This window comes from Actinacidiphila yanglinensis (assembly GCF_900107965.1).
GTDB classification, from domain to species: Bacteria; Actinomycetota; Actinomycetes; order Streptomycetales; family Streptomycetaceae; genus Actinacidiphila; species Actinacidiphila yanglinensis.
The window spans coordinates 1-57,671 of record NZ_FNVU01000029.1; the positions used below are offsets into that span (position 1 = coordinate 1).

The window sequence follows — 57,671 nt, forward strand, 5'->3', positions numbered from 1 at the left end:
CGGATGGCGGCCGGTGGGGGGCCGATCCAGGTGAGGTCGGCGTCGAGGACGGCTTGGGCGAATTCGGCGTTCTCGGAGAGGAAGCCGTAGCCGGGGTGGATGGCGTCGGCGCCGGATTCCTTGGCGGCTGCCAGGACTTTGCCGATGTCGAGGTAGCTGGTGGCGGGGGTGTCACCTCCGAGTGCGTATGCCTCGTCGGCCACGCGGACGTGGACCGCGTCGCGGTCGGGGTCGGCGTAGATCGCGACACTGCCGATACCGGCATCCCTACACGCACGAGCGACACGGACCGCGATTTCACCGCGGTTGGCGATGAGCACCTTGCGCACGATGGCTCCCGGGGGTGATTTCTTCTTCTGCACACGCAGCCTTCACAGCGGGATGTTCCCGTGCTTGCGCGGCAGTCGTTCGACATGCTTCGACCGCAACATCCGCAGGGCGTTGGCGACCTGGAACCTGGTCTCGGCGGGCCGGATAACCGCGTCGATGTAGCCGAGTTCCGCCGCGACATAAGGGGTGCACAGCGCGCGCTCGTACTCCACGCGCAGGCGCTCGCGCTCGGTCGCGGGGTCTTCGCTCTGCTCGAGCGTGTTGCGGTGAAGGACACTGACCGCGCTGCTGCCGCCCATGACGGCGATCTCCGCGGTGGGCCAGGCGAGATTGACGTCGGTGCCAAGGTGTTTGGAACCCATGACCCCGTACCCCCCGCCGTACGCCTTTCGGGTCACCACAGTGACCATCGGGACGGTGGCCTCGGCGTAGGCATAGATCAGTTTGGCCCCGCGCCGAATAATGCCGCCGCGTTCTTGCTCCAGGCCGGGCAGGAATCCCGGGACGTCGACAAAGGTGAGCACGGGGATGTGGAATGCGTCGCAGGTCCGGATGAACCGTGCCGCCTTCTCGCTGGCATCGATATCCAGCGCTCCGGCACCATGCATGGGCTGGTTCGCCACCACTCCCACGCTGTGTCCCTCAACACGTCCGAAGCCGCAGATGATGTTCTGTGCGAACAGCGGCTGGATCTCGAGTAGCTCTCCCTGGTCCAGTACGGCGACCAGTACGTGGCGCATGTCGTACGGCCGCCCCGGGTCGTCCGGGACAAGGGCGTCCAGCACCGAGTCGCCGGCTCGTGGCCCCCGACCCTGGACGACCGGGTACCAGGGCACGTCCTCCTGGTTGTTCGAGGGGAGGTAGCTCAACAGGGCTCGCGTGTAGTCGAAAGCATCCTGCTCACTCCGTGCAAGGTAGTGAGCAGCGCCGGAGACGCTGTTGTGGCCCATCGCGCCACCAAGTTCCTCGCGGTCCACCGAGTGGCCAGTGACCGTACGCAGGACGTCAGGCCCGGTGACGAACATGTGGGAAATACCCTCGGTCATGATCACGAAGTCCGTGATCGCCGGAGCGTAGACGGCACCTCCTGCGCACGGCCCCAGCATCAGTGAGATCTGCGGGACCACCCCGGACGCCTCGACGTGACGCCGGACGATCTCCGCGTACAACGCCAGGGATGCAACCCCCTCCTGGATCCGCGCCCCGCCCGAGTCGTTGAGGCCGATGATCGGACGCCCGGTACTGAGGGCCAGGTCCATCACCTTGACCACCTTCCGTCCGTACATCTCGCCGAGGCTTCCGCCGAAGACGGTGAAATCCTGTGCGAAAAGGAAGACCTGACGGTCATTCACCGTTCCGTAGCCGGTCACTACACCGTCCCCGAGCGGTCTTCTCTCGCGCATGCCGAAGTCGTGGCACCTGTGCCGGACCATGGCGTCCAGTTCCACGAACGAGCCGGCGTCCAGCAGGGTGTCGATACGCTCACGGGCGGTCAGTTTGCCCTTGGCGTGCTGGCGGTCGGACGTATCCAACGAGCCCAGCAATTCCGTGCGTCGGTCATCGAGTTCCGCGAGGCGTTCGGCTGTGCCGGGGCGCAAGGAAGTACTCACCGAGCCACCCGGAGCGCATGCAGCACGGAGGGCCAGGCCAGATGCAGTTCACGCTGCCAGTACGGCCACGTGTGGGTCCCGGACAGGTAGAGGTGCGCGGTGACGTCGATCCCGGCGCGACGCATTGCATCGGCCAAGCGGCCGGTGGGCAAATAGGTGGGAGCCTCCAGCATGCCCGCTTCGAGCGGACTGTTCGCGTCCAACGGGCCGGGCAGTCCGGCGGCGGCGGACAGGTACACCTTCACCCCGCGGAATGCCGACACCAGGTGGGCAGGGTTATGGCTTTCCCACACCCCACGGTTGTGGACATAGTCGCCCCACAACAGATCGGGATTCACTCCTTCGCGGAGGCAGGTCGCCGCGATCCCGGCGCGCAGCGCGCGGTCGTCGAGGTCGACCACCCCGCTGAAGGACCCCGCGAAAACGTACTCGCCGCGATGGCGCGCCGTGTAGTCGAGGGCGCCGAGGCCACCCTCGGAGAGCCCGATCACGGCGCGCCGGGTGTTCGCCCGGTATCCGCGCTCCATGATCTGGACCAGTTCCGCGGTGTGGAAGGTCTCCCACTTCGGGCCACCGGGACGGCCGTGGTTCCACCAGTTCGTGTAGAAGCCCGCCCGACCCCCCTCGGGCATCACGACGATCACGTCTGCCCGGGCGGCGAGAGTCTCTACATCGGTCTCCCGAGTCCAGGACGTGTAGTCGTCGCTCGCACCCTGAAGCAGGTACAGCGTGGGGAAGGTGCGCCGGGAATACGGAGACCAGGCGGACGGCAGGATGACCCTCACAGGCTCCTCGCCCCCCATGGCCGGCGAGTAGACGTCAAGGTCCAGGACGTGCGGGGCCACTTGCCGGACGGCGGAGACGTACGCCCCGCTGTCCGACCTGACCGATGAGTCGCGGGTTACCAGAATGCCCGGGCCCGTCGTGGCATTGCCCGACGGAGCCCCAGTGACGGCAAAGAGCGTCAGAAGGCTCACCAAGGCCGCCAGTAGAGCGAGTCTGCGACCGGGCGGCACTCGCTTTTCGGGCTGGTGGCGAGTACCCCCGGGAGAGGGGTCCGTGGCGGGGAGTGTCAAAGCTGGGTCCTCTCGGTCGGGTCGCTTCACGGCCTGCTCTCCGGGTGAGTAGGGCTGTCGGGTTCCTGCGGGGCCACAACGGCAGCGGCGAGATGGGCTGCGATGACCTCCACGTGCGGAGGGTCGATCAGCGAAAGGTGATCGCCCGGCACAGGCACCATGTCCAGTGAGGGACAAAGGGGCGCCCAGCCCAAGTCGTCGTCGTCGCGGAGATAGCGGGGATCGATGGCGGTGGTCAGTGCCTGAGCCTGCTGCGCCCGGTAGAGCACAACAGGTCCGGGGTACGAGCGTGGCTCGTAGCGCTCCCCGACGCGGGCATCGAGGTACGAAGTGCGCTGGTGCTCCATCACTCCCGGGCTCATGGCGAGTCCCGCTTCCCCGAGATGGCGCATCAACGTGTCGACCTGTTCTTTCTCGTCCATGGCGGCCATTTCCGTGTAAGGCAGGGCCATGCGCTTTCCGTAGGCGGCCTCGACGTACTCCGCGAAGCGCACGAACCGACCGGTCAGAAGCTCCTCTGTCGGCTGGTCCGGCAGGGCGGCGGGCAGGATGGTGTCGATCAGGCCGAGATAGCCGACGTCCTCTCCCAGTTCTCGCAGCCGAACAGCCGTCTGGTAGGCCAGGCATCCACCAAAGGACCAGCCGAGCAGCAGGTAGGGGCCCTTCGCCTGTACCTCGCGGATGAAGCCGAGGTAGTGCTCTGCCTTGTCCTCCACGGAGGTCAGCGACTCCACTCTGTCAAGCCCCAGGACTGGCTGGTCAAGGGGCAACAGGTCGGTGAGCGGACGGTAGACGCTGGTGGATCCGCCAGCAGGGTGGAAGACGAACAACCAGGGCTGCTCCGATCCTGGGACGCGCTCTCGCAGCACGCGCAGCGGCCCACCGCCCGGGGTCCCGGCCTCCATCACCGGCCGGACCAGGTCCGCCACGCTGGCCACCGTGGGATGGCGGCGGATCTGGTGGCCCGTCAGGGCGGCGTCGCGGTTGCCGAGCCGCGTGCGGATCTCCTCCGCCACAGTGCCGGACAGCGCGGGATCGTCCCGCACCCCGTCCAGTTCTCGCAGGACGCCGACCACCGGACTCCCGGTGACCTGTGTCCAGGCGCCGGCCACCAGTCGCTCTGCGGCGTCTCGGGGGAGGACGTCTTCGGGCAGGGCCGGTTTCAGCTGCTCCCCTGCGCTCTCGCCCGAAGGTGCCGCTCGTGTCGGTGTCATCTCCTGCTCGGACTGGCCCTTTCCTCCTCCCTCGCATTCGCCCAACGCCGACAACACCGCGGCGGTCACGTCATCCAGGGCGTCCCCACGCAGCAACCCGGGGCTGGTGAGGGCGACACCGAAATCCTGTTTGATGGCGTTGCGCAGACGCACCGCCATGAGCGAGTCGAGGCCCAGCCGGGTCAGCGGGACTGTCGGGTCGATCTCTCCTTCCGAGAACCCCATGATCGTCGCCAGTCGGCTGACGAGTCGTCGTCCTACCATCGCCGCCGCGTCCTCGCTGTCCAGCTCCTGCAGGTCCACGGCGCGAAACTGCTCGCTGTCTCCCGCGCCAGGGCCCAGAACACGGCCGAAGTAGGGCACGGTGTCGATTCCCGGGAAGGCGCGGGCGACCCGGTCCGCGTCTACGCGGACAACGCCGGTGTGCGCCCGTCCCAGGCCGACGATCACCTCAAGGATGTCGAGTCCGTCGTCGAGCGCGATCGGGTCGACAGCCAGCAGCGACATGTCGGGGGCGGCGCCGGTGCCCGCCCACGGCCCCCAGGCAATGGACTGCCCGACCACCCCGCGGGCTCGGCGTCGCTGTACCAGCGCGTCCAACCAGGCGTTGGCCGCGGCGTAGCCGGACTGTCCCGGGGAGCCCAGTAGGGCAGCAGCGGAGCTGAAGACGACCCACCAGTCGAGTGCGTGGCCCTGCGTCGCCGCGTCCAGGTGACGGGCCCCGTCGATCTTCGGGCGGAATACCGCGTCCAAGTCATCCGGAGCGAGGAAGCCCACCGTCCCGTCCCTCAGTACGCCCGCGGCGTGGGCAACCCCGCGCAGAGTGTGACCCTCGCGGATCGCAGCCGACACCAGCTCCGGCGCCACGTCAGGTTCCGCGATGTCCCCCAGGACGACCTCGACGTCGGTGCCGAGCGTCCGCAGCTTGGCGAGTGCCACTTCTGCCTCGGCACCGGGAGGGCGACGTCCGTTCAGCACCAGTCGGCCCGCGCCACGTTCGGCGAGCCGTCGGGCAGTGGCCAGGCCCAGGCCGCCGAGCCCGCCGGTCACGATGTACGCACCCCCCGGGCGGGCGAACGGCACGTTCGCCCCCACACCGGTCAGCTCCGCGAAGGACAGCCGAGCGATGAACCGAGTGCCCTCCCGCCAGGCGACCAGGTCGGCATCCTCTCCAGCCAGCAGTTCGCCTGCCAGGTCCTCCGCGGCATCCGGCAGCGGGCCGACGTCAATCAGGCAGGGGCGCAGATCCGGGTGCTCCAAGGCCAGCACGCGCAGCAGTCCGCGCAGGCATGCACGATCGGGGACGCCCTCCTCGTCTCCGGTCACAGCCGCCGACCGTTCGGTGACGACGAACAGTCTCGGCGGCGTCTCGGCCCCGGCGGTCTCGATGAGGCCGCGGGCCAGTGCCGACACGGCGAGGACCGCGTCTCGGGCCCCGGTACTGCCCGAGGGCTCCGTGCACAGCAGCATCACGGCGGCCGGTGCGCCACTGTCCAGACCCGCGCGCCACTCGGTCAGCACGCTGTCAGGCCCGTCCTCGCCCCAATGGCCAAGGGTGACTCGGATACTCGCGCGCGACACGGCGATACTCACGGCAGCCGCATCACGATCCTGGAAGCTGGGGGATCCCCCGGGCCCGCAGGAAAGCAGCAGCAAGTCGGCCGGATCGCCGCTCCGCCGGGGCTGCGGACTCGACTCCCAAGAAATGTCGTAGACCGCGTCGACAGCCGCCAACGGGAGCTCGTGTACATCCAGGACGTTCAACACGATGCGCTCGGCGGTCAGCAGCCGCTTTCCCTGCTCGTCGTACAGGCGCGCCGACCAGGCCGGCGAGGCGGCCCGTTCCTCGGACCCTGCCGAGTGAGGTTCAGCGGGCATCGACCATCCGCGGCACGCACCCCCCGTGCCTGCCTCGTGACGCACGCGCAGCCTGCCGACCGCCACGGGAATGCCCTCCCCGGAGAGGCCCTCCGGGGTATCGCCGTTCGTCCCGGTGCCAGCCGCTGCGGCGCGCAGGGTGGCGTCCAGCAGAGTGGGCGGGAGCCCGCACGGCGTGTGCGAAGCGGCCGGCGCCGTGGCAGGCACCTCGAAGGTGAACGCCGCCTCGGATTTGCTGTCGTCGCCCGCGTCCCACCGATCTGATCGGTCTGAATGGTCCGGTTGATCCGGTTCGCCGGGGTCGCATACCTGGACGGCCGCGGCGGCGTGGCGCGTCCATGTGCCGACGGCCGATCGCGTGTAGATCCCGACCTTCGCCCGGCCTGGCCCCACCCGGTCCAGCAATGTCGTCACGGAGGTGGTTTCAGCCAGCGGCAGCAGACGGTCCAGCGCGAGGTCCCGGACGACGAGATCCTCGACCGGGGTGTCGAACACCTCGACGGCCGCGGCCAGGATGATCTCGGCGCACGCGGCCAAGGCGAGCACAGGGGTGCCACCGACCTGGTTGCCCAGGCTCCACCAGTCGCCCGCATCGGCCGCTCCCTGCCATACCGCCCGATCCATGCCCGGGACGTCGCAGCGGTCCCCCAGCAGCGCGTGCCGGGCGCTTCCGGCTGCGCCGCGCGTGCCATGCCCCTGAATCCAGTGCCGGGTGTGCCGCCATGGCGCGGTGGGCAGCGACGTCCTGCGCCCGGTGGGCCACAGCAGGTCAGGGTCCCGCTGCAGGCCGGCAAGGTGCAGAGCAGCAAGCGCGGTGCGCAGGTCCGACGGTTCATCGCCGTCCCGCAACAGGGTAGGCAGCACGAGGCATTCCCCGTCCACCGCAGCATCGAGGGTCTCGCTCAGCGGCAGGGCCGCCACCGCATGGGGGGAGATCTCCAGGAACGCCCGATGGCCATCAGCTGCCGCAGTGGCCACGGCCTGGCGGAACCGCACCGGACGGCGGACGTTGGCACACCAGTAGTCGGCATCGGCCCACGGGGCGTCACGGGGGTCGTCATGGACGGTGCCGTACCACTCGACCTTCGGCAACTCGCAGCGGATCCCGGCCAGGGCGGCACGCAACTCGGACAGTACGGGGTCCACCGCGCCCGAGTGTCCGGCACCGCCGACATCGAGCATCCGCGCCTGCGCGCCCTTCGCCTCCAACTCTGCGACCAGCGACGCGACGCTGCGCTGCGGTCCGGCCACCGTGCACCTGAGAGGTGAGGCGTCCACCGCGATGTCGACGCCGGGGAAACGGGACAGCGTCACCGCGCGCTCGTCGTGGGAGAGTTCGACCACGGCCATGGCGCCCTCTCCGTCCGCCGCGGCGGTCGCGAGCAGACCTGATCGACGCATGACGACCCGCAACCCGTCCATGGGGTTGAGCGCTCCGGCCACCACTGCCGCAGCCACCTCGCCCATGGAGTGGCCGATGACCGCGGCCGGCTCCACACCGTAGGCGCGCCAGGTGTGCGCGAGTGCCACCTGGAGTCCGTACAGCAGTGGCTGAACCAGAGCAACCGCTCCGGTCGGCGCACCGACACGGATCAGCTGGCTCAGCCGGTGGCCCATCTCGGCGACGAAGAGTACGTCCAGTTCTCGGACCGCATCGGCGAACGCCTCGTCCTCCAAAAGCAGTCGGCGGCCCATACCGGCCCACTGGGAGCCGTAACCCGAGAAGACGAAGACCGGCCCTACGCCAAAGACGTCCTCCTGGGCTGCTGTCACTCGTGGACCGATCACCCCTGGCGTCGTCTGACTGCGGCTCAGAGCACGGAGTCCGCCTACCAGGTCGTCCTGCTCCCGCCCGACGACGGCCGCGCACGCAGGGCCGTACCGATGCTTGCCCAGGGTGTGGGTGAGGTCCTCGAACGCCGTGCTCCGGCCCGCCGGCCGTTCCAACCAGTCGGCAAGCCCCGCTGCCGCTTCCGGCAGTCGATCGGCCGAAGCCGCCGACACCAGCAGAATCTGCGGTGGCGTCTCCGAGGACCCGGTGTACGGCGTCCGCGCGGAGACCGATGCCCGTGGGACGTACGGCGGCGCCGAACAGTCCTGTGACTGGCGTTGCCCCGTCCACTGCTCGAATACGGCGTGCGCGTTGGTGCCGCCGAATCCGAAGGCCGACACACCGGCCAGCGCCGGGCGCCCACGGTCCGGCCAGGGTGTGTTCGCGCTCACCACCCGCAGACGACCGCCCTCGAAGTCGATATGAGGGTTGGGGCGGTGGAAGTGCAGGGTGGCGGGGAGAAGACCGTGATGAAGGGACAGCACAGTCTTGATGGCCCCAACAACCCCTGCGGCACCCTCCAGGTGTCCGAGGTTGCTCTTGACCGCGCCGATCAACAGCGGACTGCGAGCCGGCCGGGCCCGTCCGAATACTGCGCTCAGCGCCCCGGCCTCGATGGGATCACCGAGCAGAGTGCCGGTGCCGTGTGCCTCGACATAGTCCATCTCACGGGCATCCACTCCCGCATCCCGCAACGCCGCCCGGAGCAAGGCCCGCTGGGCCGCCGGGTTGGGTGCCACCAACCCCGCCGAGCGACCGTCGGAGTTCACTGCGGTACCCCGGACCAGTGCCAGAACCGGCAAGCCCTCGCGTTCAGCGTCGCTGAGACGCTTGAGTACGAGGACCCCACACCCCTCGCCGCGGACGATGCCTTCCGCGGTGCCGTCGAAAGGCCGGCACCTTCCCCTTGGAGCCAGTACCCCTGCCTGTTCGAATCCCGCGGTGACCACCGGGGACAACAGGACGTTCACGCCTGCCGCCAACGCCGTGTCGCACTCGCCGGACCGCAGGCCGGCGCAGGCTTGGTGCAGCGCCACGAGCGAGGACGAGCAGGCCGTGTCGACCGTCAAGCTCGGGCCGCGCAAATCGAGGGAGTAGGACACCCGGTTCGCCGCGATGCTGCCGGCCGCACCGGTACTGGTCCACTCCGTGACACCGGCCAAGTCGGCGGTGGTCAGCAAGCCGTATTCGAGTGAACTCAGGCCGACATAGACACCCGTGGCACTCCCCCGAAGCGCCGGCGCGGGCATCCCGGCGTGAGCGAGCGCTTCCCACGCCACTTCCAGCAACAGCCGCTGCTGGGGGTCCATCAGTTGCGCCTCACGCGGGGCGATACCGAAAAACTCGGCATCGAAGGCCGTGACCTCGTCCAGAAAGGCCCCCCAGCGCGTGACCTGGGAAAGAGCCGCCTTGGTACTCTCTCCCCAATCCTTCCATCGCTCCTCAGGCACCTCACCGACGGCGTCGTGGTTATCGAGCAGCAGCCGCCAAAAGTCGTCGGGGCCTGTGACGCCTCCGGGCAGCCGGCACCCGATACCCACCACGGCCACAGGTCCGGAGTCGGCAGACAGTTCACCGGCCCGGTCTTCGGCCGACGGTTCCACGGTTTCCTGGGCCAGATGCCGCACCAGCTCCGCCAGGCTGGGGTTCTCCCACATAAGGGTGGCAGGGAGCGTCAGTCCGAGCGCCTGCTCAAGTTGCCCGGTGATGCCGACCGCGTCCCGCGACCCAAGCCCGTACTCGACGAGAGGGCGGTCCACCTCAATACTCTCGGGTGCCAACCCGCAGGCCTCTCCAACCAGACGGCTTACCAGCGAGCGGAGTTCAGCCTCCTCGGATGGCCCCTCGGCCCTCTGCCCCGCACGCCGCGCAGAGCTGCTCACTCGTCCCCCCCTGCCCCGGCGAGGTCTGGCCGCCTGCGAGAAGGGGAACCCCATACGCCGTCCAGATACCGGCGTCGACAGGCATCGCGGGAGACCTTGCCGCTGCTGGTTCGCGGCACCGCCCCCGGCGGGGCCAGCACGAAGTCGTGGACAGACACACCGTGTCCCGTCACGATGGCACGGCGTACCGCGCGGGCGATGGCCTCGTGCGCAGGGTCGGGATCGGCGACGAAGCGGGCGTGCTCAGCGACCACCACCAGGCGCTCGTCGCCGTCGACGGTCAGCGAGAAGGCTGCTACGTGGTCAGGCCGGATCAGGCCATGTGCATCCTGGACTGTGGCCTCGATGTCGTGCGGGTAGTGGTTGGTGCCGTCGATGATGACCAGATCCTTGATCCGGCCGGTGATGTACAGCCGGCCGTCATGGACCACTCCGAGGTCACCTGTGCGTAGCCATGGTCCGTCGGCGGGTGCGGTGTCCGGGTCGGTCAACGCCGCTCCGAAAATGTCAGCGCTGCGTGCCGCACAACGCCAGTACCCGCGCGCGACGTTGGGCCCCCGCACCCAGATCTCCCCCACCGACCCGTCCGGCTGCCGGCGAGACTGCGTGTCAACGACAGCGACGTCCTGGCCGACCGGCTCTCCACAGGCGATGATCTCGACCGCACCTTCTCGGGCAGCCGGTGCCACCGGCCGTGCCACGCCCCGGCCGAGCAGGGCCCGGTCGAAGGCAGTGACGCAAGGCAGCTCTCCCGCCCGTGAGGTGGCAACGAACACGGTTGCCTCGGCGAGCCCGTAGGAGGGGCGCACGGCTCGAGGATTCAGACCGGAGGAGCCGAAGGCGTTCTGGAACCTGCGGACGGTGTCGGACTTGATCGGCTCACTGCCGTTGATCATCACCGAGACTTCCTGGAGGGAAAATGCCCCCCGCAGCTCTTCCGGCACCCGTCGTACGCAGTAGTCATAGGCGAAGTTCGGCGCGGCTGTGATCGCACCCGGGTGGTCTGCCACGAGCCGCAGCCACCGCGCCGGCTGCCGGACGAAAGCGGCCGGATCCATGATTACCGAGTGGACCAGGCCAACCACGGGGATGGCGAGCGCCAGCACGAGTCCCATGTCGTGAAAGAGAGGTAGCCAGGACACGACTTGGTTCCGGCCGTCAATCCCGTACGCCGCGACGGCTTGACGTACGTTCGCGACGACGTTGGCGTGGGTGATCTCCACTCCGGTCGGTGTGCTGGTCGACCCGGAGGTGTACTGCAGGTACGCGCAGTCCTCCGGGCGCGGCGTGCCGTGGGTCTGCGTGCCCCAGTCCCCGGATGGCGGCTCGCTGACCCGTGTGCCTCCGATCGCAAGAATTCGCTCGGCCCCCGGCAGCCCTCGTTTCGCGCAGAACGTCCGGACCGACTCCCGTTCTTTCGGCGTGGTCAGGAGACAGACCGGCGCGGAGTCATCAAGCGCCGAGACCAGCCGTTCGTCGTGGCCGGGCAAATGGGGTGCGAACAGTGGCACCGCGATCGCACGCGCACGCAGAGCGGCGAGAAAACCCACTACGTACTCGAGTCCCTGTGGGGCCACCACAGCGACACGTTCACCGGTGGCGCCGACCGCCACCAGCGTCCTCGCCGTAGCCTCCACCCGCTGGTCGAGCTCGGCCCAGGTGATGGCCGTGCGGTGGCCGAGGGCATCGGCGTCGAAGTCCACGAAGGTGAAAGCGATCCGTTCCGACGCCAGCAGACTCGCCCGGATCAGATACGCGTCCAGCGTCTCGGGGACGTCAGCCGAAATTTCCGGCACCTCTCTTCTGTCACCGAGGACAGAAGAAGGCGGATGGGCGCCTGATCCGCGAATCGACACAGTTTTTCCTCCGCACACGTAAGTCCATGAAACGAAATTTCCCACGAGCCGGCATCGACCAATCATGGGCGAACTCTGTAATTCACCTTGCCGGGACCGCTGACCAGATCACACCGGCAGCCCGAAGTCGCCGACGAGCGCGAAACGCAGAAACGACACCGAGCGGACTGCCTCAACTCGGGAACCTAGCAGGCCAGCGGCACAACATTCCATCCGGCACGTTATGGCCGACAGGGTAAGGGAGCACAGGGGGCGCGCGGCGTTGGTACGCGGGGGTGGCACGGTGAAAGCACCCGATTCCACGCCTACAAGTAATATGACTACTTGCTCTCACCTTGATTTCCGTCCCTCCCCGATGATTTGCTGTGCGCATCCAAACCGGTTGACCGCCCATCTTTCCGGGGGAGCTCGACAGGCGGTCCCCTTTAGGCTTGCAAAGCCAAAAGGGACGTTGTCCGTCCGCCATTGTCGTGGGCAAGCTTTTCCCGGTGGGACTTGGATCCACCAGTCGGTGCCATTCCAGGTACCGGCTGGTGCGGCCCGCAACTCATGACGAAGGGAGCATCCACACGCACCTCAGTCGAACAACCGCAACCATGGTCGGCACCACCTCTGCAACTGCGGCTCCGTCTCTCGCAGCGACGAGTGCCCACGCCGCGCAACTGGTCGGATGCAGCGAAAACGCACTGGCAACCGCGATCAACACGGCCAACCCCGTGGGCGGGGACGGCCTGCTGCTGTCCCGCTCTGCGCCTACACCCTCACCTCCGCGCACGGAACGGGCCCTACCGGGCTGTCCGGGCTCCCGGTCATCACCACCCCCCGTCACGGTCACCGCCCTGGGTACCGACATCGCGCACACCGGACGCCTCCGAGTTCCGGATCGCGGAGATCGGCGGGCCAGACGCCTATCGGGCAGACCAACAACTCCCTCACCCTCGACGCCGTCACTTCAGAGGCGGAGACGCCCCTACGGACGAAGCGGGGAGTGACGGCGCCCAACTTCGGCAGCACCGTGAACGCGAACCTCAGCGGACTCCGTAACAACGGTGCGGACAACGACGGCGGACTGCAAAACGAGGACGGTCCGTTCGACACTCGTCAGAGGCACCATGGAGCACAACATCGCGACTTGCCCCGACGGAGGCGGGGGCATCTACGAGGACTCCGGTTCCGCGACCCTTGTCGGCACTCTGGTACGGATCAACTCCCCGAACGACTGTGCCCCTGCCGGTGGCGTGCCACTCTGCAACGGCTGACGGAGGACCTGCAATCCACCCGCGCAGGACCGTTCGCCGCACCAAGTCACCCGTCCGGGCCCCAGGGCACGGCATGCGCAGGCCAATCCGTAGCCGGGATCCCCCAGCCAGCAGAACTCCAGCCGACCAACCGCCCCATGATCGACCAGGGTTCTGCGCCCGCCCTCACAAGCGAGGAAGACCGATGGGCTTACGCTTCTGACATACCGTCAATACACGTGCGGATCACCGAGCACTGCCTTCCATCTCACCGCACCGACCCGTCCACTCCTTGCAACTTCCATGACAAAAACCCGAATCGGCCCGAAAGCAGCCCTCTCTCATGAACGAACCCGCCACGGACCTGGCGTCCTCCGCTCCGCCATCCGCTCCTCCCTCGCCATCATCCGGACTTGCGACTGGCGACCTGGCAGCCCCGGGCTGCTGGCTCGGAGGCTGGGTCTTCGTTCCCGCCTCCCTCGGAACGGCAGTCACGGGCGCGTGTCGCAGAAGTGGCGGTGCGGAGGGGGCTACGGCGGGGAGGATTGCAGTGCCTCGGCTGCAACTGCGGCCCGTAGGACCGTGACCGGCAGTTTTCGAGCGCCAGCTGCGGAAGATCATCATTCTGGGGAGGCCGTCTCGGTGGAACGGCTCAGCAATACGAACAACCACTATTTATCAGTCCAGTTGGGCAATACCGCCCGACGACGACGTGCTCGATGGCACCTGCTCGGCCATCTACACGTTATGCGCTGACTGTGGGCGCCGTACGACGCCCCCAGGAAAGACGTCATCGAGGATGGATGCCCACCCTCGTGGCCATGATGCACATAACGCCCCAGAGCGTCAGCCCCGAGGTCGGCCTGCTAATCGCCGCGGACACAGGCCTCAGTCCCCACCTGTGGGGGAAGCAGTGTGGCTACTGGACCGACCGAGCAGAGCCGCCCCCTGGGCGCCAACGTCTTCCAGCTCGCGGAGCACACCAATAGACTCACCCACGGCCGAGTACGCTCACTCAGACGCCGCGATAGCGCTCCCCACGCACTACTCCCGCGCGAATCCGTGAGGCCAGTGGCCGCGGCCCCATCGCCGCCCCCTCCTCCTCCGCGGCCAGGTACATCGAGGAAATCGTGACCCGGCCGAGCCGGTCCGGCAGCGGGCGCAGCAGCGGCCGCCGGGTCGCCTCTGCGACCTTCCTGACCTTGGCCAGCTGGCGCTCGCGGCGTCTGCGCGTGCGTGCGGCCAGCACGGACCGGCGGCGACCAGCACCGCGGTGGCCAGCACCACGGGAATGTTCGCGGCACCGAGGGCGGAACACCGCCGGCAGCGCCGGCACCGCGACCATCAGAGCACCGATACGGATCCTTTCCCCGCTGACCAGGTCCGCGCCGAGCATCACGGCGAGAGACACCAGAGCGACGGTGAGCAGGATCGGCCGGGACTTCCACACCCTCCAACCGACCGGCCGCAACTCGGCGTCGCTCGACTTACGGCTCGACCAAAGCCCACTCGGCATCCGTCACGTCAAAACGCGCCACACCCGAGTTCTACCAGCCACCGCCACCAGACCCACCTGGCCTGCCAAAGATCCGAACCCCAAAAAGGCCCTGGGACGGCGGACAGCGGTGTCAGCCCCTACTCCGGAACATGCTTAACGAGATGGCAGTGGACATGCGGGAGTACCCCGTAGCGTTCGTGGACGTCCGCCATGAGAAACATCGAAGGCGTACAGTCGCTGAACGGAATCGGCACAGCTACTGAATTTGAGCTCGTGTTGTCGGGGTTGCCCGGGCTTGAGGTCCTAGCGCACCGGGTACCGCAAGCGCATGCGGCCGTTGGGGCAAGACTTGTGGGTGTTGCGCTGGGTGGAGATTCTTCTGCCAGGCGTCGTGAGGCGCGTGCTGGTGGGTACTGAGTCGCAGCCGCGATGGATGCCTCGGCGCGTGCTGACGGTGGTGTCGGCCGATATCGACACCACCGCGGGCGTAGGGGCGGTGTGGGTCGTGTGGCGTCCGAAGACCGCGCGGGCGCGTGAGCACACCGCTCTTCTGGAGTAGTACGACGAGCAGTGGCGCTATGTGGGGGGGCGGCAGCGTCACGCCGAACGATCCCGCCGATGTGGACGTGATCGAGGTCCGCAGCGGCGGGGGCGTGCTCAGCCTTGCCCGGCGCCTTAACCCGCCGGACTCTATCGTCACCGCCCCATGGATCGGCTGCGTCGAAGTCCACCTCGGGCAGAACGTCGGCCACCTCCTCATCGGCAACCGCCGAGTCGACGCTCTTCAGCAGCGCAAGCTCATCGCCGCCTGGACGTCCGCCCGCTCCGACCGCGCTCGGCCCGTCATCGTGGCTCTGGCCCCGGACGGTACCGAACTCTCCCGCATCGGCCCCCACGACACCTTGGATACTCACACCTGGGCACGGCTGAGAGAAGAGCTGTAGACGGGCTGCCGGTTACACGAATATCTCGTGGCTCCAGTCGCGCTTGACCAGCGACCAGACGCCCTCCTGCGGGTTGAGGTCGGGCGCGTAGGTGGGCAGCTGGAACACGATGAGCCACCGGGCGTTCACGCCGATGAACTCCCGCATGTCCGCGGTCAGATGGAGCCGGACGTTGTCCCAGACCAACACGATCGGGCCGCCGAGCTGGCTGCGGGCGCGGACGATCAGGTCGCGGAAGTCCCGCCATCCGAAACCCTTCGGTTCGTCCTTGCGGCCCCGGTACTCGCGGATCGCGCAGATCAGCCGGGAACGCTCGCCGGGCTTGTAGCAGGTCATACCCGCCATCGAGACGCGCCCGGAGCCCCGCCCACGTACTCGCACCACGGGCGTCCGGCCGATCCGGCCCCAGGTCCGGGCACGCGGCGGCGTCATCGACTGCCCGGCTTCGTCCTCGAAGACCAACCAGGCACCGAGCTCCGCCGCGATGCTCTTACCCGCGGCCAGGTCTCCTTCTTCCACACCTCGACGGCTTCGTCATCGCGCTCGATGGCCCTGCGGGCAGGCTGCTGCCACGACCAGCCGTGCCGCTTGAGCAGCCTCCAGGTGCCCTCGACCGTGTAGGACACGTGGAACAGTCGGCCAATCAGGGTCTTGACCCGCGCCAGCGTCCACCGTTGGTCCGCCCATCCGTGGACAAGCGGTCCGCGCTCCAACTCCCGCTCCAGCCTTCCGATCTGGGCCTCGCTGAGCCGCGGACGACCCGGCGACCCCTTCGACAGGACCCCTGCTTCTCCCCGTTCACGCCAGGCGCGGCGCCACCGCTCCACTGACCGTTCGCTCACCCGCAACTCAGAGGCGATCTCCCCGCTCTTCGCCCCCGCGTCGAAGCGTTCCACAGCCCGTAGCCGTAATCGCTCCCTCGCGGCCCTCGCAGCGTCCGTCAACCCGCCACCCTGCGCATACCTCATGCCCCACAACTACCGAAGCCGAGCAATCACCATCAAAGGGCACCGACATCACCCAATCAAGTTCAGTAGCAGCACGGCGTCACTGAACGCGGAGCCCCGGCCGAAGCCGAATTCGGCGAGTACCTCGGTCACATCGTGCCGAGCGGCCGTCACCGCGCCACGTTGCATCGAGAGCGTCAAGTGGAAGCTCCCGCTGCCGGGTTGCCGCTTTCCGCCGGTGGCTACGCCACTCACGACGCCGGGCCCTGCGACGGTCGCCTTCACCCTAGAGCAGGGCTGGCCCGAGGTGATTGCCAGAGGATCAGGGTGCGGTCGTCGCCGGCTGCTGGGAAGGGAGAGAAGAGGTGATGCCCGTGACGGCCACGGTGACGGTGACGGGCACTCGATTCCCATGCCGGGCGGTGTGGGGAGCAACTGTCGCTTGGACGAGGTCGTGGACAACGCGTGCCGTATCGAGAACCCGGCGGTGATCGGTCACCACGCAGCGGACTTCGAAATGCCACGAACCGTCAGCCCCGCGTTCGGCGTGTATTCCGGCTCCGGGAGACTGAGTCGAGGAGCCGAGTGCCTGCCGAATGCTGGTGACGGCACCAACCAGGGACTGGCCGAGGGTGGGTTGGAGTTCGAGCACACCGGGGACCGAGAGCGCCGCGTCAGCGGCGGTCCGCTCCACGCTCGTGATGTCGGTGGCGACCATTATTCGCTCCTATCGTGCGAGGGGGACGCTCCGCGCACGGGGGCCGACAAAAGTTGCAGGACGGAGGCGACGTTCAGGTCGATGCCGCTGACCGCGAGACCGAGCTCGCGCTGTGCGGCATCGGCGACCGCCCTGCGCACCTGCCCGGCGCGACCGGGTAGGGACTGGTCGAGTGTCATGGCGAGCGTCATGGCGACGGTCACCCCTGTGGCATCGTCGGCCGGGGCCAGGCGGCAACTTGCTGCGCGCACTCCGGGGATGCGGTCCGCGGCCCGGCGCAGGACTCTTGCTGCCGTGGTCTCGGCGACCCGCAGGTCTCGTTCGGGATCGTCCAACGGCACCATCCACCCGAGCCGTGCCTCGGCGCGTACGGCCCGTATGACGTGATCGGCGACGCTGCGCGCGCTGGGAAGGTACGCGCGCAGGGTGCGGGTCGCGCGGTCGAGCGCGGCCAGTCCTTCGACGGCCTGCCGGCAGTGGGGGCAGTTGGCCAGGTGGGGATCGGCCCGGCCGGTTCGGGCGTCCTCCCAGGCTTGGCTGACCAGATGTCCGCACGGCAGACGCTCGTCTCCGACAAGCCGGGCCGGGTCGGGTTGCGCGGCGCCGGGTTGGCCGCGCGGGTGGGTGACCTCCCGGTCGCCTAGCGCCATGGGGCCATCTCCTTCATCAGAGTGCGTCGGGCCCGGTAGAGCCTGCCGCGGACGGTCTGTTCGCTCGTGTTCACAATCTGTGCGATCTCCGCGTAGGACATGCCGTGCAGCTCGCGCAGGATCCAGCAGGCGCGCTGGGAGGGCGGGAGGTCCCGAAGGGCTCGGCCGAGGGCCTGGGTGGCGGCCTCGCTCTCGGCGGCGCGCGCGGGTTCGCTCCCGGGGTCATGGGCCGGCGGCTCCGGAACGACACTCAGGGGCACGGCGGGAGCGCGGCCCCGCAAGTGGCTGAGACATTGGTTGGTCACGATGCGGTACATCCAGGTACGGAATGTCGCGTCTCTGTGAAAGTCCGGGAGGCGCCGCCATGCGTTGATGAGAGCGTCCTGAACAGCCTCTTCCGCGTCGGGCAGGCTGCCGAGCATGCGGAGGGCCAGCGCCAGCAGTGGGGGGCTGTGGCGGTCGACCAGAACGGCGAACGCGTCATCGTCGCCTTCGGCCGCCCGCTCCACCAGCAGATCGTCCTCCAACTCGGCAAGGTCGCCTCCCGCGTCACCGGTGCCCTTGGCCGGCGCCCGGCCGGAGGGCGGGAGAACGCGCTGAGCTTGAGCATCCACTGTTCGCCTCCCGCCTAAGCCATGCGGTGGTGCCGGTGAACAGCCACTCCCCGCCTTGGCAAGGAAGCGCCCGGCGTCCTTGAGTGAGTCCAGATGACCCATATGGACAAGTGTGACGATCTCATCGCTTTTGCGTCCAATTCTATGACGAGCGCCAAGTCGGCGCCCGTGGCCCGTTCAACGAGGAGAACCGTCATGACCGACACGACTTCGCCCGCGGTCGCCGACCGGCGCAGGGGCGACGAGAGCCCCGAACGGCAGGACAAGAGCGACCTCGCCTCACCCGAAAGCCGCGGGCAGACCACGATCGCGGACGGCGTCGTGGAGAAGATCGCCGGAATGGCGACCCGTGAGGTACCTGGTGTGCACAACCTCGGCACCGGTATGGCACGCGCCGTCGGAGGAGTCCGCGAGCGCGTGCCGGGCACGCAGCCCAGTGTCACGCGCGGGGTGCACGTGGAGGTCGGCGAGCGCCAAGCCGCCGTGGACCTGGACGTGGTCGTCGACTACGGCTTCCCCATCTCGGAGATCGCCGCCGGCGTCCGTACCAATGTCATCTTGGCTCTGGAACGCCTGACGAGCCTCGACGTCGTCGAGGTGAACGTCGCCGTCGACGACATCGACCTGCCCGACGACGACGAAAGGGACGCGGAACAGCGCGTGGACTGATCCGCGAGCCCGCCACCCCGTGTGCACCGCGGGGCGATCGAGAGCAGGGGACGAGAAGGGTGGATGAAGGATGAACACGACTGTGGCCGGCCTCGTGACCGGTCTTGCGCTGGGCTTCGCCGGCTACTTCGGCGGCTTCGGAGCCTTCGTCGTGGTGGCGGTCGTCGGCCTGGCGGGCTTGGTGGTCGGCTGGCTGTCGCGCCGTGACGGGCCGATCTCCACCTACCTGCGCTCGCGCGAGGGACAGGGGATCCGTGAGGTCTTCGAACATCCCAGGGCCGACACGGAGCGTCAGACGAACTCCCCGCGTCCGAGGGGCACTTCCGCCACGACACCGGGCCCGCGCGCGGCCTCTCGCCCTGAGCAGAGGACGCGAGTGCATTGAGCAGGACCCGGAGCGCCGCCCCGAGCGCTCCAGACCTCCCAAGCCGGCATGGAGCGGACAGCCTCCCCGCACCGGCCGTGCGGGGCGCGACGCACATCCGGGAATCGGTGGTGGCCAGGATCGCCGCTCGCGCAGCGCAGGAGGCCCTCAACCAGGTTGCGGGAGAGCCCCCGGCCCGTCTCGGTCTGGGGCAGCCGCGCTCCACCGCCACCGTGCACCAGGGCTCGGCCCGCCTGACCGTGTCCCTGGACCTGCCCTATCCCGTCGACATCCAACGGACCGGAGACGAGATCCGGCGGTACGTCGCCGAACGGGTCGCACACCTGACAGGGCTAGACCTCGACGACACCGCCGTCTCCGTCCACCGGCTCGTTCCCGACGACAGCCTGAGACGTGAGCGAGTCCACTGACCCGACAGTGCCACCCCGGAGCAGGATGACCATGAACACCGACCGCCCGACCGCAACACGGAGCCTCCATTCCACGCCGGCACCGCAGGGACCGCATACCCAGGATCGCTCGCCGACGCCGGCAGGCAGCACGCGGGCCGCAGGCCGCTCCCACCGCGAACCTGCCCCGCCCCACCTCCCGTGGGGACCTCGCCGCATCACTGCCGCCGTCGCCGCGACGCTGGTCCTGCTGAGCGCCGGCACGCTGCTCTTCGAAGCGGTGTGGGTACGCACCGGGCACCGCGCGACCGACTGGTGGAGGACCGTCACCGGCGAACTCGCCTCCCGACCGGTGGACGACACATGGATCGTCACCGGTGCGGCCATCGCGTCCGCGCTGGGCCTGTGGCTGCTCGTCCTGGCTCTCACTCCTGGCCGTCACCGCCGGCTACCCCTACGGCTCCCGGGCGGCGACGGCAGACACGCGCGGGCCGAACTCGACCGGCAGGGAGGGGTATTGCTGCTGCGCGATGCGGCCATGCGTGTCCCCGGCGTCCGCGCCGTACGCGTGCGGGTGAGCCGACGTCGCGTCAGAGTCCGGGCCGACGTGGGCTTCCGCGATCTCGCCGTCGTCAAGGAAGAACTCAGGGCCACCGTACGGCGCGAGGAACAGGAAGGGCTCCTGCTGGCTCGGCACCCACGTCTCAGCATCCGTGTACGTCCGGGCCCCGCCTGACACCGCCCTCGGGGGCGACCGATCACAGGAAAAGACCATGAAGGACCACACCGCCCTCAACCGCGCTCTGCTCGCCTTCCTCGGGATCGTCCTCCTGGGCGGCGGACTCTTGGTGCTCGCCGGCGGAGCCGACATCTACCGCAGCTGGTCCCTTTCACCTCCCACCGGCTGGCCATTGACCACCCCGCAGGACGTCCTGGTTCCCAGCGCCGATCAGACCAACTGGGCCGGCGGAACCTGGTGGTGGCCGACGATCATCGCCGCGCTCGCCCTGCTCGTGCTCCTCGCGCTGCTCTGGCTGCTCTCCCAGTCCCCCTGGAAGCGCGCACGCACGATGTCCGCCTCAAGGGCATCCGCAGAAAGCGTCACCGTCAGCGACAAAGTGCTGTCCGACGCCCTCGCCGCGGACCTCGACCTGCTGCCCGGCACCCAGCGCACCAGGGTCCACATCCACGGGGCGCCCACCCATCCCGAAGCCCGTGTCGACCTCGCCCTCAGTCCCGGGGGCACCCCGGCACAGGTACTCAACGACGTCGACGACGCGATCGAACGCGCCCGACGCTCCGCCGACTGGAGCACGCTCCGCACCGACATCCACCTGACCGTCGCCCGCCACCGCCCCCATCGCGTCGAATGACGACATCCGACAGGCGCCCATGGTCGACACCGACCCCACCCTGCGGCGTCCCTCGACCGAGATGAGGTTTCCAGCGGGCCGAGACCCGACGACGCGCCCTACCGGCCCCACGGAGGGAGTATGGAGGAACCGGCATGCGAGAGCACAGACAGCTCGAAAGCCGTGCCGAGGACAGGCGACCGGCAGCGGAAGGGAGCGCTTGCATGGATACTCCGGACCGTTTCACATCCGGAAGCATCCAGCCGACTCCCTCGCTCACGCAGAGCAGCGGGTTGATGGATCTGCTCGGCGTGGCCGCGGTCCTGCTGGACGGTGAAGGGCGGATCGTGTTGTGGAGCCCCCAAGCGGAGGAGCTCTTCGGATACTCCGCGCAGGAGGCCCTGGGCGAATTCGCGGCGCAGCTCATCGTGCACGACCACGACCGGGAAACGGCCATGAAGCTGTTCGCATCGGTCATGGAGACCGGCAAGGCGTGGGCGGGCGTCTTCCCGGTACGGCACAAGGAAGGCACGACCCGACTGGTGGAGTTCCGCAACACCCGGCTGCGGGCCCGGGGCGGGTTCTACGCACTGGGCATCGCCACCGACGCGGCTACTCTCAGACAGGTGGAACGGGATGCGTCGCTGTCCATCAGGTTGGTCGAGCAGACCCCGCTCGGGCTGGCCGTCCTCGACACCGACCTGCGCTACCTGGCCGTGAACCCGGCGCTCGCAGAGATCATCGGCCGACCCGCCGAGGAGTGCCTCGGCACCTACGTCGGCGAAGCCAACCCCTTCTCGGACACCGCGGCGGTCGAAGCCACGCTACGCAAAGTCATCTCAACGGGGCACTCCGCGACCGATCGGTACGTCGAGGAGCGCACCAGCACCACCCCGGGCAGCGACCACGTCTGGTCGGTCTCCTACAACCGGTTGGAGGACTCCGCGGGGCAGACGAGCGGGGTGACCCTGTCCTGCCTGGACATCACCGACCGGGACCGCGACCTCCACGACCTCATCCGCGCACGGCAGCGCCTGACGCTGATCGCGGAAAGCTCCGCCCGCGTCGGCACCACGCTGGAGGTCGAGCAGACCGCCCGCGAGCTCGCCGACGTCCTCGTGCCCGACTTCGCGGACGTCTCAGCCGTCGACATCCTCGACTCGGTGCTGCACAGCCGGAACCCGACACAAGCCGACCCCGACCAGGAGCTCTTCCGGGCCCTCGCCGTGAAGGCCGCCTACCCGACCCCCGTGGTCCGCGCCGCCGACCCACCCGACCAGCTGGCCAGCTACGGGCCCGACCGGCTGGTCACCCAGTGCGTACGATCCCGCCAGCCCATCCTGATATCCCGAGTGGACGAAGAGGGACTCACCCGGATCGCCCGGGACCCCGAGGCCGCCGCGCTCCTGTCCGCCGCCGGCATCCACACCTACCTGGCGACACCGCTGATCGCCCGCGGCGAAGTACTGGGCACCCTCAGCCTCACCCGCGCCCGCAACCCACGTCCTTTCGACCAGGACGACGTCACCCTGGCCCGCGAGTTGGCCGACCGGGCCGCCGTCTGCATCGACAACGCCAGGCTCTACCAGAGCCTGAACGACACCGCCATCACCCTCCAGCGCAGCCTCCTTCCCCAACGCCCGACACACCACCGCGGCCTGGAGATCGCCACCCGTTACCAACCCGCCAAAGCAACAACCGAAGTCGGCGGCGACTGGTTCGACGTCATCCCCCTCACCGAAGACCGGACCGCTCTCGTCGTCGGCGACGTCATGGGCAGCGGCATCAACGCGGCCATCACCATGGGCCGGCTACGCACCGCCACCTCCACCCTCACCAACCTCGATTTCCCCCCAGCACAGGTACTGCAGCACCTCGACAGGATCACCACAGAGCTGGACCAGTACGCAACCTGCCTCTACGCCGTCTACGACCCCCACACCACCACCTGCCGCATCGCCCTCGCCGGGCACCCGCCTCCCGTCCTGATCCACGACGACCATCCACCCCAGCTGCTCGACCTCCCCACCGGAGCACCCCTCGGAGTAGGGGGCGTCACCTTCACCGCCGCGACCCTCGACCTGACCCTCGGGGACCAGATCGTCCTCTACACCGACGGCCTCGTCGAGACCCGTCACGACCCCATCGACGAACGACTGAACCTCCTCCTGCAGCTGCTCGACCACCCCGGCCGCTCCCTGGAGGACACCTGCGACCAACTTCTCGACGCTCTCCGCGACCCCGACCACCCCGACGACGTCGCCCTCCTCATCGCCCGCACCCAACCCACCCGGCCCCACCGGTCCGCCGAAGCCGGTGCGGAGCCGCCGTAGGCGGATCGAGGCGACCGGACCCTGGGCCGACTGGGAGCGCCCGGTGGACGAGACAGTGCCGCAGGTCGCACATCAAGGCGTACCTCTTGAGGACTCGGGGTCACAACTCTGGGCCGGTGGCTCCCGGTCCGTGAGAACCGGGCGCCGCCAGCTCACGTCAGGGGTTGACGTCAGCCGCCGCGCCGGGCAGGGGTATAAGGCCGGTATGGCTCGGCGTCCGCAGCGCCAGCCGGCCGCACAGCGTGGCGAGCGGCAGCTCGGCACCGAGCGCCATGACGGCGGTGGCGAAGTCGCCGCCCGGGGCCGAAGTCGTAGCGTCGAGCCCGACTCAGGCGACCGGCCAGTGCCCTGCGGTCACGGTGGCCGCGCAGGCCGGTGGCCAGCACGTACAGTCACGGCAGCACCGCCCGACGAGCAGTCACATCCCTGCGCCAGGTGGAGCGTCAGGCCAGGGCGAGTGGCTGCTGCCGGTCGAACGGAGTCGCCCCTCCACGTTCTGCATCAGTCAAGATCCGGGCCATGCCCGGGCCAGCGGCTCGGCAAGCATCTCCGGATCTTCCATATGCGCAGGTCAGCAGGTTGCTGACGCTGTACCACCAGCGGACGAAGAATCTGCTGGTGGGTGCGCTCGCGCATTCCGGCCGGTGGCGGGCGGTGCTGTCGGAGTCCGAGGACTTCCCGCACTTGGTCGCGGCCTTGGACCAGGTGGTCCGCAAGCTGGGCGGGACGGCCCGATCGAGGTCGAGGCCACCGAGGCCCGCCAGCTGGCGGCCCGGCTGCGGTTCACCTGGCTGCCCGAGCCGTGGACGCTCAACGACTTCGATTTCGCGGCACAGCGCGGCGTCGACGAGAAACTCATCCGGGACCTGGCCACCTTGCGGTTCCTCGACGACGCCTCGACAGCAACAGCCTCCGATCCTGTCTCCGCAGCATCAGGCTGGACCCGGGGCTGGGCGACCGTAGCGGCCAGCACAGGACCCTACTCTCCAAAATGTGCTGGACTGTTCGCCAGTTCGCGCAGCCGGCCCGGCCCAGGCGGCACAGGTGTCTCCGTGCCCCCAAGATGGAGGTGAAACCAGACGTCTAGAGGCGGGAAGATGGCGTTATGGCTCTACGGGGAGACGCGACTGCGCGTGGACGGTTAGCTGCGGCGTTGGCACTGGCTCTGCTCACGACTGCGATGGTCGTGGCGGGACTGCACTTCGCGACGGTCAAGCCCACATATTCGTCCGTGAAGTGCGGCGACAAGGTCATGCAGGCGGGCGACAAATGCGGGACGTACGACTCGTACACCGGCATTTCCGTGGCGACGCCGGAGACCAGCCGCCAGGTGGCAGAAAACGACGCCGCCGGAGAGCGGCCCGTCGGGTGGATCATGGTGGGGCTGGCGGCCATACCGTTCGGGTTCACCGTGAAGTACCTCGTGCTGGCAGGAGAACCGGGCAGGGAGCGAAAGAGGCGCGCGCCCCGCGAGGCAGAGGTCCGTCACCGGAACGCTCCTGACGAAGCGGCCTTAAACGCCATGCTCAGAGAACATTTCGACACACGGCAACGGGAGCAGGACGCTCTCGCGGGCGAGGGCGAGGACCTCCCCCGGTACGTCGAGGACATCCTGCAGCGCAGGAAGCCCCCGCCGCCCGCGCACTGAGGAATCCGCAGGCGGCCGGAGCAGCCAACCGACAGAGGGCCCGCCCCGCCGGCCGGCGCTCGCACAGTGGGCCCAAGGTGGTCCCCACCAGACGGGAGCCCGTCAGGTGGTGGGCACGCGCAAAAGCCGGAGGGCGGCGTCATCGCGGCGCGGGCTGTCCGGCCGCGCGTTGATGACCCTGACGCACCGTCGCTCCAGGCGTGCATCGGCCAGCGATTCCGCCAACCCCACCAGTGATACCCGACGCGATGACTTCAGTGGAAAACGACACCGAGCTCCAGCCGCCGGCCGGATAAAGGGGTCGCTCAGCGCGGCGGCGCCGGGCCATGATCCACACTCGTGAAGATGTCGAAGCAGTCCATGGTCCAGGCCGCCGCCCGCAACAACGCCGAGTGGTGTGCGGTGATGAGCCGAGCGCACGGTGTGGAGAGCCAGTTCGGGGAACAAGAATGGGCCGCCTCGGCCCGAACCCCGCTGTACTACCCGGACGCGGTGACGCTGGTGCCTGGCGCCGACCCTGCCGCGGTGGTCGCCCGGATCGACACCTCCATGCCCGGCGGCTCGATCAAGGACAGTTTCGCTGACCTCGACCTCACAGAGGCCGGCTTTGAGGTGTTGTTCGACGCGCAATGGATACACCGTCCGGCGAACGCACCCGCCATCTCCTCGGATCTTGCTTGGGACGTGCCCGGTGACAAGGACACGCTGGGCGCCTGGGCTCAGGCCTGGGATCAGGAGGACGGCAACGCGCACCTGTTCCGGCCCGAACTGCTCAACGACCCGGCCACCTTTCTGCTCGCCGGACACTCCGCCGACGGCCGGGTGGTCGCCGGAGCAGTGGCAAGCCGCAGCGACCACCTGGTCGGAATCTCCAACGTCTTCGCACTCGACGGCCCTGACACAGCCTGGCCGGTCGTACTGGATGCGGTTCACCGGCTGTTCCCCACCCTCCCGGTGGTCGGCTATGAACACGGTGACGACCTAGCGGCCGCCGGGGCGCCACGGCTTCGAGCCGGTCGGTCCGCTGCGGATCTGGACTCACCGAGGACAGGACTGAGTCAGCCGAAGTAGGTCGAGCAGCCCACCCCGCCCTTTCGTCGAAGAACCCCACCTCAAGGGGCACTCGCTGCGTCGGGTCCTCGCCCTCCGCGAGCACCGTCACTCCGGGCGCGGAGGGCGCAGCGGCGGGGCTGGCAGCGGCCCTCGGGCAGGCGATGGGCGAGTTCGACCTCGTACTCGTCGACTGGTGCCTGCCTCAGTGTGGGACTCCACGGGCATCGGTGAGTTCCTGGCATGAACAGCCACTCCCAAGACAGCCAGACATCAGATGCTCGTTGCCGAACAGTAGCCGCGCCGTCACCTCATGACAGCGCACCAGCCCACACCACACGACCTTGTCACCGACACACCGAAGTGGCTGACGCGCAACGGCTGTCGCCAGCACGCCCGATCACAGTCGGTCAGCGCCGCCGGTCGTCGGCGGTTCGCACTCCGCAGCCGAGCGCCCGATCAGAAGCGATGTGCAGCAGCCAGCCGAGTACGAAGGTGAACAACCCCACGTTGGCACCTGGCCCGTCGCCCGGCAAGAAGGGGACGACGACGAGCCCCAGAACTGGGCCGATCGGCCGGTGGACGAGGTTGTAGGCAGCCACCTTGCCGCGTGCGAGCTGCCCAGCTTCGTGCGGCGCCGCCCGCCCGACGAACAGCATCAGGTCAGGAGCGATGAAGCCCACAATCCCCAGCGCAATCGCCCCGCCGCCATGGTTGACCATCTCGAGCACGGTCCAGGCCAGCACAAACACGGCGAGCAGCGACCACGCCCCACGGACCAGGCCCGAGGCCGAACTCCAGGCAGCGTCATGACGGGTTGGGGACGCCATGGGTTCACTCCCGGGCTGCGGTCCGGACGCAACGGATGCGGCGGGTGAGGGGGCGGAGGAGGAAGAAGTAGCGGACATCGTCAGGTCCCGTCTGGGTGGGAGGCGGTAGTGGCCGTGCTCAGTACCTGGTCGACGAGCTCCTGCACGTAGTCGGCGCCGATCGGCGCCCCGGTGATCAGGAGCCGGTAGTACAGGGCTCCGGCCAGCTGGTCGAAGACCACTTCCGACGAGATGCCGGTGGGCAGCGCGCCGCGTTCGCGGGCGCGGTCGAGCGGGCGGAGCGGCAGAGCGTTGCGCCGGGCGAACATCCCGCGAACGGCGTCGCCCACATCCGGGTGCCGGGCGGCGGCCGCCACGAGTTCGGCGACGACCCCGGCCGATCGGTCGGCCTCCCCCGCGCCGTCCCGGCCGACACGGCGCATCCGGTCCAGGCCCGTCGCGACGGCGGTGAGGTATACGGTCAAGTCGCGCCGGATGTCACCGGTGTCGGCGACCTCCACCTCGTCCTGAATCCGCGCGACGAGCGCAACGAGCAAGTGGTCCTTGCTCGGCCACCTGCGGTACAGGGTCGTTTTGGCCACGCTGGCACGGGCAACCACCTCATCGATGGCGAACCCGTCGTATCCCCGCTCCGTCAATACGTCATGAGCGCCCGCAGGATTCGTCCGTCGGCACCCTCACTACGAGGACGGCCTCTGCGCGCGGGACCGGTCACGGGAACTGCTCCTCAGGGCCGGGGGCGGGCCGCCGCACCGCATTTCGATACAGCCGTTGCGTTACCCAGAGTTGACAGCACCCCCCCATATACGCAACCAGCGCAGCGAAAATAGCGCGCACCACACCCCCGTTATCTTCTTCGCGGTCCTGCAAGAGGACCGCTGGCCTCCGGGCCCGGCATGGCTGGTCCCCCCTGTCGAAGGCATGACCTGGGGGGTGGTGTCACCGGGCCCGAGAGGCGCCGTTGGAGACGCTGATGAGAAGTCCGACTACCGCCTGGCCTGGTGCAACGCCCGGCCGCTTGCGGGCGGCAGGTCTGCATAACGTGGATGCGCGCATACGACGCCAACGCCCTGGCCAGCACCGCACGAACCCCGTTCGGGAGGATGGGTTGGACGACATCGACGAAGTAGGAGTCTTCCTCGGCCTGGACGTCGGCAAGAGCGCCCACCACGGGCACGGCCTCACCCCGGCCGGCAAGACGGTCTTCGACAAGCAGCTGCCCAACAGCGAGCCGAAGCTGCGGGCCGTCTTCGACAAGCTGGCCACGAAGTTCGGCACCGTCCTGGTGATCGTGGACCAGCCAGCCTCCATCGGAGCACTCCCGCTCACGGTCGCCCGGGACGCCGGCTGCAAGGTCGCCTACCTGCCCGGCCTGTCCATGCGGCGCATCGCCGACCTCTACCCGGGCGAGGCGAAGACCGACGCCAAGGACGCCGCAGTGATCGCCGACGCGGCCCGGACCATGCCGCACACCCTGCGCTCGCTGGAGCTGACCGACGAGATCACCGCCGAGCTGACCGTTCTGGTGGGCTTCGACCAGGACCTGGCGGCCGAGGCGACCCGCACCTCCAACCGGATACGCGGCCTGCTCACCCAGTTCCACCCCAGCCTGGAACGCGTCCTCGGGCCGCGCCTGGACCACCCCGCGGTTACCTGGCTGCTGGAACGCCACGGTTCCCCGGCCGCGCTGCGGAAAGCCGGTCGTCGCAGGCTGGTTGAGGTGATCCGGCCCAGGGCTCCGCGCATGGCCCAGCGATTGATCGACGAGGTCTTCGATGCGCTCGACGAGCAGACCGTCGTGGTCCCGGGAACCGGCACTCTCGACCTCGTGATCCCGTCGCTGGCCCGTTCGCTCGCGGCCGTCCACGAACAGCGGCGAGCCCTGGAAGCCCAGATCGGACAGTTGCTGGAGACTCACCCTCTTTCCGCGGTCCTGACCTCGATCTCGGGGGTCGCGGTCAGGACCGCCGCCACCTTGCTCGTCACCGTCGGCGACGGCACCAGCTTCCCCACCGCCGCCCACCTGGCCTCCTACGCCGGCCTCGCCCCGACCACCAAGTCGTCGGGAACCTCGATCCACGGCGAACACGCACCCAAAGGCGGCAACCGGCAACTGAAACGCGCGATGTTCCTTTCCGCGTTCGCCGCCCTGCACGATCCCGCCTCCCGCACCTACTACGACCGATGCCGGGCCAGAGGAAAAACCCACACCCAGGCCCTCCTCCGCCTGGCCCGCCAGCGGATCAACGTGCTGTTCGCGATGCTCCGCGACGGCACCTTCTACGAACCCAGAACCCCACGCCCCGCTTGACGAAAGACATAGAGGCACCCCCCACCCCTCCACCCCGGGGCAGACCACGGTCCAAGGCGAGGACTTGGGCACGTGGATGCAAGCGGGTACAGCGGATGGGCTGGAAGCAGCTGCTACCCGCGCAGGCGCGAATGCTCGCCAACATGCTCTACCTCACCCCCGCGACGGCGGAGGACAGGCCGCCAGCGCCTCGTACGCAGGCGGACAGGTCGGCGGCCAACCCCCGCTGGCCGCGTAGCAGTTCTACACCCGCGAAGGACACCTCCGCGTACTGAGGAAACTCATCGAAGAGATCGACGGAGCGCAGCACCGGCCGGGGCAGTTCGTCGGCAACTGCAGGCGGCGGGCCAACAAGCTGATCGAGAAGCGGCGCGCGGAACTCGACGCGCTGGGGATGTGCTGGTAGCCGCACTTGGGTGAAGGGCCGGACCCGGGCATCCCGTTGGGGACCCGGGCCGGCCCATGTGCGCCGCCCTGTACGCCCCGCTGACAGGAGACGACACAACCGGCCAGGCTGGCATCAGCTGACCACGCCGAATCATCAAGAACCCAACGAAACAACTGCACACAACCAGCGCTCCACCCAGAAGACCTGCACGCACCCTCACACCCCACGCGTCCATCATCCGCATGCGGGCGGCGCCCCAGCCAGCCACCTATGCCGCCATCGCCGTGGCGACCGGGCTGGAGAAGGCCACCGTCTGGCGTACCGCTCGAAGACTCGCCGCAGAGATCCAAGCCGTGCGCGGCCAGGTGCTGCCACGTCAGGCGATTCGATCGCAGGCGCAACCAGCGCCATCCGAGACCCGGTTCCCCGCTCCACCCGCCCGTGGCCCCTTCTCCACCACGGACCGCGCACGCCGCGTCACCCTCCCGAATCGCCCTGTCATAGACTCGCGACGGATCATCGTCGAAGAGTCCCGGGGGGACGCATGGGAGACCACGCCGCGCCGGACGAGACGCCCGCGCAGAAGAAGGAGCGCGCGGGGCAGCTTCGTACGTGCGCCACGCGGGCACGCCGGATCGCGGGAGCCCTGGGCCCGTACCTGGACAAGACGGTGGGCCAGGCGACGGCGAGCCCGCCGATCTGGACCGGGCCGTACGCCACCGCCACCACCCAGACGCTCACCGCGCGCCAGCGCAGCCTCGGCACGATGGCGCGGGACCTGCTCGCGGACGTGGCACGGTGGGAGGCGGAGGCCGGCCGGCTGGAGGACGAAGCAGTCAAGGGCGCCGCCAAGCAGCGGGCGGGCGGGAGTTGATGGGCGACTTCCACGGCTTCGACACCGCGAAGATCCGGACCATGGCCGGCGACATGAAGAACGCCGGCCCTGGCGCCCGTACCCTCCACGGCGAACTCGCGAGCGTGCTCCGCGACGCGCAGGCCCTCCTCAAGGGCGCACAACCGGCCAGCAAGAGCCCGGTACTGGAGGCACTGATACCGCAGGTCCTGCCGCTGCTCTACGCCGGGCTGCCCGCCTCGCTCCACGCCGAACTCGACACGACCGCCGACTCGATACGGCGCCGCTGCGCCCAGTTGGACCGCGTGCACACACTGGAGGAGCAGGGCTACAGCATCGACCCGGGCCTCGACTTCGACGACGAGAAGGCGCCCGACAAGAAGAACATCGACGACGCGCTGGCGTACTTCGACGACCACATCGACGACTCCGGCGGCTTCCTGTGGGAGAACTCCGCGCAGGGCGCCAAGGAAGTGCTCAAGCGCTTCTCCTCCCTGACCCCGACCGAACTCGACGCGGTCATGTCCCGGATGAGCGTCGACCAGCTGAAGAAGCTCAACGCCCAGGTCGGCGAGGGCAGCACCTTCTGGGGCGCCGGCGACTCCGACGGCACGGTCAAGGCGCAGTGGGTCAACCTGCTCACCTCCGAGCTCGGCCCCACCACTCTGGCCCGCATGCAAAGCACCCTCACGCACCTGCCGTGGCAGCCGAACCTCCACACCGACTACGTCAAGAACCTGAAGTACCAGGCGATCGACGGGACGCTCTACGGGCCCAGCGGCGACATCGACCTGCCGAAGGACATGAGCCAGGGCGATGACGGGGACTGCTGGTTCCTCGCCTCGCTCGCCGCCGTCTCTGCCCGCGACCCCGGTTTCGTGCGCGACCACATCAAGGTCAACCCCAACGGCACCTACACGGTCACCCTCTACCGTGCCCCGGTGCCGAACATCGACGGCCTCACCGGCCAACCGGTCGAGGTGACTGTCGACAACCAACTGCCGGTCGACCACTCCGGCAAACCGGTCTACGCACCCACCCCGGACAACGTGATGTGGGTGGCGATCTACGAGAAGGCCTACGCCCAGTTCAGCGGCGGCTACCAGAACATCAGCGGCGGCCTGGGAGACCAGGGCATGCATGAGATCACCGGCCTGCCCACCACCCTGACGACGCCCGGTTCGATGTCCCTGGCCGACATGAACCAGAAGATCAAGGAGGGCCACGCGGTCACCGTGGACAGCGTGCCGCACCTCAACTCCGTCGACGATCGCCTGGTCGGCGAACACGAGTACTCCGTGCAGAGCGTCAACACCGAGGCCCACCCGCCGACGATCACCCTGTTCAACCCGTGGGGCCGCAACTCGGAGAAGATGAACCCGCCGGTGCCGGCGACGGTCACGGTGACCGAGAGCCAGTACCAGCAGTACTTCCGCGAGGTCTCCTCCACGAAGACGAGGGCGTGAGAGCGATGCGCCGCTCCCGGTGGATCACCGTGGGGGCCGCCGGCGCCGTCGCCGTCGGCATCCTCGTCGCCGTTCTGGTACACCAGGCAGACGGCCCCAGCGCGAACGACGCGGAACCGCCGCCGCTCGGGGCGCACAAGGCCGACGTGCAGCGCATCGTCGTCGTGCCGGACGGCAACCCGATGGGTCACACCGGGGGCATCCAGCTCCCCGACGGCCGCAGCGTCGCCTTCAACGTCGTCACCAGCGACCTCATCAAGCCCGCTCCCGGCCCCCACGAAGCCGAACTCGCCCTGGAACAGGACGCCCTGGAACGGGACGATTCGCAGTCCGACTGGCACTTGGTCAAGGCCGGCGACGTCATCACCGAGTACGGCATCCGCGTCAAAGTCCTCAAGATCTGGCGCATGCCCAACCCCGACCACGACGCCATGGACCTCCAGGCCGACCCGCTTCCCACCCCACCCCCGACCCCCGTCGTGACCATCCCCAGCACCCCGGCCACCGCATCCCCGTCGACCTCCTGAGGTGGTCGGTGTCGTGAGCGTGCCCGGGCGCGATGCCGAGCAGCCCGGTGGGCCACCTCCACGTCCCCCGCAAGCGCATCGCGGACATCGACGGCGTCCCCCACAAGATCGGGCAGTTCCTCGGCAACACCCACCGCAGAGCCGACAAGCTCACCCCCGGACGACGAGCCGAACTCGACGCACCCGACACGCCCTGGGCTCAGGAGCAGCTGGGCAACGCATCTGTGTTGACTCGTCCCCGGCAGGTGACCGTCCTCGTGCTGGGCGCCTAGGTCACGCACGTCCTCCTCGTGGATGGCGACGCCTACGGCGCGGGGAGCGCTGCGTCGCGTGCGAGCTGGCCCCGGGGGCGGTCAGGTCGAGGTGAAGGGTGGGCGGGGTGGTGGGGTTCTCGCGGGAGGTGAGGATGACGGCGAGGCCCGGGGTGTCCTCGGCGAGGGCGAAGGAGAGGGGGCGGGTCGGGGTGGCAGGGACGTGGGCGGTGACGTCGAAGTCGAGGTTGGCCTTGGTCGTGGTGGCGGTGGCGGTGGACAGGGCGGCACCGAGGGCGGGCTTGGTGTCCCAGGTCAGGGTGGACTCCGTCCAGGTGATGTCGGCGACGGCGTAGGCGGTGAGCTGGGTGGTGTCGCCGCCGCTGTCGGAGACGTAGCCGTAGGCCGACAAGGTGGCGGCGCTGATCGTGCCGAGGACGGCTGAGGTGTCGAAGGCCAGGTAGGACTGGCGGGTGTAGCCGCTGCCGGTGGCGTTCTTGACGACCAGGGTGGTGGCGGTGCCGAAGCCGGTCGCGGCATAGGAACCGTCCCGCACGTATCCGTCGGCGATCGCGGGCAGGGTCGCGGAGGTGAGGGTGAAGGTGGCTTCGCGGGTGGCGCCGGCCGCGCCGGACAGGTCGACGGCGAGGGTGAGGGTGGGCGCCGACTGCGTGACGGTGACGGCGTCGTCGGCGCTGATCAGTGTTCCGCCGAGGACGAGTCGGACCGTGACGGTGGCGGCCGCGCGGGACGGGTCGGATACGCCGACCACCAGCTGGCCGCCGCTCTGCCGGGTGATGACGGAGCAGGGCGCGGAGACGGTGATGCCGCCGGCGGAGCCCGCCGTGAAGAAATTCGCCGCGATGACGCCACTGGCACTGTCACGGACCGCCTGGACGGAGGCGGTGTTGGCCAGCACGGTAACGGTGGGAGCGGCGGCGCGGGAGGCGGTGTGTTCCTTGGTGGAGCCGGGCAGCAGCACGTAGGCGTAGGAGGCGGCGGCGGGCACGGCGCCGTGGGACAGGCACAGGGAGACATAGCGGCGGGTGAGCGTGTCGGTGGTGCCGGATATCGTGTTGATGTCGCTCCACGCGCCGGTGCGCGCGGTGCGGGCGGCATGGACGGTGGCGCCGCCGGGGAAGAGGTAGCCGCCGACGTCCGCCAGGTGGGCCCAGGAGGCCGCGGTGAAGGTGTCCGTCCAGCCGAGTGTGTCGGGTTGGGCCGTGCCGTCCACGGTGAGGGTGTTGCCGCCGTCCGCGTGCAGGTTGCGGTTCTCCACGGTGGTGACGACCTCGCCGCCGCTGCCCCCACTGATGCCCGCGCCGAGGCAGGCGATCGAGTCGTCCAGGAAGAACCAGGACTTCCGGGCGGTCAGGGTGGAGCCGTATTGCTGGAAGTCCATGCCCGCGCAGCCGTACGTGTCCGACAGGCTCGCCCCGCCGACCCAGGTGGCAGTGGGGAGGGTGGCTGCGCCGGCCGCGTCGGCGAGGGCGAGGGTCTCTACGGTGGTGCCGGGCAGGCGGTGCGGGTCGGTGGTCGGCCAGTAGGCGTCGGTGAAGTGCGCCGGGTCGGTGGGGAGGTAGAGGTAGCCCATGCCGTCGCCGGTGTGGTAGCCGTGCAGGTTCTCGCCGTTCATCGACTCGTAGCGGGCGACGCGGGCCGAGGACATCGCAAGGGCGTACGCCCAGCCGTCCCGGCGGTGCACGGCGCGGTCCATCGAGGGGAACTGGACGTGCCCGGCGGCTTCAGCGGTAGCTGTCACCGAGGCGTCGTCGAGGACCGGCTGAGCCAGGGCGATCGCCGGGATGGTCGCGGTGTCGGCGTACGGTGCGTACGCCTCGCCGCGGGTGATCCAGCCTTTTGCCAGGCTCTTGAAGTGGTCGGCCTGCGCGGTGGTCGGGGCGGACGCGGCGGCTCGCAGCACGGACTAGATGACGAGGTTGCCGTCCTCGAAGTCGGTTTCGCCCGGGCGGCTCACGGCCCGGCCGCGCACCGCGTCCATGCACAGCCCGTTCCATATCCAGGGCCGGAACGAGCTGTCGACCGAGGTGTACACGTGGGCGGATGCCGGGTCGGTGATCGCCCAGTTGGAGCCTGCCAGGAGCTGGAAGAGGGCGGCGAGGTCACGCAGCATGACCATGCCGTAGGTGCCGGTGTAGGGGATGTCGGTGTGCTGGACGAAGGAACCGTCGGCGTACAGCCCGTCGCCGGAGGTGACGTAGGGGAAGGTGTCGGACAGCGCCGCGACGGCCGTGGCGAGGCGCTCGCTGCTGCCGCCGAGGATGCCCCGTACGGCGACGACCTGGCACAGGTCCACGCGGTTGGCGCCGGTGGAGACCGACCGGGTGGAGCCGTACTTGTTGAAGGTCGGGTCGGGGACGAAGTGGTCGACCGCGGCGAGGTAACCGTCCAGCTGGTCCGTGGAGAGCAGCGGGTGGACGAGGACGGCCGCAGTGGTCAGGGCCTCGGGTGACCCGACCTCCCACTCCCACCAGTTGCCGGACTCGGCGGTGTCCGCGTTGTACACCTGGGTGTGCAGGAAGTCGAGGCCGGTGACGACGGCCGCGCCGAGCGCGGCGCTGCCGTACAGGGCGCGTCCGGTGCCGTCGGTCGCGGTGGTGCCCGGGGTGGCGTACGCCGTCGCCATGGTCGCCAACTGCTTGTAGCTGCTGGTCATGTTGGCCGGGGTGGTGAGGGTGAGGCTCGGCCACAGGCTGTTCGCGGTGGTGTCGGCGGACAGGGAGTTCCACAGGCCGGTGGCGCTGGTGGACAGGTCCTTCAGTGCGGTGGTGTAGGTGTCGTCGGTGGGGTTGATGGCGCCGCCGGTGACGATCTCGGCCCACAAGGCGCGCAGGGCTGCGTACGCGTCGTCCGCCCGGGCGGGTGCGGCGCCCGGGCCGAGTTGGACCGCACCCGCCAGACCGCCGAGGGCGAGGGCGGCCGCTGTCAGGAATCCGCGTCGGCCGAGGTGTCCTGCAGGGGTGTCGTGCATGGTGCCTCCACGGTGAGGGGGTTTCCAGGGGCGTGGGTCAGCGGGACCGCCCCGGTGCCGGGCGGTGCCGGGCGCGGGCGCGTGTCTGGGCGCGGGCGCGGGTGCGGTGCAGCTGTACGCGGCGGCCGGACGGGCCATTTCCCGCCCGTCCGTGTCCGGGCGGCCGAGCGTGCTGAACGCCGGCTGCCCGCAGGGCACTTCGTGCGGCTCAGGGAGCGGGTGCCGCCACCGGTGGCAGGGTGACGACTTGTCCGCCCGCGGCGCATGAGGCGTAGACGGACTCGACGGTCTCGATGATCTGGAGGCCGTAGGAGGCGGGCACGGCGGGGGGTTGTTCGCCGCGGACGGCCGCGGCGAACGCGGCGAGTTGGTCGAGGAACGCGGTGGGGACGTCGGCGGAGGTCTCCTCGGCCAGGACGACTGGTCCTGCGCCGTCATCCGGGTGGAGCACGGCGCCGCTGCCGCGTGCCACGCGGATGGTGCCGTGTTCGCCGATCACGGTGAGTTCGTCGCGGGCGGGCAGTTGGGTGCTGGTGACGGTGATGTGTCCGGCGATCCCGCCCTCCAGTTCCAGGCGGGCCAGGACGTCGGTCTCCACCGCCAGGTCCCCGCGGTGGACGGCGGTGGCCGCCACAGCGACGGGACGGCGGCCGGTCAGCCACAGCAGCCGGTCCACGCAGTGGGTGCCGATGTTGATGAAGACGCCGCCGCCGGAGACGGCCGGGTCGAAGAACCACGCGGGACGGGTGCCGGGCCGGTAGTCGGTGCTGCGCCAGTCGTGGACGGCGCGCACGGCCCCGACAACCCCCGTGTCGAGGGCAGCCTTGGCGGCGGCGACCGGGGGCAGGAAGTGCTGGATGTGTCCGACGAACAGGACCACTCCGGCGTCCGCGCAGGCGCTCGCCATGAGGGCGCAGTCCGCGGTGCGGGTGGCCATGGGCTTCTCCACCAGCACATGCAGGCCGGCTGCCGCGGAGGCGATGACGATGTCGGTGTGCAGGGCGTGCGGGGTGTTGACGACGACGGCGTCCACCGCACCGGAGGCGATGAGTTCGCGGTGGTCGGTGAAGATCGCGGCGCCCAGTGGCCCGGCGACGCGCCGCGCGGTCTCGGCGAGGAGGTCGCAGACCGCCGTGACCCGCACGCCGGGGGTGGTGGCAGCGGCTTCGGCGTGCAGCACGCCCACGGCGCCGGCACCGATCAGGCCGAGTCTCATGTCGGTCACGTGGTGCTCTCCTCGGAGGTGATGGTCCCGGTGTGCTGCGTGGCTCCGCAGGACTGCCGGACGATGATGGTCGGGCGCAGCAGGACCCGGCTGCCGGCTAGTTGGGGGTTCTCCAGGCGTCGCAGCAGGGTGCGTGCCGCGGCTTGACCGAGCTGCCGTTTGGGCGGTGCGACGGCGGTCAGCGGGATGTCGGCGACTTCGGCGATCTCGTCGTCGTAGGCGACCAGGGCGAGGTCGCCCGGGACAGTGAGCCCGGCGCGACGGGCGGCGCCGAGCAGGAGGGCGGCCTGCCGGTCGCCGAAGCAGACGGCGGCGGTCACCTCGGCGTCGCGCAGTGCGGCCAGGCAACGCTCGGCCGCGGCGGGGCTCCACTCCTGGCGGGCGGCGCGGAACTCCACGGTGGCCAGGCCGCGTTCGCCTGCCGCCTGGTGGAAGCCCTCGGCGACCGGGCCGGAGGTGGGGCTGGGGTGGCGCAGGACCAGGCCGATCGCCTGATGGCCGAGGCCGGCGAGGTGGCGGACCGCGTCGTAGGCGCCGGCTTCGTGGTGGGTGCAGACGTATTCGTTGGTGCTTTCCAGTGAGGCGTCGCGCCGCTCGACCAGGACGGTCGGCACGGGCAGCGCCGCGAGCCGGGCGAGGTAGTCCCGGGCCGGTTCGGGCCCGTTGAGGGTGGGGACGAGGAGCAGGCCGTCGACACCGGCCTCCAGCATGTCCCGTACGTCCTTGTCCTCGCGCTTCTGGTCGTAGTCGGAGCACGCGAACAGCAGCCGGGCGCCGGCGGCGGACAGGGTCTCCTCGATGCCGCGCAGGACCTTCGGGTAGTAGAAGGCGGTGTCGGGGACACTGACGCCGACCAGGGCGCGGCCGGATCCAGGGGCGCTGGGCGGGACCACGAAGGTGCCCGAGCCCTGCCGCCGGACCACCAGGCCCTCGGCGACGAGTTCGTCGACGGCGCGGCGCACCGTGCTCACCGAGGTACCGCTGCTGGCGGCGAGTTCCTTCTCGGTGGGCAGCCGACCGTCGGAGGGCCAGACGCCTTGGCGCATCTGCTGCCTGAGCTCGGCGGCCAGTTGACGGAATTTCAGGTCGTGGGCTCCGGTCATGATGTCCTCAATTCCCATGCGGCTCGGTTCACTTGACGGAACCGACAGTCATTCCCTCGATGATCCGACGGCCCAGCCATACGTAGCAGGCCAGTACGGGAAGGACGACCAGAGCCACACCGGCGAACAGGCCTCCCCAGTCGGCCCCGTTGTACTGCATCTGCTGGAGGAAGCCGAGCAGCGCCAGCGACAGGGTCTGGTGGTCGGTGGTCTGGATGAAGACGAGTGCGAAGACGGTCTCGCCCCAGTGCTGGATGATGTTGAGGATCAGTACGGTGACGAGCCCGCCGCGCGCCATCGGCAGCATGATCTGCCAGAAGGTCCGCAGCGGTGTGGCGCCGTCCAGTGCGGCGGCCTCCTCCAGTTCGACCGGGAGGGTGGCGAAGAAGCCGGTGAGGAAGAACACGGCGAACGGCAGCGAGGTCGCCACGTACACGACGATCAGGCCGAAGAGGCTGTTGACCAGCTCGAGCCGGTTCATGAACACGAACAGCGGCAGCATCGCCATCTGGGCGGGGATGCCCAGGCCCAGGGCGAAGGACAGGGTCAGGACGGAGTTGATTCGGGTGGTGATGCGGCTGAGGGCGTAGGCGGCGGGCGCGGCCAGCAGGACGGTGATCAGGGCGGTGCCGCCCACGACCACGACGGTGTTGAGCGCGGCGTGGCCGAACTGGCCGCTGGTCCAGGCCCGCGCGTAGTTTCCCCACTTGAGGGTGTGCGGCAGTCGCCAGGGCGAGCTGAAGATCGCGTCGGAGGTCTTCACGGACGACAGGAGCAGCCACAGGGCGACGAAAACGTTGAAGGCGGCGAACAGCCAGACCAGGGGGACGCCAAGCAGCCGGCCGGTGGTGAGCCGGCGCAGCCGGCGGGCGAGCGGGCCGGGTGAGCGGCCGGGTGAGCGGCCGGGACTGGCGACAGCCATCGGGGATGGTCTCCATGTCTGAGGTGTGCGGAAGGTTCGGGGTCGGGTGGGGGCCGTCCAGGACTGCTGGGGGCGGATCAGTACTGCACGGAGTCGCGGCGCATGAAGCGGCGGATCAGGACGACGAGCACGCCGACGAGGGCGAGCATGACGACGGCGCTGGCGGCTGCGGAGCCGTAGCGGGGGACGCCGCCGGACGCGAACGCCTCGCCGTAGGTGTACAGAGCGGTGTTCCACACGCCGGTGTCGGGCATCTGGCCCGCGGCACCGGCGAAGGCGTAGATGAACTCGAAGACCTTCACCGCGGAGATGGTCCACAGCACCGCGCACACGCCGACCACGTCCCACATCAGCGGCAGGGTGACATGACGGAACTTCTGCAGGGCGTTGGCGCCGGCCAGTTCGCAGTCCTCGTACAACTCCGGCGGGATCTGGTCGACGGCGGCCATCAGGATGGTGGTGTAGAAGCCGGTGGAGGTCCACACCAGGCCGATCATGATGACCTTGAAGAGGTTCTCCTGGCCGAGCCAGTTGGTGGCCGGCAGGCCGGTGCCCTTCGTGACGGAGTCGACCGGGCCGCCCTGCTGGAAGAGGAAGCCCCACAGGATGGCGATGACGACGCTGGGGACGATGTTGGGGAAGAAGAGGATGGAGCGGGCGGCCTTGCGGCCCTTCATGTCACGCAGCACCATGGTCAGCCCGAAGGAGACCAGGAAGGTCAGCCCGCCCGCGCCGAAGATGATCCAGAGGGTGTTGGTGAAGGAGTGGCGGAAGGTCGGGTCCTGCAGGAGCCTTCGGTAGTTGTCCAGGCCGGTGAAGGTCATGGGGCCCGCGCCGGCCCACTTGTTGAGGCTCAGCCAGAGGGTGAACAGCGACGGGCCGGCGAAGAAGACGACATACACCGCGGCCGCGGGCAGCACCAGCGGCCAGAAGAGTTTGCGGCGGCGGGCGGTGAGCGGGCTGTGCCGGATGCCGCCCGGCCCGGCGGTGGTGCGCCGCCGGGCGGCGGGGGCGGCTCGGCCCGGGCGCAGTGTGTCGGTGGCCGTCACGAGGCCGTCCTCCAGTAGGACGCGGAGTTGCCCGCCAGCTTGTTCGCGAAGGACTGCGCGGTGAGGTGGCCGGTGAGGAAGCTGGTGTTCAGCGGGAGGAACACCTTGGTGTACCACTCGGCGGCGGTCTCCTTGACGCCGTCCAGGGTCTTGACGACGTTCCCGGTGGCGAGTGCCTTCTGCGCGTCGGCGAGTTCGGCGGGGGCGGCGATGTCCGCGCGCGGGGTGATGTTCTTGGCCTGGGTGGCGATGCCCTGGAGGCGTTCCTTGGCGAGGAAGTAGGCGATGAACTTCTGTGCGGCAGCGGCGTGCCGGGCCTTCTTCGGGATGGAGAACCCGATGAGGGAGATGTCCTGGGAGGTGTCGCCGCCGGAGGTGAGGGCCGGGAACGGGAAGGAGCGGTAGGTGAAGGCGGAGGAGGCGAACGTCGAGGTCTCGCTGGGCGCGAAGGTGCCCAGGAGCAGGAAGTCGGACTTGCCCTTGGCCCACTTCTGCTGGACGGCGGGCCACTTGGAGCCGTCGTACCCCTTGGTGAAGTCGTCGGCCTTGACGAGTGCCTCGACGTGGCGCAGCGCGTCGACGAAGCCGGGTGCCTTCAGCAGTGCGCCGCTCTTGTCGGTGGCGGCCTTGCCGAAGGCGCCGGGGCCGAGGCCGCGCAGCACCGCGTAGTACGTCCAGTAGGCGGCGTAGTCGGGGACATCGGCGTCCAGCGCGAGCGGACCGTCGCCACGGGACGCCTTACGCGCGGCCAGCAGTGTGCTGAACTCCGCCCAGGTGGCGGGAGGCTTGGCGGCGACATCGGGCAGCGCGTGGCCGTCGTACCAGATCTGAGTGGTGATGATCTCGTAGGGGAGCTGCCACAGGGTGCCGGCGGTGGTGCTGAGGGAGTGGTACTTGGCAGGTACGACGCTGCCGACGGTGCTGCCTGTCTCCCCGGGTATCGGCAGTTCCAGCACCGGGCTGAGGTCGAGGGCCTGGCCGGTGGCCTGGAGCTGTGCGTAGGCGAAGCGGTCGGAGGAGTCGACGAGGTCGGCGGGAACGCTCCCGGTGTTGAGGGTGGGGGCGAGCTGCTGGATGACCTGGCGTCCCTTCCACTGGACGCTGACCTTGATGCCGGTGTCCTTGGTGAACTGGGCGATCGCGGCCTTGAGCACCTTGGCCTGGGGTTCGTCCTGCTTCCACATCGACCAGTAGGTGAACGAGTCCGCGCCGCCCCCGCCCGAGCCGGAGCCGGAGCCGCAGGCAGCGGTGAGACCGGCGGCCGTGGCGAGGACAGCGCCGAGGACGGCACGGCGGGAGAAGGGACGGCCGGTCTCTGCGGCATCCGTGGACTGTCTGGCAGCGGACATACCTGTACTCCTCGGGTGACGGTCACCCCGGGACCGGGGAAAGCGTGACCATATGATTGCCTCAGGAGATCGGGGAGAACAAGCGGTGTTTGAGGGTATGAATTGCAGATGACTCGCGAATTTCGTGAATCATTGCAGGAATGTTTCACGCACTACAGTGAACCGCCCAAAGATTCATCCGCGATTCATATCCTCACAGCGATTGACTGACCCGCCGTCGGCGCTGAGCATGTGAGGCGTCCGGGGGCCGAGTGTCCGGGGCCCGGCGGCGGTCGATCCGGCGCCCGCCCCGCATCGGATTCCGGTACGTCCCACGCGCCACGCCCACGCCACATGGAGAGCCATGGCCAGCCACGATCCCGACCACCCCAACGTCCTGCTGATCCTCTCCGACGACCAGGGCCCGTGGGCGATGGGCTGCGCGGGCAACCACGAGATCCACACCCCGCGGCTGGACGCGCTGGCAGCGAACGGCGTACTCCTCAACCGCTTCTTCTGCACCTCGCCGGTCTGCTCACCGGCCCGCGCCTCGCTGTTCACCGGCCAACTGCCCTCCCAGCACGGCGTCCACGACTGGCTCTCCTACCACCACGCGGGCCGCACCGGCGTCGACTTCCTCGCCGGCCGGACCCTCTTCACCGACCTGCTCGCCACGGCCGGCTACCGGCTCGGCCTCAGCGGCAAGTGGCACCTGGGCGCCAACGACCGGCCCCGCCCCGGCTTCGTCCACTGGTACGCCCACGAGAGCGGCGGCGGCCCGTACCGCGGCGCGCCGATGTACCGCGACGGAGTGCGCACCGAGGAACCCGACTACCTCACCGACGCCCTCGCCGCGGACGCCGAGCGGTTCCTCGCCGCCGAGGCCGAACGGCCCGAACCCTTCCACCTCTCCCTGCACTTCACCGCGCCCCACAAGCCCTGGAAAGGCCAACACCCCAGCCACTACACGGCGTTGTACGAGGACTGCGCCTTCGAGACCTGCCCGCAGGGCACTCCGCACCCCTGGCAGCCCTTCGCCGACGACGGCTCCCCGGTCGGCGGTGAACGCGACACCCGGCAGGCCCTCATCGGCTACTTCGCGGCGACCACCGCGATGGACGCCGCGATCGGCCGCGTCCTGGACCGGCTCGACTCACTCGGCCTGACCGAATCGACCCTGGTCGTCTTCACCAGCGACAACGGCTTCAACGCCGGCCACCACGGCATCTGGGGCAAGGGCAACGGCACCTTCCCGCAGAACATGTATGACAGCTCGGTGCTGGTGCCCTTCATCGCCGCGCAGCCGGGGCGCATACCCGGCGGGCGCGTCTGCGACGCCCTGCTGTCGCAGTACGACGTGCTGCCCACCCTGGTCGACCACCTCGGGCTGGACCACCTCCCTGACCCCGAACTGCCGGGCCGCTCCTTCGCCCCCTTGCTCGCGGACGCCGATCACGCCTCCGGCCACGACCGCGTGGTCGTCTACGACGAGTACGGCCCCGTCCGCATGATCCGCACGCGCGACTGGAAATACGTCCACCGCTACCCCCACGGACCGCACGAGCTGTACGACCTCGCCGCGGATCCCGGCGAGGACCGCAACCTCGCCGATGCCCCCGACCACGCCCGCACCCGCGCCGACCTGGCCGCCCGCCTCGACGAATGGTTCGCCCGCTACGTCGACCCCACTCTCGACGGTGCCCGGCTGCCCGTCTCCGGCGCCGGCCAGCGCACCCCGGTCATCCCTGGTTCACTCGCGACCGCCTTCGACCCGCCCCCGGGAACGTGAGCAGGACCGGCTGCCCGCGATGCACGACAGGGCCGCGAGATGGAGCTGCCGACCTCGCCGACGCCCCGGACCGTCCGCAGGACGCATCCGGGTGCGGTGCCGACCGGGGGCGGCTTCGAGGTGTTCGTGACCACCGCGGCGGCTCCCCTCCCTGCCCGAGGCGTCGCCCCGCACCCTGGACGAATACCCGGTCACCGCGGGGCGAGCCGCTGGTCAGGGCGCCGACCGCCCGCCGGAGCAGGGGCGACCCTCCGCCAGGCCGCGGTAGAACCGTACGCAATCGGCCGGGCCGAGGTGCTGGGGGCGGCGTCCGGACCGCGTTGATGCGGCCGGACGCCGGCGTGGTGCGGTGGGCGGTGCGGCGGTCGCGTCCGGGTCGGTCAGTCGATGAAGCGCAGGACCTCGGCGCCGAAGTCGTCCGGGTGCTGGAAGAGGAATGCGTGGCCTGCGTCTCCGTAGATGATCGTCTTGGAGTCGGGGACGGAGCGGGCTATGGCGTAGGTCTGGTAGGCGTGCTCCATCACATCGTGGGCGCCGTTGGCGAACAGGGCCGGCATCGTGAGGTCGGTGAGCCGGTTCCAGGTCGAGTTGATGCCGCTGCTCCACTGGGTGATGGCCTGCATCTGGGCTTCGCGCGCCGGTGCCGATGCGTCCTGCCCGGAGCCGGAAAGGCGCCGGTTGATCCGGCGCAGGGAGGCCAGTCCCGCGGTCCGGCCGGTCTCGGTCTCGGGGTGGAAGAGGAAGAGGAAGTCCTCGTCGTCGTTGTGCTCGCGCATGGCGTGGTCGGGGACTCGCGGATCCGGACCGGGGTTGTCGGGAACGCCGCCCGCTCCGCTGCTGGCGACGACCAACCGGCGTACCCGTTCGGGGTGTTCCAGGGCCGGGTCGAGTGCGACGAACCCGCCCATGGACCAGCCCAGCAGGTCTACTTTCTGCAGTCCGAGGGCGTCAAGGAAGGACACGGCGACATCCGCCATGCCGCGGACGGTGTCAGCCGGCTTTCCGTCGGAGTAGCCGACGCCGGCGCTGTCGAAGACGATCACGCGTCGCCGGTTCGCGAGGACCTCCAGGAACGCCGGGTCCCAGTGGTCGAGCGCGCCGCGGAAGCGGTGCAGGAGCAGCAGGGGACTGCGGTCGGTCCGATCTCGCGGTAGGCGAGCGTCCCGTCCTGGTGCCGGGCCTGGCAGCGCTGCTACAAGCTGAGCCGCGGCCTCATCGAGGCCGGCACCCCGCTGCCGAGGCCTGGCGAGGCCACGGTCCACGGCGAAGACCTCGGCGCGCGGGTCCAGGCGCCGCGCCTGGACTGGGAAAAGGGCGGGGGGTCGTACCGGTCCGGTCCCGTTCTCCCGTTGTAGGGGGCACGGGTCTGCCGGGAAGGGAGGGGCCGGCCTGGGTTCTTTGGCCTACAGGCAGATGAGGGCGCGTGGTTGGCGCGGCGCGCGGTGGGGTGCGGGTTCATTCTTCATGCTGATGTCGCCCGGCGGCGGGGTCGTGAGAATCAGGGAACCACCGGTCGCGGCCAGTTCTGTGGGTGGGCTCGGGGCCGGCGTCCAGCACCAGGGGAGCCCGGTCAGGCTCTGAGGAAGAGAGAACTGCGGTGAGTGGTCGCAGGTACAACGTGTCACGCCGGACGGCGGCGGCTCTTGCCGGCGCGGCGGCAGCGGGTTTGGCCAGGGCGATGCCCGCCGCGGCCGCACCGGCCCGCGGCACTCGGCAGCCCAAGGGGAAAGAGATGAACCTCCAGGTCACCCGGGACGGTTTCAGCGCCCACATCGAACCGGTCATCGCGGTTAACCCGTGCGATCCCCGGCACCTGCTCGTTGCCTGCAGGGTCTTCACCGGTTCGCGCATCGGTGTGGCCGCCTACACCTCTCACGACGGGGGGTCGGCCTGGCAGGCTATGGGGAAGTTGCCTGGACTGGTACCCGATGCCTGCGGCAACGCCACCGTGTCCTTCGATCCGTCGGGCAACGCGTACGTCTGCGCCGTGCAAGCCTCTGGGACGACCCGGCAGGGTGACGCACTGGTCTGGCGCCTCGCTGCGGGAGAAGACCGCTTCCGCGCCCCGGTAACGGCGATCCCTGGCGACGGCGGACTGGCAGACCACCCTTGGACAGGTGTCGGGGCCCGCCCAGGCACCCCACACGCCGTGCTCTATGTAGTGGGGCGCCTGTACGGCACCGACGCCGACGGGCTGGTCCTGACCCGCTCCCTGGACGGGGGACGGACGTTCGAGCCGCCACGTCCGCTGGATCCGGCCGCAGGGCCGCAGGCGTCCTCACCCGTCCTCGCGGCCGCCGGGCACGGCAGCCTCAGCGTGGCGTTCACCACCCCCGCCTCCTCGGGCGGGCTGGCTGTGCGTGTGCTCTCCTCCACCGACTATGGCGTCACATTCGGTCCGGCACAGATCCTGGCCGAGGTGGAGGAGACCGCCCCCGACCTCAGCCCGCTGTCGGCGCGCAGCGGGCCCGCACTGACCGCGCTCCCCGGCGGCCGGGGCTTTTGCGCCGCGGTAACGACCTTCGACGAGGCGAACGGGACTTCCCGCCTGCTCACGGCAACCGGCAGCGGCCGCGGACGGTGGGAGCCGGCCGTGGAGGCCGCCGCCGGCACCGACACGGTCTACCTCCAGCCCCAGATCGCCGCGGGCGCCGACGGACGGCTGGCCGTCACCGTCTACGCCCTGGATCTGCGCACGCACCTCATCGAGGTCTTGCTGTTCCGCACCCCGACAGGAAGATCCGTCGTGTCGGCGCTGCGGTTCCTGCCACCGGTCAAGATCACCTCCGCCCCGTTCGATCCCCTGAAGGCCGTCGGCACCGGCGCCACCCCCTGGCTCGGCAACTATCAGGGCCTTGCCGCTGGCCTCCACGACGACGTCCACCCGGTGTGGACCGACACCCGCAGCGGAAGCGCGCAGATCTGCACCGTCGCTCCGGATTAACAGCCTGAGCCACCGACAGCCCGGCGCCGCCCTCTTCCCCCGGCCGACGCAACCAGCGGCGGCCAGCGGACCGGGCAGGGCCCGCCGGGGGCAGAAATCAGCGCTGGACCCCTCGCCCTGCCGCCCGCCTACGCCGCACCGTCCCCTTCCCCAGGTGCGGCCGATCTTCCCGTGTGACACCTGGCCCCGAGGAATCTCCCGGCCCCATCAGATCGTCGCCCGTTCCACGGCGCCCGACTCCCCCAGACCGCCCCTTGACCGCACGGGTTGCCCCATTCCTGGCCATTCCACGCCGTTCCACGCCCTTACGTCCCGATCCGGGTGCAAGCAGGTGAGCAACCGGGTGGTTGCTCACCTGCTTGCACTCCCCCGCTGCTTTCCAGCGTTCCAAGCCCGCGACCTGCGGTAGTGATGTCGATCGAACCGTCCTGTGTTTGATCCGCCGGCCGAGATGGTCGGGGGCGCGGCGGTACGTTTGAGACATGAAATCGAGCGGCGCCGACGGGCGGCCGGTCGGTGGGAGGACATGGAAGTCCCGGCCGATCCTGCTCACTGCCGCGCTCGTGTCCCTCGCCGTGCTGCTCGGTGTGGACCTGATCGGCAGCGACAGGATCCGTATCGGCGGCCTGCTGGTCGCGGTGCCGGCTCTGGCCGCGGTGTTCCTCGGCCCGCTCGACGTCCTGATGCTCAGCGTCCTGACCGTCGGCGCGGTCATCTGGGCCTCCGCGGACAACAGCATCCTCGGCACCGCGAACTTCCCCGTGCTGCTGGCGAGCGCGGTGCTGGTCGGCGCCGGGGCCGTGCTGGCCGCACGCATCCGCGCGCGCCGCGAGCGTCAACTGGCCAAGGTCAGAATGGTCGCCGAGGCCACCCAGCGGGCCCTGCTGCGCCCGCTGCCAGGCCGGCTCGGGCGGGTAACGATCTCCTCGATGTACCTGGCCGCGGAGGAGGAGGCGGCGATCGGCGGCGACCTCTACGCCGCCGGCGTCGACGAGCGAGGCAACATCCGTGTCCTCGTCGGCGACGTCCAGGGCAAGGGCCTGGCGGCCGTCGAGGTCGTAGGACTGCTGCTGAGCACCTTCCGGGTCTCGGCACGCTCCGGCGTGCCGCTGGAGTCCCTGCCGAGCTACCTCGACCAGGGCCTGCGCTACGACCTGGTCGACCTGGAGGAGAACGGCGCGCCCGGCACCATCGACTCCCGCCCCGTCGAGACCGAGTTCCTGGAGCGATTCGTGACCGCCGTCATCGTGGACATCGCCGACGACGCCAGCACCGTGCGCATCGCGAACTGCGGACACCCACCGCCGATCCTCATCCGCGGCGACCGCGTCATCCCGCTGCTGCCGGACGTGCCCGAACTGCCGCTCGGCCTCGGCGACCTCGGACGGAGCAGCCACCACGTCGACAGCTACGACCTGGCGCTCGGCGACATCCTGCTGCTCTACACCGACGGCGTCATCGAGGCCCGCAACCCCGAGGGCGCCTTCTACCCGCTCGCCGACCGCCTCGCCCACAGGACCCGCGACACCCCCACCGCCCTGCTGGAAGACATTCGCAACGACCTGACCCAGTACACCGCCGGACTCAGCGACGACATCGTGATGCTCGCCCTCCAGCGAGTCGCCTGAGACCGCAGCATCCAAGCCCCCGGCTCGAGGGCCGCCCACCCACCCGTCGGAGCAAGCGCAGCCGAACCTTGATCGCCGTCCGGTGCCACTGAAGTTTGACCAGCGCTGCTTCCAGCGTTCAGCGCGCTGCCTCGCCCGGCAGGCCGAAGAGCGGCAAGCAGGGTTCGAGGCCGGTGACCATGGTGGACCCGTGCTGGTGCGTCTCCCACCGGGCGCGGGGCAACCGCAGGCGTCGCATCGTCGCCCGCAGGCCGCGGATGTTGTACTGCTGCACGCCGTCGTGTTCGTAGCCGAGCTTCTTGGAGACGGCGAAGGAAGTGGGGTTGTCCTCGAAGGCGCCCGACAGCGCCTCGAGCGCGCCCAGACCAGCGAAGGCCAGGTGCAGGACCGCGGCGCGCATCTCGGTTCCGATCCCCTGTCCCTGATGGCGCACACCGAGCCAGGAGGCCGTGCTGACCTGCCTCAGCACCGCGAAGTCACGAGCGGTGATCTCCTGCAGACCGACGAGGCGGCCGTCCTTGAAGACAGCGAGGTTCAGCGCCCAGTTGTCCGGGACCCAGTTCCCCCGCCGCAGCCAGTGATGCTGCACCACCGAGCGCGCCCGCTCAGCGGGCGGCAGATCGGTCCAGGGCACGATGAACGGCATCCGGTCAGGCTCGTGAACACCCTCGGCCGCCAGATCGGCCAGTTGACCCAGCTCCTCCTCCGAGGGCAGCCGCAACTCCAGGCGGGAAGTGTTCAGACGCAGCCCCAGCAGGGGCCAGTGATCAGTCAGCATGAGTCATTGTCCAGGCGCGGCACGACCAAGGTCACACGATTTTCAGCCCGGACAGATCACCCACCCGCCGCCACGCGCACCGGTCAAACCTCAGTAGCACCGGACGCAGCGGCAGGGCAGCGGCACGGGAGGCGTTCAACACATGCAATCGAACAAAACATCGAACCAGATTGGTGGGATGAGCACCCACGACCAGGAGCAGCCAACTCCCCTGCCGCAGGCCGACGCCCCGCCGGTCGACGTCGCCCTCCCCGACGGGCAGCACCCCTACGCCGCAGTGCAGAGCCGGCAGCGGGAGACCAACGGCACGTGGCGGTACCGGCCGCAGATCCACCTCCCCAGCCAGACCGGCAAGCGACGCGGGCACGCGGGCCGACCGGGGCCTACAGCCAGATGACGTACCGTCCGTCGAAGTCCCCGCCGGCGCAGAAGTCAAGCGCGTAGCGATGTCGGTGGCCACGAAACCACCGCCTTCCTCACACTGGATGACGGTGACCGGCGGCCCGGACAAGCTGCCTCCAGCGGGAGCGGCAGCGTGGGCGCTACCCGTGACGATGGCGCTGACGGCCAGGGCCAGTACTGCGCTGGCAAGCGCGGTGGTGCGGTACACGGCAGGTTCTCCTCGTATCGGTTCGGCGAAGCCGGCATGGCGTCAACCCCCTCCCCATGTCACCGGCCTGCATGTCCGCCGTCCCTCGTACGGGAGCGGAAGATCCCCCAACTGGACGTGAGTCACGCTCCACCCGTCGGCGAGATCACCGCAGCACCAACAGGTTCCCGGGAGAGCTGAAGCTCCCTGGTCACCCACGACAGCAAGAACCAGCAGTCGCTTTCGGCCCGCCCCGCCAGTCGCCCATGAGCGGGCCCGGCGCCGGCCGCGACCGGGGCCGGCTCGGCAGGCGCCACTCCCGCCGCCCTGAGAGAAAGGAAGACCACACGCACCCGCGTCCGTCCGCACCTCGCTGCGGCCACCGGTTTCACCAAGGCCTCAGCAAGCGCGTCACCGGCCACACGTGCCGGTGTTCGGTTCAGGCAGTGACCCTGCAGCGGGTTGAGCACCGGGGAGACGGGGCGCCCGACCGTCCGGGGGGTGGACGGCCGGGCGCTGCCGGGCGGCGTTGCCGCCGGTCCCCGAGGGGACGTTGGCGCCCTTCGGGGCCATCAGGTCGCATGCCCGCGACCGGGCCGGCCACACCACGTGGCCGGACTACGGTGTCAGGAAGTGGCGGCGCGCAGCGGTTCCGACCGGTCGGAACCGCTGCGGAACCCAGTCCGACCTGCCGGCAGCCCGACCCGTCCGTCACCCGCTTCCCGCAGTCGACGTGCCTGTCGCCCCACCGCACCAGTGCGGTCTCCACGATCACTGAGCTCGGCAGCGTGTCCTAGTGGGTGAGGGCGCCACGGGCTTCCTTGATCCCGTAGTAGACGATCACGTATCCAGCCAGCGGATCGGCCCACCAAAGACCCCAGGCCGCGTTCATGACCAGGCCGAGCAGGACGGCGGTGGCCAGCAGGCCGTCGATGAACGTGACCCGGCCCTCGGTCTCCAGGACCGGGTTGCCCAGGGCCGCTCCCGTGCGGGCCTTGCCCGCAGCAAGGGCGAACATCACCACCGCGGTGACCGCGGTCCAGGCGATCCCGGCCGCGCTGTGGTGGGCATGGTGCCCGGCGGCCAGAAGCCACGTCGACTGGACCAGCAGGTAGAGCGCGAGCGCCACGAACGCGGCGCCGATGAGACGCATGGCCTTGCGCCGGCGGTCTTCGCCGGTGCCCGACAGCTCCCAGATCACCACCGTGGATGCGCCGATCTCGATCAGAGAGTCCAGACCGAAGCCGGCCAGCGCCACCGAACGGGCGCCGAGCGCGGCGAAGGCCAGCACGACGATGCCGATCACGTTCCAGGCCAGGGTGATCCATTCCAGTGCAAAGCCCCGCCGCAGCAAGCGGGCGTTGTCCGGTGATGCTGCGGCAGGATTTTCGATCACGACAGGCATCCTCCCAGGAGGAAGGGTCAACGCTGACTCCGGCCAGTGCCCGACAGCGGCACACGAAACGCCTCCTTGCCCCCCTCAAGCCGTCACCGGTTCCCCCTTCAGGTCCGAGGCCAAGGACGGCATGGCCGGCGGGCGCCGCAGTGCCGCCTCCGCACGGGCCGCGGGCGTGTGCCCGTGCGGGCTTGACCTTCCAGCCGAGTCGAAGGTTCAGCGTCGGGCCTTGACGACCTACCGCATATCGCAGCTCGCCGAGCGCTGCGGCGTCCCTGCCACGACGCTGCGCTTCTACGAGGACACCGGGCTGCTGCCGGCCGAGCGGACCGCCTCGGGATACCGCACCACGGTCCTGCTCGCTGGGCGAACCTGGCCATGCTCACGCCGTGATCACCGGAGCACGTGCTGATTTCCGTCAATGGACCGCTGGCCGGCCGGATGCGGCCGCCCGATTGAGCCCGCAAAAGCTTCAGAGGTCGAAGAACTGGGTGATGATGTCTGCTGTGTCGAGCTGGTGGCTGGTCTTGCCGATGAGTGCCGGGGCGGAGGAAGGACCAGGAACGGTGTGGCCGCCGCGGTGGATGGTGTACAGGACTACCGGGGGGACACCGCTTGCCTCATAGGTGGTGCGTTCGACCTCGGTGGGGTCGGCCGTGGTCTTCTTCGGCAGGCGTGTGGTCGTGGGTTCGGTGGTGATCCCGTTGCGCTCGGCGAAGTAGCGAGCCGTGCGGGTGGCTGACCAGCTCGAGCCACCTACTTTGAAGAGGGTGCGCAGGGCCCAGTTCATGGTGCCGCCCTGGTAGGAGACGATGGGGTCCTTAGTGCCGTGGATCAACAAGACCGGCAATGACGCCCGAGGTGCCTGACTGGCGAGGAAGTTCTCCGGTGCGGGCATGGTTGCCGCGATCACCGCCACACCCGCCAGCATGCCGGGGGTTTCGTGGGCGAGACGGATGGCCATCTGGCCGCCGTTGGAGTAGCCGACCGCATAGACACGGCCGGGGTCGATGCGCCGGTCCGAGGCGAACGTGGCGGCGACCGTACGGGCGAAGCCGACATCGTCGATGTCGGCTCGGCGGGCCGGAAAGCGGCTTTCGCGGCGGGCGTCGTTCCAATTGCCGCGATAGCCGTCGAGGTAGGCGACCAGTGCACCGCGGGCGGCGAGCGCGTCGAAGACGCCGCCAGTGAAGGCGCGATGCTTGTCACCGGTCTGGCCGGAACCGTGGAACACAAGAATCAGTGGCTTGGCCTCGCCCGGCGCTGTGGTGCCGACAAGAGTGAAGGTGCGGGTGGCCTCGGCGACGGTGACACTGCCGCGGGTGGCTGTGAGGGTGCTGGGCATGGTGTTTCCTCGGCTCAGGCGAAGAAGTCGATCAAGGTACGGGCCATCCACTCGGGGGCTTCCTCGGGCAGGAAGTGTGCCGCACCTGGTGCGATAGCGCCGCTCGTGTTCGAGGCAACCTGCCGTACGGCCTGCTCGACGCCATCGCGCATGCCGTGCTCGCCCCCGATGGCCAGAACCGGAATGTCCAGCGGCCCCTCGGCGGCCAGCGCGACTACCTGGCCCCCGGACTCTCCCGCGCGGTAGAACTGGAAGCTCGCGTGCAAGGCGGCGGGGTCGCGCAGGGCATCGACGTAGACGTCGACCGCAGCCTGAGGGATGGCCTCAGGACTGGCGGCTTTGGTGGCGAACTGGTGACCGAAGTAGATCTCCTCACGGCCGGACACCATGCGCTCGTTGATCTCGGCCAGACGATTGAAGACGAAGTGCCAGGCCAGCTCGTTGACCTCAGGAGGCATCAGCAGTGGGGGCATCGGAGTGAAACCGGCGAGGACGGCCTCGGCCAGCACGAGCTTGCTCACCCGGTCGCGATGGCGTGCGGCGAGTACGTAGCCGACCATCATCCCCATGTCGTAGCCCGCGACATGGAAATTGTCGTGGCCCAGGGAAGTCATCAGCCCGGCCATGTCGTCGGCCAGGGTGACTGCGTCGTACCCGGTGGCCGGCTTGCTGCTGGCACCCACGCCACGCAGGTCGGCGGCCACGACAGTGAAGTGCTCAGCGAGAGCAGGCATCACCAGCCGCCAGCCGTACCAGAACTGCGGCCACGCCGGCAGCAACAGCAGTGCCGGGCCGGTCCCGCCGATCACAGCGTGCAGTTCGACGCCGTTGACGTCGACGGTGCGGCTGGTGAAGGTGTCGCCGAATCCGACGGGAAGGTGCGGGACGGCGTCCGCGGTGAAAGGCATGTGTCTCCTCGTACCGGACCCAGCCCTAAGTGGATGAGTCATCCGTTTTAACGTAGCACAACCGGATACACCATCTGGTTACTGTGGGGGTATGAGCACTCCGCCGTTGCGCAAGGACGCCGCCCGGAACAGGCACCGGATCGTCGAGATCGCCCGGCGGTATGTCGATGACGGCAGACCCCTGCAGCTCAACGATGTGGCGCGGACCGCATCCATCGGCGTGGCCACCGTCTACCGGCACTTTTCCACGCCGGAAGCGTTGCTGGAGGCCGTCGCACTACCTGCCATCGAGAAGCTGGTCCGGCGAGCCGAGCACGCATTGACCGAGCCTGACCCGTGGATGGCGTTGCGTGATTTCCTCGCCGCTGCGATCGAAACCTTGCTGACTGACCCGGCCGTTCCCCCGGTGTTCGCCGCAGCCACTGACAGCTTGGAGCACACCGGCGACCTCAAACGCAGGCTCGCCACCGCCTTCACCGAGCTCCTGACACGCGCGCACGCGGCGGGAGTCATCGATTCCAGTGTCACCGAGGCGGACATGACCCCCCTGATGTGCGGCATCGCCTACGCGGCGAACGTTCACAGTGCGCTCGACCCGACCGAACGAGCCACCCACGGCCTGCGCTACCTCAATCTGCTCCTCACCGGCCTGCACCGTCCCTGACAGCGACAGCTCTCAGCAAAAGACGGCAGGTCGCGGGAAGTTGGGCGGCCAGGTCGATCAACCCGGTCTTGCGGCTCAGCTGTGCTTGGACGCCCAGCTGACTCAAGACTGCCCAACGCCTCAACGACGGCATACCCGCATCGGGATTCCGACCTGTCCACACGGCAACCTCTCCGACCCCCCGCCCGCGGTCTGCTCGGCGCGCTGGAGGAGATCACCAATGCGGAGGCGAGGTCGCTGTTCGACCTCAACGTGTTCGGTCTGATCAACGTCACCCGTGCCGTGCTGCCGGTCATGCGCAAAGGGGCGCTGCAGCCGGCAGCGCACGCTGTTCTCGTTCACCGCTACTCCTCGTGCTGGCCGATCGCCAGCTTCATCACCGGCGTCGAGCTCTTCGTCGACGGCGGCATGGCCCAGGTCTGAGGGCCACCGGCGGGCCGGGGGGCTCCACGCCTGCATCCCCGGCCCGATACACACATCGCCGCGAGCGGTGACGCATTCGACTCCGTCCCGCCGACCCGGCACGGCGGGGCGAAGGTCGTCCTCGGCGACCTCAACACGGACGCCCTTGACGCCCTGGCGACACGCATCAAGGACGCCGGCGGCGACGTCGCCTTCGCCCACACCGACGCGACCCGGCGACAGGATCTGGCCGACCTCGTCACGCTGGCACGCGAGCGCTACGGCAAGCTCGACGTCCTGGTCAGCAACGCCGGCGTAGGTCCCAACTCCCCGCTGGACGATCTGCGGGTCGCCGAATGGGAGCTGATGATCGACGTCAACCTCAAGGGCGTCCTGTACGGCATCGCGGCGGCTCTGCCGGTCTTCCGTGACCAGGGCTTCGGACAGTTCGTGAACACAGCATCCACCGCTGCCTACCTCACGGTCCCCAACCAAGCGGTCTACTCCGCCACGAAACATGCCGTGCGCGCCCTCTCCGAGGGACCGCGCAAGGAGGCCGGCGAGAACCTGCGCGTGACCATCGTCTCGCCGGGCTTCGTCCGCACGAACTTCGTCGAAGCCGTCGACAACCCCGAGGTGCGAGCCCAGCTCATCGAAGCCAGGGACAAGTTCGCCGTGGCGCCGGAGGCCATCGCCCACGCCATGCCTTCGCGATCGAGCAGCCCGCCGACATCGACGTCAGCGAACTCATCGTCCGTCCCACCGCCCAGGCCTGACAGCCACCGGCCTGCTGCGCGGGCGCGGGACCCGGCCCAGCCACAGTTCGCGCCACGGGCCGCGGCGCCGCTGATGAAGTGGCGGCGGCCGCCGGTCCGTTCGACCGGCGGCCGCCCGTCAGGCCTGCCCCGGCCGCGGGGCATGGCCTGGATCACTGTGGATCAGATCACCTCGGCAAGTTCCGTCAGTACCTCCTGTCCGCCTCCGGGCGTCATGTCCTGCCGTCGAGTCCGGACCAGGATCAGCGTGACCAGGGCGCTGACGCCGAGGAAGGCGGCACCGATGATGAACGCCGTGCGGTATCCGTGCACCAGCCCGGCCGAGCGGACGGCGGCGGAGGCGCCGTGGCCGGCGATGTAGCTGGCGGTCGCGGTGGCGGCAATGGTGTTGAGCAGCGCTACACCGAGGGCGTTGCCGACCTGTTGGGTGGTGTTGACCAGAGCGCTGGCCACTCCGGCGTCGGCCGGGTCCACCCCGACCAGGGCCGCCGAGGTGAGGGGCACGAACGCCAGGCCGAGGCCCAGGCTGGTGATGATTTCCGCCGGCAGGACGTGACTGGCGAAGCTGGTGTGCGTGCCGACCTGGGCGAAGAGCACCAGGCCGACGGCGCCCAGCACCATGCTTCCGACCAGCAGGTTCCGCGCCCCGATCCGGCCCATCAACTTGGCGGCCACGGTGGCCCCGACGAAGGTCCCGACCGAGTAGGGCAGGTAGGCAAGGCCGGTCTTCAGCGCCGAGTAGCCGAGGACGCCCTGGAGGTAGTAGGTCAGCAGCAGGAACGTCGCGAACATGCCGGCGATGGTCAGCAGGTTGGCGAGGAAGGCGCCGCCTCGGGTGCGGTCCGCCAGTACCCGCAGCGGCAGCAGGGGATGCTCGGTACGGGCCTCGACGGCCACGAAGGCGGCGAGCAGGATCACGCCGACGGCCAGGAGCGAGAGTGTGACACCTGAGGTCCAGCCATCGGACTCCGCCTTGGTGGAGCCGTAGACCAGCGCGACCAGACCGGCCGTCACCGTGGCCGCGCCGAGCAGGTCGTAGTGCGCTTCGCCCTTGGCCTTGCTCTCGGTCACCGCCCAGCGTGAGCCGACCAGGGCGACAAGCGCGATCGGCACGTTGACCAGCATGGTCCATCGCCACGATGCCCACTGCGTCAGCATTCCGCCCATGATCAGGCCGATCGACATCGCACCGCCGGAGACGGCGCCGTAGATCCCGAAGGCGCGGGCCTGTTCCTTGGGGTTGGTGAAGGTGACGGTCAGCAGCGAGAGAGCGGCAGGGGCGAGCAGGGCGGCGAAGCCTCCCTGGAGCGCGCGGGCCCCGAACAGTGTGGCTGCGTTCTGGGCGAAACCGCCGACGGCGGAGGCGGCAGCGAAGCCGACCAGGCCGATCTCGAAGATTCGTTTACGGCCCACGAAGTCGGCGATGCGGCCGCCCAGCAGCAGCAGGCCGCCGAAGGCCAGTGTGTAGGCAGTGAAGACCCACTGGCGATCGGCTACCGAGATGTGAAGGCTGGCCTGTGCCGAGGGCACAGCAACGGTCACGATCGAGGCGTCGAGCACGATCATGAGTTGGGCGAGGACGATGACGCCAAGCGCTCGGAAGCGGCGCGGGTCTGCGACAGCGCCCCCGGTTGTGGAGGCGCTAGGGGTACTCATACGGTCAATGCCTTTCAGAGGGGGCGGGTCGGCCCGCAGAGGGCAGCCCGAACCGATCCCCGAACGGGTCGGTGTATGTGGACGATTCGGATCGAAGAACGGCAGCGGACGGCCTGGTCGCGGGCCTGTGTCGGCTCGGCGCCGGCCAGGCGGGCGAGGTGCTTGAGCTCAGGTGGCGCCGGGGCCGCCGACGCCGGCAAGGGGTGGCTCAGCCAAGCGTCACTTGAGCTGTGTCAAAAGCGACGTAGCCGCTGTAATCACGTCCGACGCGCTCGAATGACGCCGGGTGCGGGTCCGGGTAGCTCCAGGCCGCATCGTGGTGAGTCGAACCGCCGATCGAGACGTCGTGGTACTGGCAGTCGCCCTTCCAGGGGCAGTGGTAGGGCGTCGGACTGTCGCTGAACAGGTCGGCGCTGAGCGAGGAGGGCGGGAAGTAGAAGTTGCCCTCGATGCTGATCAGGTCCGTGTCGCGGGCGTCGCCGATGACGATGCCGCCTATGGATGCCTTCATGTCTGTGTGCTCCGTGGTTGCGTGCCACATCCCGCACTAAGTGAACAGGTCGGTACTGGTAACACTACCGAGGCATGGGGTGGGGCGCAACAATGTGCACCGAGCGGTACGCTTAAGGAATGACCGAGCTGCAGAAGGGGCCGCGGGGGCAGCGCCGTGGGCGAGGAGCACGCGAGCGCATCCTCGCCGCGGCGCATGACCTGTTCCGCGAGCAGGGAATCAACAACACCGGAATGAATCAGCTGTGCGAGGTGGCGGACGTCTCCAAGAACACCGCCTACCAGCACTTCACCAGCAAGGACCAGCTGATCACCGAGCACCTGCGCCAGCAGGACCCCGGCACGATGCCCGAGGTGTTCGACCGTGCCGACCTGACGCCCCGCGAACGACTGCTCGCGGCGTTCGAGACGCCGGCGGCCTCCACGCTGGAGACGACACCCCTGTGCCCGTTCATCGAGGCCGCTGTCGAGATCGCCGACCCTGAGCACCCCGCGCGCATACTCGTGCGCGAGTACAAGAAGTCCGTCGCTGTCCGGCTGACCGAGACTGCCCGGGAAGCCGGAGCCATCGACCCGGAGCTCCTCGGCGAGCAACTGGCATTGCTGCTCGACGGCGCCTCGGTCCGTACCCGGGCCCTCGGCACCGGCGCTGAACAGACCGCCGCCGGCATTGCGGCCATGCTGATCGAGCACGCTATCCCGCAGACCGCACCCCTGCGGCTTTAGCAGTCGCATAGGTTGCCGCTGCAGGCCGGTGACGATCAGTGTCCTATGCCCATTCAGGCAGACGCGCCGCTGTTGAACGAGCAGGTGAAGACCTGCAACGTCCATGAACAGGGCATCCTGCAGTCCCAGGTCAACTGGCCGATCGACTGCGGAAGCTCCCGCTCGACGGCGAGAAGGCCAGCAGGGTGTCGAAGTCGATCTC

The 57,671-nt window shown here is 69.3% G+C and carries 46 protein-coding genes and 5 pseudogenes; 24 read left to right on the forward strand and 27 right to left on the reverse strand.

What is annotated here, in order from left to right:
* The 6 genes from C4U44_RS37860 to C4U44_RS37885 form a co-directional block, all read right to left on the reverse strand.
* Positions 1 to 329 (reverse strand): biotin carboxylase N-terminal domain-containing protein (locus C4U44_RS37860; protein WP_322973548.1); only part of this gene is annotated, 329 nt, incomplete at its 3' end.
* Positions 330 to 371: 42 nt separating this feature from the next.
* The gene (locus C4U44_RS37865; RefSeq protein WP_103890669.1) at positions 372 to 1,940 is read right to left on the reverse strand and encodes an acyl-CoA carboxylase subunit beta; all 1,569 of its coding nucleotides are present in this window, start codon (positions 1,938 to 1,940) and stop codon (positions 372 to 374) included.
* Positions 1,937 to 2,917, reverse strand: coding sequence for an alpha/beta hydrolase (locus tag C4U44_RS41770; protein ID WP_160145192.1), 981 nt, complete (start codon positions 2,915 to 2,917; stop codon positions 1,937 to 1,939). Before C4U44_RS41770 ends, C4U44_RS37865 begins: the two co-directional genes overlap by 4 nt.
* A gap of 125 nt (positions 2,918 to 3,042) precedes the next feature.
* Positions 3,043 to 9,876 carry a type I polyketide synthase gene (locus tag C4U44_RS37875; protein ID WP_103890670.1) on the reverse strand — a complete coding sequence of 2,278 codons (6,834 nt, stop codon included), beginning with the start codon at positions 9,874 to 9,876 and terminating at the stop codon, positions 3,043 to 3,045.
* Positions 9,819 to 11,678, reverse strand: coding sequence for a fatty acyl-AMP ligase (locus C4U44_RS37880; protein WP_160145194.1), 1,860 nt, complete (start codon positions 11,676 to 11,678; stop codon positions 9,819 to 9,821). Before C4U44_RS37880 ends, C4U44_RS37875 begins: the two co-directional genes overlap by 58 nt.
* Before the next feature lie 2,253 nt (positions 11,679 to 13,931).
* Positions 13,932 to 14,327, reverse strand: coding sequence for a hypothetical protein (locus C4U44_RS37885; protein WP_146088438.1), 396 nt, complete (start codon positions 14,325 to 14,327; stop codon positions 13,932 to 13,934).
* Between the two features lie 707 nt (positions 14,328 to 15,034).
* Here C4U44_RS37885 and C4U44_RS43045 point away from each other — a divergent pair.
* Positions 15,035 to 15,358 (forward strand): hypothetical protein, encoded by a 324-nt coding sequence (locus tag C4U44_RS43045; RefSeq protein ID WP_235032643.1) that lies wholly within the window; start codon positions 15,035 to 15,037, stop codon positions 15,356 to 15,358.
* A 36-nt stretch (positions 15,359 to 15,394) separates the two neighbouring features.
* Here C4U44_RS43045 and C4U44_RS43800 read toward each other — a convergent pair.
* The 4 genes and pseudogenes from C4U44_RS43800 to C4U44_RS37915 all read right to left on the reverse strand — a co-directional run.
* Positions 15,395 to 16,326: pseudogene (locus C4U44_RS43800) on the reverse strand (IS630 family transposase); the annotation flags it as partial.
* 301 nt (positions 16,327 to 16,627) lie between these two features.
* On the reverse strand, positions 16,628 to 17,023 hold the full coding sequence (locus C4U44_RS37905) for a hypothetical protein (RefSeq protein ID WP_103890675.1): 396 nt from the start codon (positions 17,021 to 17,023) through the stop codon (positions 16,628 to 16,630).
* Complete coding sequence (locus C4U44_RS37910) at positions 17,023 to 17,673, reverse strand: hypothetical protein (RefSeq protein ID WP_103890676.1); 651 nt, start codon at positions 17,671 to 17,673, stop codon at positions 17,023 to 17,025. The genes C4U44_RS37905 and C4U44_RS37910 overlap by 1 nt, the downstream gene beginning before the upstream one ends.
* Positions 17,664 to 18,200: an RNA polymerase sigma factor gene (locus C4U44_RS37915; protein ID WP_235032644.1), complete on the reverse strand. Its 537-nt coding sequence runs from the start codon at positions 18,198 to 18,200 to the stop codon at positions 17,664 to 17,666. Before C4U44_RS37915 ends, C4U44_RS37910 begins: the two co-directional genes overlap by 10 nt.
* 282 nt (positions 18,201 to 18,482) lie before the next feature.
* Between C4U44_RS37915 and C4U44_RS37920 the strand changes: the two genes are divergently transcribed.
* The 9 genes and pseudogenes from C4U44_RS37920 to C4U44_RS37975 all read left to right on the forward strand — a co-directional run bounded on the left by C4U44_RS37920 (position 18,483) and on the right by C4U44_RS37975 (position 26,120).
* Positions 18,483 to 18,956 (forward strand): Asp23/Gls24 family envelope stress response protein, encoded by a 474-nt coding sequence (locus tag C4U44_RS37920; protein WP_103890678.1) that lies wholly within the window; start codon positions 18,483 to 18,485, stop codon positions 18,954 to 18,956.
* A gap of 70 nt (positions 18,957 to 19,026) precedes the next feature.
* Entirely contained in the window at positions 19,027 to 19,341 is a 315-nt protein-coding gene (locus tag C4U44_RS37925) for a hypothetical protein (protein WP_103890679.1), read from the forward strand.
* Between the two features lie 107 nt (positions 19,342 to 19,448).
* Positions 19,449 to 19,751, forward strand: coding sequence for an Asp23/Gls24 family envelope stress response protein (locus tag C4U44_RS37930; protein WP_235032645.1), 303 nt, complete (start codon positions 19,449 to 19,451; stop codon positions 19,749 to 19,751).
* 25 nt (positions 19,752 to 19,776) lie between these two features.
* Positions 19,777 to 20,466, forward strand: a complete 690-nt coding sequence (locus C4U44_RS37935; protein WP_235032646.1) for a DUF6286 domain-containing protein — start codon at positions 19,777 to 19,779, stop codon at positions 20,464 to 20,466.
* Positions 20,467 to 20,503: 37 nt separating this feature from the next.
* The gene (locus C4U44_RS37940) at positions 20,504 to 21,103 is read left to right on the forward strand and encodes an alkaline shock response membrane anchor protein AmaP (RefSeq protein ID WP_103890681.1); all 600 of its coding nucleotides are present in this window, start codon (positions 20,504 to 20,506) and stop codon (positions 21,101 to 21,103) included.
* A 203-nt stretch (positions 21,104 to 21,306) separates the two neighbouring features.
* Positions 21,307 to 23,415 (forward strand): SpoIIE family protein phosphatase, encoded by a 2,109-nt coding sequence (locus C4U44_RS37945; RefSeq protein WP_103890682.1) that lies wholly within the window; start codon positions 21,307 to 21,309, stop codon positions 23,413 to 23,415.
* Positions 23,416 to 23,687: 272 nt separating this feature from the next.
* Positions 23,688 to 24,488, forward strand: coding sequence for an ATP-binding protein (locus tag C4U44_RS43050; protein WP_235032647.1), 801 nt, complete (start codon positions 23,688 to 23,690; stop codon positions 24,486 to 24,488).
* Between the two features lie 80 nt (positions 24,489 to 24,568).
* A complete protein-coding gene (locus tag C4U44_RS37965) occupies positions 24,569 to 25,063 on the forward strand; it encodes a hypothetical protein (protein ID WP_146088439.1) in 495 nt (164 codons plus the stop codon).
* Between the two features lie 345 nt (positions 25,064 to 25,408).
* Positions 25,409 to 26,120, forward strand: a pseudogene (locus C4U44_RS37975) (hypothetical protein).
* 403 nt (positions 26,121 to 26,523) lie between these two features.
* On the opposite strand, the gene C4U44_RS37980 reads toward C4U44_RS37975, so the two are convergent.
* The 3 genes and pseudogenes from C4U44_RS37980 to C4U44_RS43375 form a co-directional block, all read right to left on the reverse strand.
* The gene (locus C4U44_RS37980; RefSeq protein ID WP_103890684.1) at positions 26,524 to 26,943 is read right to left on the reverse strand and encodes a DUF4260 family protein; all 420 of its coding nucleotides are present in this window, start codon (positions 26,941 to 26,943) and stop codon (positions 26,524 to 26,526) included.
* Between the two features lie 80 nt (positions 26,944 to 27,023).
* A complete protein-coding gene (locus C4U44_RS37985; protein ID WP_265737362.1) occupies positions 27,024 to 27,443 on the reverse strand; it encodes a TetR-like C-terminal domain-containing protein in 420 nt (139 codons plus the stop codon).
* 33 nt (positions 27,444 to 27,476) lie between these two features.
* Positions 27,477 to 27,584: pseudogene (locus C4U44_RS43375) on the reverse strand (helix-turn-helix domain-containing protein); the annotation flags it as partial.
* 467 nt (positions 27,585 to 28,051) lie between these two features.
* Between C4U44_RS43375 and C4U44_RS37990 the strand changes: the two are divergent.
* The 5 genes from C4U44_RS37990 (at position 28,052) to C4U44_RS38010 (ending at position 32,760) form a co-directional block, all read left to right on the forward strand.
* Positions 28,052 to 29,254: an IS110 family RNA-guided transposase gene (locus C4U44_RS37990; RefSeq protein WP_103890686.1), complete on the forward strand. Its 1,203-nt coding sequence runs from the start codon at positions 28,052 to 28,054 to the stop codon at positions 29,252 to 29,254.
* Positions 29,255 to 30,186: 932 nt separating this feature from the next.
* The gene (locus tag C4U44_RS37995; protein WP_103890687.1) at positions 30,187 to 30,516 is read left to right on the forward strand and encodes a hypothetical protein; all 330 of its coding nucleotides are present in this window, start codon (positions 30,187 to 30,189) and stop codon (positions 30,514 to 30,516) included.
* Positions 30,516 to 31,961 carry a C2 family cysteine protease gene (locus C4U44_RS38000; RefSeq protein WP_103890688.1) on the forward strand — a complete coding sequence of 482 codons (1,446 nt, stop codon included), beginning with the start codon at positions 30,516 to 30,518 and terminating at the stop codon, positions 31,959 to 31,961. Before C4U44_RS37995 ends, C4U44_RS38000 begins: the two co-directional genes overlap by 1 nt.
* Complete coding sequence (locus tag C4U44_RS38005) at positions 31,958 to 32,488, forward strand: hypothetical protein (protein WP_146088440.1); 531 nt, start codon at positions 31,958 to 31,960, stop codon at positions 32,486 to 32,488. Before C4U44_RS38000 ends, C4U44_RS38005 begins: the two co-directional genes overlap by 4 nt.
* A 32-nt stretch (positions 32,489 to 32,520) precedes the next feature.
* Positions 32,521 to 32,760, forward strand: coding sequence for a helicase associated domain-containing protein (locus tag C4U44_RS38010; RefSeq protein ID WP_103890690.1), 240 nt, complete (start codon positions 32,521 to 32,523; stop codon positions 32,758 to 32,760).
* A gap of 1 nt (position 32,761) precedes the next feature.
* Here C4U44_RS38010 and C4U44_RS43380 read toward each other — a convergent pair whose 3' ends face one another.
* The 7 genes from C4U44_RS43380 to C4U44_RS38045 form a co-directional block, all read right to left on the reverse strand.
* Positions 32,762 to 34,663 (reverse strand): polysaccharide lyase family 8 super-sandwich domain-containing protein, encoded by a 1,902-nt coding sequence (locus C4U44_RS43380; RefSeq protein WP_103890691.1) that lies wholly within the window; start codon positions 34,661 to 34,663, stop codon positions 32,762 to 32,764.
* Between the two features lie 3 nt (positions 34,664 to 34,666).
* Positions 34,667 to 35,731 (reverse strand): hypothetical protein, encoded by a 1,065-nt coding sequence (locus C4U44_RS38020; RefSeq protein ID WP_160145195.1) that lies wholly within the window; start codon positions 35,729 to 35,731, stop codon positions 34,667 to 34,669.
* Positions 35,732 to 35,939: 208 nt separating this feature from the next.
* Positions 35,940 to 36,947: a Gfo/Idh/MocA family protein gene (locus tag C4U44_RS38025; RefSeq protein ID WP_235032658.1), complete on the reverse strand. Its 1,008-nt coding sequence runs from the start codon at positions 36,945 to 36,947 to the stop codon at positions 35,940 to 35,942.
* A gap of 5 nt (positions 36,948 to 36,952) precedes the next feature.
* Positions 36,953 to 38,059: a LacI family DNA-binding transcriptional regulator gene (locus tag C4U44_RS38030; protein ID WP_103890694.1), complete on the reverse strand. Its 1,107-nt coding sequence runs from the start codon at positions 38,057 to 38,059 to the stop codon at positions 36,953 to 36,955.
* 28 nt (positions 38,060 to 38,087) lie between these two features.
* Positions 38,088 to 38,981: a carbohydrate ABC transporter permease gene (locus tag C4U44_RS38035; RefSeq protein ID WP_103890695.1), complete on the reverse strand. Its 894-nt coding sequence runs from the start codon at positions 38,979 to 38,981 to the stop codon at positions 38,088 to 38,090.
* 77 nt (positions 38,982 to 39,058) lie between these two features.
* Entirely contained in the window at positions 39,059 to 40,030 is a 972-nt protein-coding gene (locus C4U44_RS38040) for a carbohydrate ABC transporter permease (RefSeq protein ID WP_200823551.1), read from the reverse strand.
* Entirely contained in the window at positions 40,027 to 41,379 is a 1,353-nt protein-coding gene (locus C4U44_RS38045; RefSeq protein ID WP_103890696.1) for an ABC transporter substrate-binding protein, read from the reverse strand. The genes C4U44_RS38040 and C4U44_RS38045 overlap by 4 nt, the downstream gene beginning before the upstream one ends.
* 343 nt (positions 41,380 to 41,722) lie before the next feature.
* Between C4U44_RS38045 and C4U44_RS38050 the strand changes: the two genes are divergently transcribed.
* On the forward strand, positions 41,723 to 43,147 hold the full coding sequence (locus C4U44_RS38050) for a sulfatase-like hydrolase/transferase (protein WP_103890697.1): 1,425 nt from the start codon (positions 41,723 to 41,725) through the stop codon (positions 43,145 to 43,147).
* Positions 43,148 to 43,527: 380 nt separating this feature from the next.
* On the opposite strand, the gene C4U44_RS38055 is transcribed toward C4U44_RS38050, so the two are convergent.
* A complete protein-coding gene (locus C4U44_RS38055; RefSeq protein WP_160145196.1) occupies positions 43,528 to 44,409 on the reverse strand; it encodes an alpha/beta fold hydrolase in 882 nt (293 codons plus the stop codon).
* 887 nt (positions 44,410 to 45,296) lie between these two features.
* Between C4U44_RS38055 and C4U44_RS38060 the strand changes: the two genes are divergently transcribed.
* Both C4U44_RS38060 and C4U44_RS38065 read left to right on the forward strand, forming a co-directional pair.
* Positions 45,297 to 46,091, forward strand: a complete 795-nt coding sequence (locus tag C4U44_RS38060) for a sialidase family protein (RefSeq protein WP_146088441.1) — start codon at positions 45,297 to 45,299, stop codon at positions 46,089 to 46,091.
* 482 nt (positions 46,092 to 46,573) lie between these two features.
* Positions 46,574 to 47,719: a PP2C family protein-serine/threonine phosphatase gene (locus C4U44_RS38065; protein WP_103890700.1), complete on the forward strand. Its 1,146-nt coding sequence runs from the start codon at positions 46,574 to 46,576 to the stop codon at positions 47,717 to 47,719.
* Between the two features lie 118 nt (positions 47,720 to 47,837).
* Here C4U44_RS38065 and C4U44_RS38070 read toward each other — a convergent pair whose 3' ends face one another.
* Entirely contained in the window at positions 47,838 to 48,497 is a 660-nt protein-coding gene (locus C4U44_RS38070; RefSeq protein WP_103890701.1) for a GNAT family N-acetyltransferase, read from the reverse strand.
* A 178-nt stretch (positions 48,498 to 48,675) separates the two neighbouring features.
* On the opposite strand from C4U44_RS38070, the gene C4U44_RS38075 reads away from it, so the two are divergent.
* Positions 48,676 to 48,894: a hypothetical protein gene (locus C4U44_RS38075; protein WP_103890702.1), complete on the forward strand. Its 219-nt coding sequence runs from the start codon at positions 48,676 to 48,678 to the stop codon at positions 48,892 to 48,894.
* Positions 48,895 to 49,879: 985 nt separating this feature from the next.
* Here the strand turns inward: C4U44_RS38075 and C4U44_RS38080 are convergent.
* Positions 49,880 to 50,482 (reverse strand): cation transporter, encoded by a 603-nt coding sequence (locus C4U44_RS38080; protein WP_235032649.1) that lies wholly within the window; start codon positions 50,480 to 50,482, stop codon positions 49,880 to 49,882.
* A 130-nt stretch (positions 50,483 to 50,612) separates the two neighbouring features.
* Between C4U44_RS38080 and C4U44_RS43740 the strand changes: the two genes are divergently transcribed.
* The gene (locus tag C4U44_RS43740; protein WP_235032650.1) at positions 50,613 to 50,894 is read left to right on the forward strand and encodes a MerR family transcriptional regulator; all 282 of its coding nucleotides are present in this window, start codon (positions 50,613 to 50,615) and stop codon (positions 50,892 to 50,894) included.
* Between the two features lie 60 nt (positions 50,895 to 50,954).
* Here the strand turns inward: C4U44_RS43740 and C4U44_RS38090 are convergent, their stop codons facing one another.
* The gene (locus tag C4U44_RS38090) at positions 50,955 to 51,827 is read right to left on the reverse strand and encodes an alpha/beta hydrolase family esterase (protein WP_103890704.1); all 873 of its coding nucleotides are present in this window, start codon (positions 51,825 to 51,827) and stop codon (positions 50,955 to 50,957) included.
* 14 nt (positions 51,828 to 51,841) lie between these two features.
* Positions 51,842 to 52,735, reverse strand: a complete 894-nt coding sequence (locus tag C4U44_RS38095) for an alpha/beta fold hydrolase (protein ID WP_103890705.1) — start codon at positions 52,733 to 52,735, stop codon at positions 51,842 to 51,844.
* 91 nt (positions 52,736 to 52,826) lie between these two features.
* Between C4U44_RS38095 and C4U44_RS38100 the strand changes: the two genes are divergently transcribed.
* The 3 genes and pseudogenes from C4U44_RS38100 to C4U44_RS38110 all read left to right on the forward strand — a co-directional run.
* Complete coding sequence (locus C4U44_RS38100; protein WP_103890706.1) at positions 52,827 to 53,399, forward strand: TetR/AcrR family transcriptional regulator; 573 nt, start codon at positions 52,827 to 52,829, stop codon at positions 53,397 to 53,399.
* A gap of 186 nt (positions 53,400 to 53,585) precedes the next feature.
* A pseudogene (locus C4U44_RS43065) lies at positions 53,586 to 53,702 on the forward strand (short-chain dehydrogenase/reductase); the annotation flags it as partial.
* Between the two features lie 225 nt (positions 53,703 to 53,927).
* Positions 53,928 to 54,577: pseudogene (locus C4U44_RS38110) on the forward strand (SDR family oxidoreductase); the annotation flags it as partial.
* Positions 54,578 to 54,739: 162 nt separating this feature from the next.
* Here the strand turns inward: C4U44_RS38110 and C4U44_RS38115 are convergent.
* Complete coding sequence (locus tag C4U44_RS38115) at positions 54,740 to 56,233, reverse strand: MFS transporter (protein WP_103890707.1); 1,494 nt, start codon at positions 56,231 to 56,233, stop codon at positions 54,740 to 54,742.
* Between the two features lie 208 nt (positions 56,234 to 56,441).
* Entirely contained in the window at positions 56,442 to 56,744 is a 303-nt protein-coding gene (locus C4U44_RS38120) for a DUF427 domain-containing protein (protein ID WP_103890708.1), read from the reverse strand.
* 119 nt (positions 56,745 to 56,863) lie between these two features.
* On the opposite strand from C4U44_RS38120, the gene C4U44_RS38125 reads away from it, so the two are divergent.
* Positions 56,864 to 57,469, forward strand: a complete 606-nt coding sequence (locus C4U44_RS38125; RefSeq protein WP_103890709.1) for a TetR/AcrR family transcriptional regulator — start codon at positions 56,864 to 56,866, stop codon at positions 57,467 to 57,469.
* Positions 57,470 to 57,671: the final 202 nt, after the last annotated feature.

Bases quoted from the DNA above. Each gene is read 5' to 3' on its own strand.
- C4U44_RS38035 (WP_103890695.1), bottom strand. From the start codon at position 38,981: ATGGCTGTCGCCAGTCCCGGCCGCTCACCCGGCCGCTCACCCGGCCCG.
- C4U44_RS38030 (WP_103890694.1), bottom strand. From the start codon at position 38,059: ATGACCGGAGCCCACGACCTGAAATTCCGTCAACTGGCCGCCGAGCTC.
- C4U44_RS43050 (WP_235032647.1), top strand. From the start codon at position 23,688: ATGACGGCGGTGGCGAAGTCGCCGCCCGGGGCCGAAGTCGTAGCGTCG.
- C4U44_RS43740 (WP_235032650.1), top strand. From the start codon at position 50,613: ATGGCCGGCGGGCGCCGCAGTGCCGCCTCCGCACGGGCCGCGGGCGTG.
- C4U44_RS37875 (WP_103890670.1), bottom strand. From the start codon at position 9,876: ATGGGGTTCCCCTTCTCGCAGGCGGCCAGACCTCGCCGGGGCAGGGGG.
- C4U44_RS37980 (WP_103890684.1), bottom strand. From the start codon at position 26,943: ATGGCGTCCCCAACCCGTCATGACGCTGCCTGGAGTTCGGCCTCGGGC.
- C4U44_RS38000 (WP_103890688.1), top strand. From the start codon at position 30,516: ATGGGCGACTTCCACGGCTTCGACACCGCGAAGATCCGGACCATGGCC.
- C4U44_RS38025 (WP_235032658.1), bottom strand. From the start codon at position 36,947: ATGAGACTCGGCCTGATCGGTGCCGGCGCCGTGGGCGTGCTGCACGCC.
- C4U44_RS38010 (WP_103890690.1), top strand. From the start codon at position 32,521: ATGCCGAGCAGCCCGGTGGGCCACCTCCACGTCCCCCGCAAGCGCATC.
- C4U44_RS37925 (WP_103890679.1), top strand. From the start codon at position 19,027: ATGAACACGACTGTGGCCGGCCTCGTGACCGGTCTTGCGCTGGGCTTC.
- C4U44_RS38125 (WP_103890709.1), top strand. From the start codon at position 56,864: ATGACCGAGCTGCAGAAGGGGCCGCGGGGGCAGCGCCGTGGGCGAGGA.
- C4U44_RS38065 (WP_103890700.1), top strand. From the start codon at position 46,574: ATGAAATCGAGCGGCGCCGACGGGCGGCCGGTCGGTGGGAGGACATGG.
- C4U44_RS38075 (WP_103890702.1), top strand. From the start codon at position 48,676: ATGAGCACCCACGACCAGGAGCAGCCAACTCCCCTGCCGCAGGCCGAC.
- C4U44_RS38120 (WP_103890708.1), bottom strand. From the start codon at position 56,744: ATGAAGGCATCCATAGGCGGCATCGTCATCGGCGACGCCCGCGACACG.
- C4U44_RS38045 (WP_103890696.1), bottom strand. From the start codon at position 41,379: ATGTCCGCTGCCAGACAGTCCACGGATGCCGCAGAGACCGGCCGTCCC.
- C4U44_RS37920 (WP_103890678.1), top strand. From the start codon at position 18,483: ATGACCGACACGACTTCGCCCGCGGTCGCCGACCGGCGCAGGGGCGAC.
- C4U44_RS38070 (WP_103890701.1), bottom strand. From the start codon at position 48,497: ATGCTGACTGATCACTGGCCCCTGCTGGGGCTGCGTCTGAACACTTCC.
- C4U44_RS38050 (WP_103890697.1), top strand. From the start codon at position 41,723: ATGGCCAGCCACGATCCCGACCACCCCAACGTCCTGCTGATCCTCTCC.
- C4U44_RS37995 (WP_103890687.1), top strand. From the start codon at position 30,187: ATGGGAGACCACGCCGCGCCGGACGAGACGCCCGCGCAGAAGAAGGAG.
- C4U44_RS38115 (WP_103890707.1), bottom strand. From the start codon at position 56,233: ATGAGTACCCCTAGCGCCTCCACAACCGGGGGCGCTGTCGCAGACCCG.
- C4U44_RS38020 (WP_160145195.1), bottom strand. From the start codon at position 35,731: ATGCACGACACCCCTGCAGGACACCTCGGCCGACGCGGATTCCTGACA.
- C4U44_RS38095 (WP_103890705.1), bottom strand. From the start codon at position 52,735: ATGCCTTTCACCGCGGACGCCGTCCCGCACCTTCCCGTCGGATTCGGC.
- C4U44_RS37940 (WP_103890681.1), top strand. From the start codon at position 20,504: ATGAAGGACCACACCGCCCTCAACCGCGCTCTGCTCGCCTTCCTCGGG.
- C4U44_RS38100 (WP_103890706.1), top strand. From the start codon at position 52,827: ATGAGCACTCCGCCGTTGCGCAAGGACGCCGCCCGGAACAGGCACCGG.
- C4U44_RS38090 (WP_103890704.1), bottom strand. From the start codon at position 51,827: ATGCCCAGCACCCTCACAGCCACCCGCGGCAGTGTCACCGTCGCCGAG.
- C4U44_RS37910 (WP_103890676.1), bottom strand. From the start codon at position 17,673: ATGGCGCTAGGCGACCGGGAGGTCACCCACCCGCGCGGCCAACCCGGC.
- C4U44_RS37935 (WP_235032646.1), top strand. From the start codon at position 19,777: ATGACCATGAACACCGACCGCCCGACCGCAACACGGAGCCTCCATTCC.
- C4U44_RS37945 (WP_103890682.1), top strand. From the start codon at position 21,307: ATGGATACTCCGGACCGTTTCACATCCGGAAGCATCCAGCCGACTCCC.
- C4U44_RS37905 (WP_103890675.1), bottom strand. From the start codon at position 17,023: ATGGTCGCCACCGACATCACGAGCGTGGAGCGGACCGCCGCTGACGCG.